This is a genomic window from Caenibius sp. WL, assembly GCF_019803445.1.
GTDB lineage: Bacteria > Pseudomonadota > Alphaproteobacteria > Sphingomonadales > Sphingomonadaceae > Caenibius.
Map to the genome: position 1 here is coordinate 603,090 of NZ_CP081844.1, position 56,141 is coordinate 659,230.

The following is a 56,141-nucleotide window of genomic DNA, read 5'->3' on the forward strand; positions in this document are numbered from 1 at the left end:
GCGTCGGAGGAAAGCGTCCGCGTCACCTCCTGCATGGTGGCGATGGCGATGTCGCCCCGTTCGACCATCGGCAGCGGCGGGCCCGCCGTGCGCGGAGTATCCGCCGTGGCGGCGCAGGCGGCCAGCCCCAGCGCGGTGAGCATGACGATCAGCAATCGGGTCATCGGGCGGGCGTTCCTTGCGCGGGGTTCGCGCTGTAGTGACAGAGGCTCGCGCCGCCGACAAGCGCCGCCCTCTTGCTCTTGCGCGCGCCGTGGGGCAGGCGGTGCAGATGAGCGCAGACAGGGACGCAGATTGGCAGGGGGCGATAGCGCGGGCACGGGCGTATTCCCCGTTCCTCACGCTGGGACTGGATCGGCAGCCGGAACTTGCGGCCCTGCTCGCCGCCGGGCAGGTGGAGGAGGCGCTGGCCTATACCGCGCAGGCGGGCAGCGGCGCAGACGATCCGGCGGTGGCCCTGCGGCTGGAGCGCTGGGCGCTCGCCACGGCGCTCGGCATCGGCGATCTTGCGGGGAGCTTCTCGCTCACTGACGTGATGGCGCGGTTGTCGGGCTTTGCCGACCGCGCGCTCGATGTGGCGATTGCGGCGGCGATTCGCGAACGCGCGCCTGATAGCGATCCGGCGGGGTTCTTCGCCATTGCGCTGGGCAAGCATGGCGCGGGCGAACTCAATTACAGTTCCGATATCGACCCGATCCTGATCTACGATCCCGAAGCGCTGCCCCGGCGGGAACGGGACGAACCCGGCGAAGCGGCGCAGCGCGTGGCGCGCCGCGTGGTCGAAATGCTCTCGCACATGACGGCGGATGGCTATGTCTTCCGGGTCGATCTGCGGCTGCGCCCGGCTTCCGAAGTCTCGCCGCTGGCGATTTCGCTCGGTGCGGCGCTGACGCATTACGAATCCTCCGCGCTGGCGTGGGAACGCGCGGCGTTCATCCGCGCCCGTTCGGCCGCCGGGGACGTGCCGATGGGGGAGGATTTCCTCGCCGCCATTCGCCCGTTCGTCTGGCGCAAGAGCCTCGATTTCGGGGCGATTGAAGAGATCGGGCGGCTGATCGGGCGGATTCGCGGACATTATGGCGGGCCGACAGTGCCCGGCCCCGGCTTCGATCTGAAGCGCGGGCGCGGCGGCATTCGCGAAGTCGAATTCTTCGCCCAGACGCACCAGTTGATCCACGGCGGGCGGCGCCCTTCACTGCGCCAGCGCGGCACGCGGGCGACGCTGGATGCGCTGGCGGCGGAAGGGATTATCGCGGCCGAGGATGCGCGCCTGCTGGGCGAAAGCTACGATCGGCTGCGCGTGGTCGAACACCGGTTGCAGATGGTGTCCGATCATCAGGTGCACAATTTGCCCAAGGATGCGGCGGCCATCGACGGCGTGGCGCGGCTGGACGGATTGCCCGATGGCGCGGCGCTTCTGGCGGAACTGGCCGACATCACCGACACGGTCGGGCGGCGATTCGATGCCCTGCTCGAACAGACGGGGCAGAGCGCGGTGGTGGGCGGCGCCGCACCGGTTGCCGAAGGCGCGCCGCCTGCGCTCGCCGGGCAGCTTGGCCATCTGGGCTTCGCCAATCCGGAAGAGGTTGCGGAACGGGTGCTGGGCTGGACCGACGGGCGCATCCGCGCCCTGCGCAGCGATGCCGCGCGCGCGGCCTTCGCCGCGATCGAACCGGCTCTGCTGGCCGCGCTGGCATCCGCCCCCGATCCCGAAGCGGCCTTGCTGCGTTGGGAAACCTTTCTGGTTAAATTACCCACAGGTGTGAACCTGTTTCGCCTTCTGGAGGCGCGGCCGGGGCTGTTCGAACAGGTCGTCAGCATTCTCACGCTGGCTCCGCCCTTGGCTGAGGAACTCGTCCGGCGTCCCGATCTGCTCGATGCGCTGATCGACACCACCGCGCTCGATCTGCCCGGAACGGTGGCGGAACTGGCGGAGCGGATGGCCCGCTGCGACGATGGCGGCGATTATCAGGCGCGGCTGGATCGGGTGCGCCGGGTGGTCGGCGAAGTGCGCTTTGCCCTAGGCGTGCAACTGATCGAAGCGGCGCACGATCCACTGGAAATCGCCGAGGCGCTGGCGCGCACGGCGGAGGCGGCGCTGCATGTCTGCGCGGATGCCGCGTGCGAGGAATTCGCCGCGACGCACGGGCGGGTGTCCGGCTCCAGCCTGCTGGTGATGGGGCTGGGCCGGTTCGGCGGGGGGGCGCTGACGCATGCTTCCGATCTCGATATCGTTTATCTGTTCACCGACGGGGCCGGCGGTGAATCCGATGGCCGCCGCCCGCTGGGGGCGACTCTCTATTTCAACCGGCTGGCCCAGCGCGTCAGCGCCGCGCTCAGCGTGCCGACGGCGGAAGGGGCGCTCTACGAAGTCGACACGCGCCTGCGGCCGCAGGGCGCGCAGGGGCCGCTGGCCGTCAGCCTCGAAAGCTTCGCCCGCTATCAGCGGGAAGACGCCTGGACCTGGGAACACATGGCGCTGGCCCGCGCTCGCCCGCTCTATGGTTCCGACGCAGGCAAAGCGCAGCTTTCGGAAATCGTCCGCAGCGTGCTGGCCCGGGATCGCGACCCGGCCAAGCTGAAACACGATGTGCTGACCATGCGCAGCGAAATGGCGGCGCACAAGCAGCCGAAAGGCGCGCTTGACGCCAAGCTGGCGCGCGGTGGGCTGGTCGATGTGGAATTTCTGATCCACTATCTGCAACTGCGCGATCATCTGGGTTTTTCGCCCGATCTGTTCGGCGCGCGCGATGCCCTGATCGCGGCGAGGCTGCTTCCGCCCGAACTGGCGGAGGCGCACCGGTTCATGACCCGGCTGCTGATCAGTTCGCGGCTGCTGGCCCCGGACGCCGCGATGCCCCCGCCCGCCGCCGCTGCGGCGCTTGCGCGCAATTGCGGCTGCGGCGATGAAGCGGAATTGCTGACCCGACTGACCGAGGCGCGCCGCTGTGTGGCGGGCGCCTGGCACGATACTTTTGGCGAGACACTGGAGATTGACGATGCATAACCGCCCCGATGTTGGCGATGGGATGCCCGACGTGGCGCTGGAAAAACCCGCAGGCGGCACGGTGAAACCGTCCGATTTCCGGGGGCAGCCGCTGGTGGTGTTCTTCTATCCCAAGGACGATACGCCCGGTTGCACCACCGAGAACAAGGATTTCAGCGAACTGGCGGGCGATTTCGCCAAGACCGGTGTCGCGCTGTTGGGGGTGAGCAAGGACCTGCCCGCCAAGCATCAGAAATTCATCGCCAAGCACGGTCTGGCGGCCCCGCTGGCCTCCGATTCGGTAGAAAATGGCCTGGCCGATGCGCTGGGCATCTGGGTCGAAAAGAACATGTACGGACGCACCTACATGGGCATGGAACGGACAACCTATCTGCTCGATGGCGAAGGCCGGATCGCGCGCGTCTGGCGCAAAGTGAAAGTCAAAGGCCACGCCGCCGAAGTGCTGGAAGCGGCCAAGGCGTTGTAATCCGTATTCAGGCCGGTTGCATGCCCGGTTCCGTTGCCGCCGCGATCCGTTCGGCGCTGCTCACCGCCGATCCCTGTCGCAAGGTCATGGCCGCGCGGGCGGTGGCGCGCGACTGGCGGCTGGGGCGGCTGGAATGGGCGTTCGACGCGGCCATGCCCGATGTCCCGGCGCGGCCCGAACGGCCGGAACTGCTCTCGCCGGGCCGCATGCCCAAACGCCGCAAGGGCGGATCGGAACGGGGGCGGATCGCCCTGTGGCACGCGCTCGCCCATATCGAATTCGTCGCTATCGACCTCGCGCTCGACATGGCGGGGCGGTTCGGCGGGGAAATGGGGCAGGCGTTCGTCGGCGATTTTCTCGCGGTCGCGGCGGACGAGGCGATGCATTTCGCCATTCTGCAACGCCATTTGCGCAGGTTCGGCAGCACATATGGCGCGCTGCCCGCGCACGATGGCCTGTGGGAAGCCGCGTACGAAACGCGGCACGATGTCGCCGCGCGCCTTGCCGTGGTGCCGATGGTGCTCGAAGCGCGGGGGCTGGATGTCACCCCGGCCACGCTTGCACGGGTTCAGGCGGCGGGCGATCTGGCGGGTACGCGGATCCTGCAACGAATCCTTGACGATGAAATTCGTCACGTCCGGATCGGAACAACTCATTTCGTCGCGCATTGTCAGAACGAGGGCAAAACAGCGGAAATCCGCTGGAAAGAACTCGTGAATCAGTACTTTCGGGGCCGCGTTAAGCCACCGTTCAACGACTCGGCGCGCCTCGCAGCCGGTTTGTCGCGGGAATTCTACGGCGCCATTGCCTGTCCTTAATCTTTACCCTTAGAACCGCTGGAAGAGACGGCGGGAGGGATACCGAACGTTCTCTGAAATGGCATGAGGGCCCGTGTTCGGGTTCGAATACGGGATAATTGCGGCATCGTAACGGTGCCGGAAAAAGAGGACGTTGCGTCAAATATGGTTCGCCAGGTCGCAAAGAAGCTCGCTTCCGCCCTTACGATTCTTGGCGGTGGATTGATGATGATGGCCGCGATGCCGGCCCATGCATCGGATGAAGCCGCCGTCAACGATGGCGACACCCAGTTCCGCCAGCTTTTCGCAAGCTGGAAAGATCTGGACTCCGCCGCTCCCGGCAACCGTCAGCCCGCCGTTGCCGTCCCCTCGCGCATGCCGGTCGATGGCGTGCGGCTGAGCAGCGAATACGGCATGCGCACGCACCCCGTGCTGGGCGGCCGCCGCGCGCACAAGGGTGTCGATCTTGCAGGCCCCACCGGTACGCCGGTCTATGCCACCGCCGATGGCACCGTTTCCATGGCGCAGTGGTTCAGCAGCTACGGCAACTATATCCAGCTCGAACACGGCGCTGGCCTGGAAACCCGCTACGGCCACCTTTCGGGCTACACCGTGAAAGCGGGCCAGAAAGTCCGCAAGGGCGATCTGATCGGCTATATCGGTTCGACCGGCCGTTCCACCGGCCCGCATCTGCACTACGAAGTCCGCGTGGCGGGCGTTGCGGTCAACCCGATCCCCTACATGGTCGAAACCACCGCCCAGCAGGCTTTTGCTCTCGCTCGCGGGGAAGGTGGCAAGGGCGGCCCCGAATAAGCCTTTCCAGCAATTTGCACCACACGCGGCCCGGGTTGATCCCGGGCCTTGTCGTTTGTGGGTGGCGTTGTTTTGCCGGTGCAGGCGGATAGGAACAGGGGGCTGGAGCAGTCCCCGTTCGGCCTGAGCCCGTCGAAGGCCGAACGCAGCGGGTAGCCTGTTGCCCTAGTCGCCCTTGCAGTGCGCATCAGGCTGAGCGCGCGGGCGGTTTCTGCACGGGGGCTCGGTTTGCCCCGCGATCGGGTAGCGGTGTTATTCGCGCAACAGCCGCTGCGCCATGGCGCGCACGTCTGTGCCCATATCCTCCCGTTCGAGCGCCAGCGCCAGGGTCGCTTCGACGAAGCCGAGTTTGCTGCCGCAATCGAAGCGCCTCCCGGCAAAAGTCACCGCGTGGAACGGCTGGGTGCCGATCATCCGGGCCATGGCGTCGGTCAGCTGAATTTCGCCGCCCGCGCCCTTTTCCTGATTTTCCAGCGTGCGCATCACTTCGGGTTGCAGGATATAACGGCCCGAAATGATCTTGTTCGAAGGGGCCTGCTCAATCGGAGGTTTCTCGATCAGCCCTTTGACTTCGGTCAGCCGCCCGTCGAACCCCGGCAGGGCCGCGCCCGGGTCGATCACGCCATAGGACGACACGTCCTCGCGCGGGACTTCGAGCACGCTGATCAGATTGCCGCCGACATCGTCATAGGCATCGACCATCTGCTTCATGCAGCCGGGCGATCCGATCATCAGTTCGTCGGGCAGGAAAATGGCGAACGGTTCGTCGCCCACGATGGCGCGGGCGCACCAGATCGCGTGGCCCAGGCCCAGCGGCACCTGCTGGCGCACGGCGATGATATGGCCCGGCACGGCGTGTGTCGGCTCCAGAATGGCCAGCGCCTTTTCCCGCTCGCGCAGAGTGGCTTCGAGTTCGAAAGCGATATCGAAATGATCGATGATCGCCGTCTTGCCTCGCCCGGTGACGAAGATCATCTGTTCGATCCCCGCTTCGCGCGCTTCGTCCACCGCGTACTGGATCAGCGGCCGGTCCACGATCGGCAACATTTCCTTGGGGACGACCTTGGTCGCCGGGAGGAAGCGGGTGCCGAGGCCCGCGACCGGGAAAACAGCTTTTTTGATGGGTTTGCGTTTCGTCATGCCGTGTCCGGTTATGGAGAGACAATGGCGCAGGTCAACCGCGCACTGCCTTGCTCCGACGCGAAATCGCGCTAAACGCCATACATGGACAAGATCATCATCGAAGGCGGCAAGCGCCTGTCAGGCACGATCCCGGTTTCCGGGGCCAAGAATGCCGCTCTCACTCTGCTGCCCTGTGCGCTGCTCACCGAAGAGCCGCTGACGCTGCGCAATCTGCCGCGGCTTGCCGATATCGACGGATTCCAGCATCTGATGACGCAGTTCGGCGTGTCCACCGCCATCGCGGGCGGGCGGCCGGAAGATTTCGGCCGGGTGATGACCTTGCAGGCCACGCGGCTGACTTCCACCACCGCGCCTTACGATCTCGTGCGCAAGATGCGTGCTTCGATCCTCGTGCTCGGTCCGTTGCTGGCGCGCGGGGGCGAAGCCACGGTTTCGCTGCCGGGCGGCTGCGCCATCGGCAACCGCCCGATCGATCTGCATCTCAAGGCGCTGGAAGCGCTGGGCGCGCAGATCGAACTGGCGGCGGGCTATGTCCGGGCGATCGCGCCCGATGGCGGGTTGCCGGGCGGGCATTACAGTTTCCCGGTGGTTTCGGTCGGGGCGACGGAGAACGCGCTGATGGCCGCTGCCCTGGCGCGGGGCAAAAGCACATTCCACAATGCCGCGCGCGAGCCCGAAATCGTCGATCTGTGCCGCCTGCTGGTGGCGATGGGGGCCGAAATCGAAGGGATCGGCACATCGGAACTGACCGTGCACGGCGTCACCCGCCTGCACGGGGCGACCTATCGCGTGATGTCCGACCGGATCGAAGCAGGCAGCTATGCCTGCGCGGCGGCGATCACGGGCGGCGATATCACGCTGACCGGGGCCAATTTCGAGGAAATGGACGCGACGGTGCAGGCGCTGCGCAGCGCGGGGGTGACAGTGGAGGAAAGCGCGGGCGGCATGCGCGTCTATGCCGATGGCCCGCTGCGCCCGGTCACGTTGTCCACCGCGCCCTATCCCGGCTTCGCCACCGATATGCAGGCACAGCTCATGGCCTTGCTCTGCCGCGCCGAAGGCACCAGCGTGCTGACCGAAACGATTTTCGAAAACCGCTATATGCACGTGCCTGAACTGAACCGCATGGGCGCGCATATCGAAACATCGGGGCGCACGGCGATCGTCCACGGGGTTGAGCGGCTGACCGGCGCCGAAGTCATGGCGACCGATCTGCGCGCTTCGATGAGCCTGGTGATCGCCGGGCTTGCGGCCGAAGGGCAGACGCAGGTGCACCGCCTCTATCACCTCGATCGCGGGTATGAGCGGCTGGAGGAAAAGCTTTCGCTGCTGGGCGCCAATGTGGAGCGTGTCGGCGGCGATTGAGCCGGACCTTCCTGCGCTCTCGTTCGTTGGAACAGCAGGCAAAGGAGGTTGGCCATGGGTTTGTTCAAGCTGATTGCCGCGGCCGCCGCGGGAATCGTCGGCTATCGTGTGGTCACGGGCAACAAGGGCAAGGGGCGCCCGGGGCAGGCCGCGTTCGCACCGGGCCAGACCGACAGTGAGAATTTCGCCCAGGTGCGCGACGCGGGACCCGAAGCGATGCGCGACCCGGCGCGCCGCCCTTGGAGCCGGACCGACGAGCGTTCGGACGAAAGTTTCCCCGCCAGCGACCCGCCGGGCAGCTACTGATCCCCATCCGTTGGCGGCAGGAGCATCTGCCGGAACAGCCAGATTCGCACCGCTCCGGCCAGGCCGGGAGGGGTCTCGGCCTGAATCCGTTCGGCATCGATCTGCGCCACCAATGCGTTCAGCGGCAGATCCAGCTGCGCCGCGGCCTGCCGGAGCAGGTCCCAGAACAGCGGTTCGAGGCTGATCGAGGTCTTGTGCCCGGCAATTTCGACCGAGCGTTTGACCGGCGGATGATAGGATATGTCCATGGGGCGGTTGCGATAAACGGCAGGGCCGCAAGTGCCGGGATCGTGCCCGGCACTCGGGGCCTCTCATTCAGTACATGTGCTGCCCGCCGTTGATCGACATCGTCGACCCGGTGACGAACGTGGCGTCGTCGCAGGTGAAGAATGTCACCCCGCGGGCGATTTCATGCGCATTGCCGAGACGCCCGACCGGGATCTTGGCGACGATCTTTTCCAGCACCGCCTCCGGCACGGCGGCGACCATGTCGGTGTCGATATAGCCCGGCGCGATGGCGTTGACGGTTATGCCGAATTTCGCCCCTTCCTGCGCCAGCGCCTTGGTGAAGCCATGGATGCCCGATTTGGCGGCGGCATAGTTGACCTGCCCGTATTGCCCGGCCTGGCCGTTGACGGAGCCGATGTTGACCACGCGGCCCCATCCGCGCTCGCGCATGCCGGGGAATGTCGCCTTGGCCATGTTGAAGCAGCCGCCCAGATTGATCCGGATCACTTCGTTCCAGTCTTCCCAGGTCATCTTGTGGAGCACGCCGTCCCGCGTGACCCCGGCGTTGTTCACCACGATGTCGATCGGGCCGATTTCTTCCGCCACTCTCTGGCATCCGGCCATCGTGGCCTCATGATCGCCTACATCCCATTTGTAGGCTGGAATACCGGTTCGCTCGGTAAACGCGCGGGCCTTTTCCTCGTTGCCCGCGTAGTTGGCCACTACGCTGCGTCCCTGCGCCTGAAGCGCGAGACAGATGCCTTCGCCGATGCCGCGTGTGCCGCCTGTAACGATAGCTACCTTAGTCATTTTAGGCACTCCCCTCTTCGTTTTGCGAACAGAGGGAGAGTAGCAAAGCCTTATGGCGCAGCAAGCGCGCAATGGCCGGATGGGATAGCTTTTTTGCGCAAGTTGGCCCGATCGGTAATCAGACGGGGATCAGAAGCGGAACTGCGTGCCGAGATAGACGGCCTGGCTGTCCTGCGTGCCATCGGTCAGCGGGCCGAGGCGATCGCGTTCCTGCGAATAGCGCACGCCCGCGGTCACATCGAGATTGCGGGTCAGGCGGTAGCTGCCGCCCACATCGAGTCGCTGCCCGGTGACGGCATCCAGCGTGCGCGGTGCGCGCCCGGCGTTGCCCTTTTCTTCCATTTCGATGTGCGCGCTGAACCGGCTCGGCTTCCCGGCCGCTTCCGATTTGCCCGGCTTGAACGTGGACAGATCGGGCATATCGAGCTTGCGCAGTTCGACCGGCGGCAGAAGCGGCTGGGCGAAGCTGCGATAATCGCGTGCCATGCCGAGATCGTAGCGGGCCGGGGTGATCAGCATCATGCTGCCGAGGCCGGGCTTGCCCTGAACCGCGTTGATCGCCGAACGGACGGAAATGGCGCGGGCCACCCTGTCATCGATGCGGACGGCGACGGTGACCGAACGGCCCGGCCGGTTGGCGGCCCCTGCCGGCGTGAAACGCATCATCCGCGCGGCGGCGGCATCGTTGCCGCGTTCGGCAATCAGCTTGGCAAGGCGGGGATCGACCGAAGCGGGAGTGAACGAGGCGAAGCTGCCGCTGGCGATCACGCTGACGGCCGAACCCGCCTTGGGGGCGCCGCCGAGAGCGAGACCGGTGTTCGGAGCCGCCAGGGCAATGCCGAGAGCCGCACACACCACGGCTGCGGAAATTCCGCCCCGTAGTCTGATTTTGCGTGCCCTGTTCATAATCCCTTGACGTCTTTCTCTTGCGCCTCTTCCAAAGGGCGCACTCCCCGGTGAACCGTTGCGCAGGCCGCCGACTCGGCAAATCCCATGCGTGGAAACGGTTCCTGAAGTTTCACAATAGAGTATTTTGCACGCAATTCCACCCTCGCGACGCCCTGATGCGTGCCTTTTTGCGAACTGTTGCAAGCGGCACACAGAATGGCGGGGCGCGCATCGGGCCGGTTGCGGTGGCCGGGCCGGTTTGCGGCCCGCCGATCCTGCAGCCCGCCGATTTTGCAGGCCGGACGCGCGGTGGGGCCTTGCCGCCGCACGCCTGTGGTTTATAGAGGCAACCCATGACAGGCTGAAGCCCTTTCGCGGCTCCAGCCTCACCCTATTCGGAACGGGAACACGGTCTTGAATATTGCCAGCAGCACCTCCAGCACCCATTTCGCCCGCCGCGCGGGCCAGGCCCTGCTCGTTGCGGCCGCGCTCGCCAGCCTCGCGGCGTGCGGCAAGAAGGAACGCCCCCGGGCCGATATCGCTGCGGCGCAGGTCAACACGATCGGCGTCAACGCCTATCTGTGGAAGGCCAGCCTGGAAACGCTGTCCTTCATGCCTCTGCTCCAGACCGACAGCAACGGCGGTGTGATCGTGACCGACTGGTACGCCAACCCGCGCAACCCGGCGGAGCGGATGAAGATTTCCGTCACCATTCTCGACCAGCAACTGCGTGCCGACGCGCTGCGCGTGGCGGCCAGCCGCCAGGTGGCCGTGGGCGGCGGAACGTGGGTGGAAGCCCCGGTGGAAGCCGCCACGATCCAGAAACTGGAAGACATCATCCTGACCAAGGCGCGTGAACTGCGGCGGTCGGCCATCGCGGGCTGACCGCGCGGACATAAGGATCCATGAGCGAAAACCGTTTTGACCCGTCGCAGGCCGACGGGCGTTGGCAGCATGCCTGGGAAGCAGCGCAAAGCTTCAAGGCCGACAGCAACAGCCCCAAGCCGAAGAGCTACGTGCTCGAGATGTTCCCCTATCCTTCGGGGCGCATCCATATCGGCCACGTGCGCAATTACACCATGGGCGACGTGCTGGCCCGCTACAAGCGGATGCGCGGCTACGAAGTGCTGCACCCGATGGGCTGGGACGCGTTCGGCATGCCGGCGGAAAACGCCGCCATGGAAAAGGGCGTGCATCCCGGCGGCTGGACGCGCGAAAACATCGCCAACATGAAAGCGCAGTTGAAGCGACTCGGCTTCGCGCTCGACTGGAGCCGCGAAATCGCGACGTGCGAGCCCGACTATTACGGGCAGGAACAGGCGCTGTTCCTCGATCTCTATGCCGCCGGGCTGGTCTATCGCAAGGAAAGCGCGGTCAACTGGGACCCGGTCGACCAGACGGTGCTGGCCAACGAACAGGTGATCGACGGGCGCGGCTGGCGTTCGGGCGCGCTGGTCGAAAAGCGCAAGCTCAGCCAGTGGTTCCTCAAGATCACCGATTTCGCGCAGGACCTGCTCGACGGGCTGGGCAACCTCGAAAACTGGCCGGACAAGGTCAAGCTGATGCAGGAAAACTGGATCGGCAAGAGCCAGGGGCTGCAGTTCCGTTTCACGCTCTCGAACGGCGAGCCGCTGGAAGTCTATACCACGCGGCCCGACACGATTTTCGGCGCGAGCTTCGTGGCGGTCGCGGCCGATCATCCGATCGCGCAGGGCGTGGCGGCCGGCAATCCGGCGGCGGCGGACTTCATCGCGCTGTGCAAGCAGGGCGGGACCACCGCGGCGGAACTGGAAACGGCGGACAAGCTGGGCTTCGACACCGGGATCATCGCGAAACACCCGTTCACCGGGGTCGATCTGCCGCTCTACATCGCCAATTTCGTGCTGATGGATTACGGCACCGGCGCGATCATGGCCGTGCCCGGGCATGACCAGCGCGATTTCGATTTCGCCACCAAGTACGGCCTGCCGATCCTGCGGGTGGTGGCCGAAAGCGCCGCCGAAGCGGACAAGCCTTTCGCGGGCGAAGCCGAAGCGGGCGACGGGGTGATCGTCAATTCCGGCTTCATCGACGGGATGAGCGTGGCCCAGGCCAAGGCCGCGATCATCGGCCGCGCCGAAAGCGAAGGCTGGGGCCAGGGCAAGACGGTGTGGCGCTTGCGCGACTGGGGCGTTTCGCGCCAGCGCTATTGGGGCACGCCGATCCCGTTCATCCATTGCGGCGCCTGCGGCATCGTGCCGGTGCCCAAGGACCAACTGCCGGTCGTCCTGCCCGAGGATGTCGATTTCGCGACTCCGGGCAACCCGCTGCTGCGCCATCCCACGTGGAAGCATGTCGATTGCCCGACCTGCGGCGGCAAGGCGGAACGGGAAACCGACACGCTCGACACGTTCGTCGACAGTTCGTGGTATTTCCTGCGCTTCGCCAGCCAGCCGGCGGACCGTCCGTTCGATCCGGAAGAACTGGCCAAGTGGCTGCCGGTGGAACAGTATATCGGCGGGATCGAACACGCGATCCTGCACTTGCTGTACGCCCGGTTCTGGACCCGCGCATTGCAGCATATCGGCAAGATCGGCTTTGCCGAGCCGTTCGCCAGCTTGTTCACGCAAGGGATGGTCACGCACGAAACCTATTCGCGGGTCGATGCGCAGAACGGCCAGCCGGTCTATTTCAGCCCGGCGGAAGTCGATCGCGGTGGCGATGGCGCGGTGCTGGTGGCCGATGGCGCGCCGGTGGAAATCGGCCGCGTGATCAAGATGTCCAAGTCGAAGAAGAACGTCGTCGACCCGGATGAGATCGTGGCCCGCTACGGCGCCGATGCGGTGCGCTGGTTCATGCTGTCGGACAGCCCGCCGGAGCGCGACCTGCCGTGGTCCGAAGCCGGAATCGAAGGTTGCGCCCGGTTCGTCCAGCGCCTGTGGCGGCTGTTCGGCCTCTATGACACGGCCGCCAGCGGCGAGGATAAGGCGCTCGACCGCAAGACGCACCAGACAGTGGCGGCGGTGGCCGAGGATATCGAGGCGCTGTCGTTCAACAAGGCGGTGGCGCGGATTTACGAACTGGCTTCGGCCATCGACAAGGCCGCCCCTTCGGCCAGCCGTTCGGCGGCGATCCGCACGATCCTGCTGCTCGCTTCGCCGATGATGCCGCATCTGGCGGAAGAAGCCTGGGCGCAGGCCGGGCACGCGGGGCTGGTGGCCGATGCCGCATGGCCCGAAGTCGATCCCGCGCTGCTGGTGGAAGACGAAGTGACTATCGCGGTGCAGGTCAAAGGCAAGCTGCGCGATACGCTGACCGTGGCCAAGGGCCTGCCGCAGCCGGAGCTGGAGGCGCTTGCGCTCGCATCCGAGAAAGTGCAGCGTAGCCTCGATGGAGCCCAAGTGCGCAAGGTGATCGTGGTGCCTGATCGACTGGTCAATATCGTCGCATGACGCGGGGCGCCGCCTTGCTCATGGTTCTGGGCTGTGCCGCGCTGTCGGCCTGCGGCCTGCAACCGATGTATGCGGGCGGCGGCCAAGGCGCGATTGCGCGCGGTCTGGCGAGTATCGAAGTCGCCCCGATCGAAGGCCGCGCGGGCTGGCTGATGCGCAATGCCTTGCGCGACAAGCTGGCCCCCGGCGGTGCCAACGCGGGCGGTGCGCGCTATGTCCTCAATGTCAGGCTGGATGAACAGCTGACCGGCCTTGGCCTGCTGCGCGACGATACGATCAGCCGCGAAAGCTTCGTCCTGCGCGCCCGCTATCAACTCGTCGATACGGCGACAGGGCAGACCGTGCTCGACAGCACTTCGGGCTCCGACGCGGGAATCGATGTGGTCAGTTCCGAATACGCGGTGATCGCGGCGGAGCAGACGGCGCGCGAAAACCTCGTCGGCGAAGTGGCCGACCGGATCGTGACCAATGTCGCCCTGCGGATGAAAGCGCTCGAACAGGCCGCCCCGTGAAGGCGACTCAGCGCGATTTTGCCGCCACCGCGCCCAAGGCGGTGCGGCAATGCGGCGTGTTCTTCTTCTGCGGGCAGGATGAAGCCGGGGCATCGGCGGCGGCGAGCAAGATCGCGGCGATGCTCGACGATCCGGGTGAACGGGTCGAACTGCCGGGCGCGGAACTGCGCCGCGATCCGGTGCGGCTGGGGGATGAGGCGCGCTCCACCTCGCTGTTCGGCGGCAACCGCCATATCCTGATTCGCGCGGCGGGCGACGAAGCGCATGATGCGCTGAAAATCCTGCTCGAAACCAAGGATGCGGGCGATGGCGCGGCCTGCCCGGTGCTGGTGGTGGCCAGTTCGGCCACGGACAAATCGCGCACGGCCAAGCTGCTGGAAGGGCGCGATGATTGCCTGGTGGCGATGTTCTACCCCCCTGATCTTGCCTCCGTCACCGCTTCGGTGCGGCAGATGGCCGATGCGGCGGGGGTGCGGCTGGGCGGCGATCTGGCCGAACGCATCGCCCGCGCCGCCGGGCTGGATGTGCGGCTGGCGCAATCGGAAGTGACCAAGTTGGCGCTCTATCTCGATGCCAGCGCGCAGGCGCCGCGCACCGCCGATGCCGAAGCGCTCGACGCCATCGGCGCGAAGACCGAGGAAGACGGCTTCACGCCGCTGGTCAACGCGGTGCTTTCGGGCGAGACCGGGCGACTGCCGGGCGAATTGAAGCGGATGCGCGATCTTTCGCTCAATCCGGTGGGGCTGCTGCTGGCGTTCGAACGGCGCACGGCCCAGCTGGCCGCGTTGGCGGCGAAACTGGGGCCGGGCGGCGATGTGGCCGCGCTGCTGGAAAGCGAAACCCGCGCCCGGCGGATTTTCTTCCGCGACAAACGCGATTTGGCGGTGCAGCTGCGCCGCTGGCAGGGGCGGCGGCTGGAACGGTTGGTGCAGCGGCTGATGGCGCTGCATCGCGCGCTCCTGTCCAACAACCAGGCGGCCGAAGTGCTGCTGGCGCAGGAACTGGCCGAAATCGCCCGCGCCGCCGCCGCCGACAAACGCTGAAGCGGGCCTGGCGGGGTGAGGCGGGGACCGGGCAGGCCCCGCCCCCATTTACCGGGCGAACAGGCGGACGGTGCCCGCATCGAAATACCCCGCGCCCACGGCGATCCGGATCGCGGCGATTCCGCCGGAAACACGCCATGCGGCATTGGCGTTGGTGATCGCCTGCCCCGGCGCGGACAGGATATTGCCGACCGAAACCAGAATCATGCCGCTTTCGCCGGTGAACAGCGGCACCTGCACCGCCCCGTGCCATGACGCGGTGGAGGGAGCGGAGGTGCCCAGCGCGGTGGGCGCGGCGAAAGTGCTGCCATCCGCCGACAGCGCGATCGACAGATTGGTATTGGCGGTGTGGTCGTGGCTGAGCCCTTCGATGGCCAGCAGCAGATCGCTGTAGCCCGCCGCAGGGGCGGTGAGATCGATGGCGGATACACCGCCGGGGCTGACGGTATCCACCAGCATCCACCCCGCCGAACCGCCGCCCCCGCCGCCCGTGGCGGAGAGGGCGCCGCCCGCAAGGCTGAGCCCGCTGCCCAGCGCCAGCCAGTCCACCGCGTTTGCGCCGGTGTTCCAGAACGGAATGCGCGCGCCATCGGGCACGGGCAGGTTCGCCCCGGCGAGCAGGCCAAACGGGGGCTTCCCGGTGATCGCATCCCATTCGGGCGGCGGCAGCCGCGCCGGATCGATCGTGCCGCTGGCAATGCGCGAAGCGGGCAGCGCGGGGATGCGGGCGGGCGCGATTTCCCCCGCTTCGCTGCCGCAGGACGTGGCCGGACGCCACAACCCATCGGCCGCGTCATAACGCAGGGCGAGTTCGTCCCCCGCGTGGCGCAGTTCGATGGGGCCGCTCAGTGCGAGCCCCGCATCGCCGGGGGACAGGCGCAGGATTGCGTCACCCTCGCCCGTGCCACCGCCATGCCGCAGGCGCACGATCTGCCCTTCGGCATGCCCATGCGCCTGCCCGAAAGCGAGAGCGACCGTGCCCGCCCCGTCCGGCGTGATCGTCTGGACGGGATTGACCGGCTCCAGCGTCAGCGTGGCGCCGGGCATGGCGCTGTGTTCGTCCCCGCCCTGCGCCGTTCCGCCCGGCAGAGGCGTGAACCGGGCGGCGGGCGCAATGAACGGCGCATCGGCCAGCGCCGTGGCGCGGACATAGCGCATGGCGGTACAGACCCCCGCCGAAAGGCGGACGGTGGCCGGATCGATCCGCCCGCCGAGCGCGAAGACGGCGTTCCACTCCGCATTCCCCAGCGCGCCGGGCCAGCGGTGCGCGGAAACGACGTGGACGGCGATCTGCGCCGGGGCGGGGGCCGCGCTGCTGGCCGGGCCGGTCAGCGTCACCGCGTCGGCGCCGTCCGCTTCTGCCAGCCACGCGGTCAGCGTGAGCGCGATCTGCCGTGGCCCCACTTCCCCCGCAAGGCCGAGGATAAGCGGCGCATCGATCGTGGTCAGATCGCCCTCCACCCATGATCCGATGCGGCATTGGCCAATGCGCTCGGCGGTGCAGCGTTCCAGCCGGGTGAACGCGCCCGTACCGGCAACGGACAGCCGCGCGGCATCGGCGAACAGGCAGTGGGCGAATGTGTGGCCTGACCCTGCGGTGATCGCAACCGCTTCCGCCGCCGGGCCGAAGCGGCAATGGCCGGCGTGCAACTGGCCATGAGCGCTTTCGTGGCGCAGCGCCGCCCCACCGGCGATGTGGAAATGGCAGCGTTCCAGCCGCTGGGTGAGCGGCCCGGCGGGATCGGCGCGGTAGAGATCGCCGCGAAACCCGGCGATCTCCACTCCGATCAGTGTGACCTGCGCCTGCGCCTGCGCCGCGCCGTCCAGCCACAGGCCGTGATCGGTGGGATCGTAAGCGTCTTCTCCCGGTTCGGCCGGGGCGATTTCGCGCCCACCCAGCAGGTGAATGCTGTCAATCACCAGTGTGCCCGGCACTGCGCCGCGCACCCGGATGCCCCCGCCCCGCCACAGCGCATCGGGGCCGGTCGATTGCGCCGTCGCTTTCACCGGCTGGCCGCCCGCGCCCATCGGGCCGCCATCATGGGCGCGGAAATGGAGATGGCTGTCGCCGCAGGCGGAGCGCAGGACCAGCGATGCGGTGATCACCAGCGGATGCCCGTCCAGCGCGGCGGTGGCGTCGGCCGGGCTGGTCCGCTGCGGCGCGCGGATGCTGTAATGGCGCTGTTCCAGCCGCACTTCGCCGATGGCCATCGCGGCGGCATAGTCCAGCGCGGCCTGCAAGGCGGGCCGGTCATCCCACGTATGGTCCAGCGCGGGGTCGCCGCACGCGCCGCATTGTTCGGCGCTGATCGCGCCGCCTTGCGGCAGCAGGCGGAAAATGCGCCCATCCGCCGCCGCGAAAGCGCAGGCCGGATGCGCGGCGAGCAAGGCCGCGTCGCACGCCGCATCGTGGGCATAGAGCGCCGCGCCCTTGCCGGCCGCGTGATGGCCGCTGGTGTGGAGATGCAGCACGCCGGGTGGGATCGCGGCGCCTGCCAGCGCGGCGAACGGGCCGGTGCGCCACGGGGCGAGCGCCTGCACGGCAAGGCCGCGCGCGGTGAGATCGAGCGCGCTCATTGCGCGATCCGATAGTGCAGGGTGCCCGCCGTGACCGCGATGGCGAGGTAAAGCCCCGCCCCGGCTTCGCTTTCGGCCCACACGGCCTCGCAGGCGTTGGCGGTGAAGCGCGCCCAGGCCGCGCCCCCGGCGGTGACCGGCAGGCGCGGCTCATCCGGCCCGGCGGCGCGTTCGAGCTGCACCGTGCCCGTCCATTCGCCCCAGAGGGCAAGAATCACCGGCGCGGCGGATCGGGGCGTGAACGGCCCGGCCAGCAGCGCGCCCGTGGCGCTGCCCGTCAGCGGCGCGGCGCCGGGGCCTGTCGGGACATCGTTCATGATTTGTACCGGCAATGGGGCGGTTGGCGCGACCAGCGCCAGATCGCCGCTCTGCCCGGCATAGCCGAGAGCGAAAGCGGGGGCGAACCCGGCGGGGACCGAAATCGGATAGGGAGGGGACATGATCGGATCCTTGCGTTGCGGCGAAAGACCCGAATCCAGCTACACATGCCGGGGGATGTAGGAAAATGGTTTTTGCAGCGCGCCTGGATCGGACGCACGTGCTGTTTGCGGCGGCGATGCAGGGGCGTTGTGGCGGCCCTTCGCCGGGCGTGTCAGTTAATCAACTGTATCTCTTGGCAAAAAACGGGTGCGATTTGCCCCGTTTTGGGCGTTCGTTCACCGGGCGACGGAGAACGAGCCACTGACCCGCCCGTTGTTCGCCCCGCCGCCGGCCCCGCCCTTGCCGTCCACCGTCGACACGCCGGAATTGAGATCGATCACCATCCGCTGCCCGTTCAGGGTGTCGGTCCCCCGCCGCAGCGCGACATTGCCGACCAGCGTGATCGTGCGGTTGTTGAAATCGTAGATCCCGACATTGCCCCGCGCCGTTTCGGCCCCGCGCGCGACATTGACTCCGCCGGTGGCGGTGATCCGCTGGATCTGCAGCGATCCGGCATTGCTGTATTCGACCATCGTCCGCGCCGCTTTCAGCCGCAGGTCCGCCTGCGTGATATCGACATTGCCCGACAGGACGACGCGATCCTGCCGGTCCTGCAATTCGATCCGGTCGGCGGCGTAATTGACCGGCGCTTTCGAATTGTGCCCTTTGAACGCCTGTGCATAGAGTTGCATCCCGCCCATTGCCGTCAGCGTGAGGACGAACCCGGCCGTGGCATAACGGAGGGAAGTCAGTGCGTGGCGCGTCAGCTTCATTGCGGCATCCTCAACTTGCCCGGAATCATTTGCAGGCGCGCATTGCCGTAAAGCGCAACGGTGCGTTCGCCAAGATCGGCCGAAATATGATCGGCACTGAACGTGCCGGATGGAATGGTTCCCTCGACTTTGCCCTGGCCCGTCAGCTTGCGGGTGCCGAGATCGATCGCGACATCGCGCGCGATCATGCGATAGCCGTCCGAAGCGGTAAAGCTGACCGGGCCATCGACGTTGACCACGTCGCTGCGGATATCGTAGCGGCCGTTGCCCGCCGAAATGACGCCGGGCCCCTCCGCCAGGAGGATGCGCGCCTTGAGATCTTCCATGCGCACCACGCCTTCGGCCGAACTGCGCTGCACCGCATGGCCCGCGGTCAGCGAGAACGGCCGCCCGCGATTGTCGATGCCGCGGTACATGGCATTGTCCACCCGCAACCGGTCGCGGATCATCGCCACTTCGTTCCGGTCGAGCAGGAAGCTGATATCGCCGCGCGGGGTGAACGGCAGCAACACCATCAGCGCCACTAGCACGCCGATCACGGCGGGCAGCACCTTGGTCAGCAGCGCCACCAGGCGATCGTGCGAGCCGCCGGGGGCGGCCCTTTCACGCCTGCTGTTGCGGATGCTGTCGGCCTGTGTGCTCATCGGCGGCGGGCTGCGCTGGTCACTCGTGACTGAAGATATCGTGTTCCGGCCAACCGGCCAGATCGAGCAGGGCGCGGGCCGGAAGGAAATCGTAGCATGCCTGTGCAATCGCCAGGCGCCCTTCGCGTTCCAGCCGCTGGACGAACACGGTGTGAAGCTGGTGGAGATAGCGCACGTCGGACGCGGCATATTCGCGCTGCGCCTCGGTCAGTTCGGGGGCGCCCCAGTCGCTCGATTGCTGCTGCTTGGAAATGTCCTTGCCCAGCAGTTCGCTGACGATGTTCTTCAGCCCGTGGCGGTCGGTATAAGTCCGGGTCAGCTTGCTGGCGATCTTGGTGCAGAAGACGGGGGCGGCCATCACTCCCAGATAGTGCTGGATCGCCGCCAGATCAAATCGGGCGAAATGATAGAGCTTGATCCGTGCCGGATCGGCCAGCACCGCCTTGAGATTGGGCGCGTCATACGTGCTGTTGACGCCGAAGCGGACGAGATGCTCGTCGCCCTGCCCGTCGCTGATCTGGACCACGCACAACCGGTCGCGCGGGGTGATCAGACCCATGGTTTCGGTATCGACAGCAACCGGGCCCGGCGCAAGCACGCCTGCGGGCAGGTCTTCTTCATGAAAATAGACAGCCATTCGCGTTCCCTAGAGCGATTGCCGGCCGAATGGAAACACCCGGCGACCGGCCGATCACGGCAAAACAACATGCCCGGGGCATCATGGGTGGTGCACGCAGGGGCCTGATCGCTCTAGGCTTATCTGTGCACGAGCGAAAGCCCCGGCTGGCATGGATGCGCACAAGCGATTACGCAGAGGGGATGAGCGATGCAGTCCCCCCCAGTTGGCAAGCCGTGTTGCACCCTGTTCTGACCACGCCCGAAGCGCGCCGTCTGGGCGGCTGGCTGAAAGCGGAAGAGGACGCAGGGAAACAGGTGTTCCCGCCCCGGGGCCAACGTCTGCGGGCGCTGGAGCTGACTCCGCTCGACAGCGTGAAAGTGGTGATTCTGGGGCAGGACCCTTACCACGGGCCGGGGCAGGCTCACGGGCTGAGCTTTTCCGTGCCGCAGGGGGTGAGGCAGCCGCCCTCGCTGGTCAACATCTTCAAGGAATTGCAGAGCGATCTGGGCATCGCGCCGCCCGCCCACGGCAATCTGGAAGCCTGGGCGCAGCAGGGCGTGCTGCTGCTCAACAATTCGCTGACAGTGGAATCGGGGCAAGCCGCATCGCACGCCGGGCGCGGCTGGGATGCGATCACCGATGCGGTGGTGGCGGCGGTGGCCGCGCGGGAAGAACCGACGGTGTTCATCCTCTGGGGCAGCCATGCGCAGGCCAAGGCCGCGCGTATTTCCGAACTGCGGGAAGGCAGCCGCCATCTGATCCTGCGTTCGCCCCATCCCAGCCCGCTGTCGTCGCACCGCGGGTTCTTCGGCTCCCGCCCGTTCAGCAAGGCGAACGCTTTCCTCGAAGAACACGGCCGGGGGGCGATCGACTGGCGGCTGTGATCCGCCGCCGGAACGATCAGCGCGGCTTCGCCCGGCGGAAGCGTATCTGCCCGCGTTCCCTGACGAGCGTGAGCGTTTCTCCTGCGATCACCCCAAAAGTCCCCGTCAGGTCGACCCGCCCGAGATCGTTGGGCACGAGATGGAAATGCAGCGCCGTGGCGCCAGGCGCAATCGGATAAGGCGGCGATTCGATGGCGTGGATCGGCTCGCGCAGTGTGATGGCTTGCGGCGCGGTGCAGGTTTCGGATGCAAAATCCCACCCATACACCTGAGTGTAGCCGTCGATCCGGGTGCCATCGGCGCAAGTGATTGTGAAATCGATCCCGGCGAGGCCGCGCCCGTTCGGCAGCGTGACCAGGAGATAGGGGGGCGGTTCCGTGCCGCTCGCGGCGATGGCCGGGGCCGGGGTGAACCGGGGCGGCACCGGTTTCGGTTCGGTGATCAGAGTGATCGCCCCGTCCCGTTCTTCCCAGCGCCCTTGCGATTCCTCGTCCAGCGCCCCGACGGACAGGGCATAGGCATAGCTGCCATCCTCTCGCAGCAGGAGTTCGGCCGCCATTTCATGCCCTTCGTTCCCGGTGTAAAGGCCCGCCGCCCCCGCTGCCAGCGCGGGAAAGGGCAGGAGAGCGAGAAGGCAGGGCAAGAGATGGCGCAAGGTTCGCTTCATGATCCGAACCTGCCCGCTTTCGTGGCATGCTGCCAGCCCGGATCGCGGGCTTTCCGCGCTCCGAATGCAAACAGGGCGGCCATAAGGCCGCCCTGCGAAAGGTTCGTATTGGCGCGAAGCCAGCGGGATCAGCGCGGCAGTTCGCTCACGCCCATCAGCGCTTCGTCCACCGCGCGGGCGCACTGGCGGCCTTCGCGGATTGCCCAGACGACAAGGCTCTGGCCCCGGCGCATGTCGCCGCAGGCATAGACCATATCTTCGCTGGTCTTGTAATCGGCCACATTGGCATCGACATTGCCGCGATCGGTGAGCGCGACGCCCGACTGATCGATCATGCCGTGCTTGCGCGGTCCGACGAAGCCCATGGCCAGCAGGATGAGATCGGCCTTCAGCGTGAATTCGCTGCCCGGCACTTCTTCCATCCGGCCGTTGTTCCACTCGACGCGGACGCATTCGAGCGCGGTCACTTCGTTTTCGCCGATCACGCGCTTGGTCAGCACGGCCCAGTCGCGGTCCACGCCTTCGTCATGGCTGGACGAGGTGCGCAGCTTGAGCGGCCAATCGGGCCAGGTCAGCGCCTTGTTTTCCTTGATCGGCGGCTTGGGCATGATTTCCAGCTGCACGACGCTGGCCGCGCCCTGGCGGTTGGAGGTGCCGACGCAGTCGCTGCCGGTGTCGCCGCCGCCGATGACAACGACATGCTTGCCGGTGGCGAGCAGCGAACCATCGGGAGCCGCAGTCTTTTCATCGTCGCCCGCGTTGCGCTTGTTCTGCTGCGTCAGGAAATCCATCGCGAAATGGACGCCCGGCAGGTCCGCGCCGGGGATTTGCAGCCCGCGCGGATCTTCCGCGCCGCCGGCCAGAACCACCGCGTCGAAGTTTTCCTTCAGCGACTTGAACGACACGTCCACGCCGACTTCGGTCGAAGTGCGCACGGTGACGCCTTCGGCCTCCATCTGCTTCTTGCGGCGGTCGATCAGATGCTTTTCCATCTTGAAATCGGGGATGCCGTAGCGCAGCAGCCCGCCGATCCGGTCGTTCTTCTCGAACAGAGTGACCGAATGGCCCGCGCGTGCAAGCTGCTGGGCGCAGGCCATGCCCGCCGGGCCCGAACCGATCACCGCCACCGACTTGCCGGTGCGCCTGGCCGGAACCTGCGGCTCGATCCAACCTTCCTTCCATCCGCGATCGACGATCGCGCATTCGATCGATTTGATCGTGACCGGCGAATCGATGATGTTCAGCGTGCACGCCGCCTCGCACGGGGCGGGGCAGATGCGGCCGGTGAATTCCGGGAAGTTGTTGGTCGAATGCAGAGTTTCCAGCGCATCGCGCCAGTCGCCCTCGTATGTCAGGTGGTTCCAGTCCGGGATCATGTTGTTCACCGGACAGCCGTTATGACAGTACGGAATGCCGCAGTTCATGCAGCGGGCGGCCTGCGTGCGCAGTTCGCCCTCTGCCAGAGGAACGACGAATTCCTTGTAGTTCCGCACCCGTTCCTTGGGATCGAGGTAGCCACGGTCGTGCCGTTCGTACTCGAGAAAACCGGTTTCCTTGCCCATGTCTTTGAACCTGATCCTTATTCCGCGGCCACGCTGGCGGCTTCGTTGCGCTCGGCTTCGAGCTGCTTGAGCGCGCTCCGATAATCGCGCGGCATGACTTTCACGAACTTCGCCAGCGCGTTGTCCCAATTGTCGAGCAGAGCGGCGGCCCGGGCGGAGCCGGTGTGCAGTTTGTGCCGTTCGATCAGGATCTTGAGCCGTTCGGCATCGTGATACAGCGGATCGCCGATGCCGTAATCCTCGATGCTGGAGGGCCGCTGCTGCGGGCGGCCGAGGCCTTCCGCTTCGCTCGGTTGCGGGGCGATCCGTTCGAGATCGACCTGGGCGAGATTGCACAGCTTTTCGAACTGGCCGTCCTCGTCATAGACATAGGCGACCCCGCCCGACATGCCCGCCGCGAAATTGCGGCCGGTCTTGCCCAGCACCACCACGACCCCGCCGGTCATGTATTCGCAGCCGTGATCGCCGGTGCCTTCGACCACCGCGATAGCGCCCGAGTTGCGGACGGCGAAACGTTCGCCCGCCACGCCGTTGAAGTAGGCTTCCCCGGCAATCGCGCCATAAAGCACGGTGTTGCCGACGATGATGTTCTCGGTCGGATCGCGGTCCAGCCCGGCGGGCTGGCGCACGATCACGCGGCCGCCCGACAGGCCCTTGCCGACATAGTCGTTGGCATCGCCGACGAGATCGAGCGTCACCCCATGGGCCAGCCACGCGCCGAAGCTCTGCCCGGCCACGCCGGTCAGATTGATGCGCAGCTGTTCGGGCTTGAGCCCGGCATGGCCGTGCACTTCGGCGATCCGGCCCGACAGCATCGCGCCGACGGTACGGTTGACGTTGCGGATCGGGCGATCGATCACCAGCGTTTCGCCCTTTTCGATGGCGCCGCGCGCCGCTTCGATCAGTTCGACGTCCAGCGCCTTGTCGAGCCCGTGATCCTGCGAGCTGGTGTGGCGGAGCGATTTGTCCGCTTCCACCGGCACCTGATAGAGCAGGCGGGACAGGTCCACGCCCTGCGCCTTCCAGTGCGCGATCGCCTTGTTCATGTCGAGCCGGTCGACCCGGCCCACCATTTCCGCGACCGTGCGGAAGCCCATTTCGGCCATGATCTGGCGCAGTTCTTCGGCCACGAAGAAGAAGTAGTTGATGACGTGTTCCGGCGCGCCGGTGAACCGCTTGCGCAGTTCGGGGTTCTGCGTCGCCACACCCACCGGGCAGGTGTTGAGATGGCACTTGCGCATCATGATGCAGCCCGCCGCGATCAACGGCGCGGTGGCGAAGCCGAATTCGTCAGCCCCCAGCAGCGCGCCGATGGCGACGTCACGGCCGGTGCGCAGCCCGCCGTCGACCTGCACCGCGATGCGGCTGCGCAGATCGTTGAGCAGCAGGGTCTGCTGGGTCTCGGCCAAGCCGATTTCCCACGGCGAACCGGCATGGGTGAGGCTGGTCAGCGGCGAAGCGCCGGTGCCGCCTTCGTAACCGGAAATGGTAACATGGTCCGCGCGCGCCTTGGACACGCCCGCCGCCACAGTGCCGACGCCGACTTCGGACACCAGCTTGACCGAAACGCGCGCCGCGGGCTGCACGTTCTTGAGATCGTGAATCAACTGGGCGAGATCTTCGATCGAGTAGATGTCGTGGTGCGGCGGCGGCGAGATCAGGCCGACACCCGGGGTCGAGTGGCGGGTCTTGCCGATGGTCTTGTCGACCTTGTCGCCGGGCAATTGCCCGCCTTCGCCGGGCTTCGCGCCCTGCGCCATCTTGATCTGGATATCGTCGGAATTGACGAGATATTCCGTGGTCACGCCGAAGCGGCCCGAAGCGACCTGCTTGATCGCCGAACGCATCGTGTCGCCATTCGGAAGCGGCTTGAAGCGCTTGGGATCTTCGCCGCCTTCGCCGGTGTTCGACTTGCCGCCGATCCGGTTCATGGCGACTGCCAGCGTGGTGTGCGCTTCCCAGCTGATCGAGCCGTAGCTCATCGCGCCGGTGGCGAAACGCTTGACGATTTCGCTGGCCGGTTCGACTTCGGAAATGTCGAGCGGCTTGTCCGCCTTCTTGAGCTGCATCAGCCCGCGAATGGTCAGCAGGTGTTCCGACTGCTCGTTGATCGACCTGGCAAACTCTTCGTAGTTCTTCCAGTCGTTGCCGCGCACGGCATGCTGGAGATTGGCGATGTTCGCCGGGGTCCAGGCATGGTCTTCACCGCGGATGCGGTACTGATACATGCCGCCGACATCGAGCATCTTGCGATAGATCGGGTTGTCGCCATAGGCGGCGGCGTGGCGGAGGACGGTTTCTTCCGCCACTTCGGCAAGGCCGATGCCTTCGATCGTCGTCGCCGTGCCGGTGAAGTACTGATCGACGAACGCACTGTTGAGGCCGACCGCGTCGAAAATCTGCGCGCCGCAATAGGACTGGTAGGTCGAAATGCCCATTTTGGACATGACCTTCAGAATGCCCTTGCCGATGGCCTTGATGTAGTTCTGCTGGACCTTCTCAGCCGACAGGCCGAGTTCCTTCTCGACGCGGATCTGCTCCAGCGATTCGAACGCGACATAGGGGTTGATCGCTTCCGCGCCATAACCGGCCAGAGCGCAGAAGTGATGCACTTCGCGCGCTTCGCCGGTCTCCACCACGAGGCCGGTCTGCATGCGCAGACCCTGGCGGACGAGGTGATGATGGACGGCGGCCGTCGCCAGCAGGGCGGGCATCGGGATGCGCTCGGGTCCCTGTGCGCGATCCGACAGGATCAGGATGTTCTTGTCGGCCAGCACCGCTTCGGTGGCGGCGGTGCACAGGTCCTTGATCGCGCCGGCAAGGCCCGCGGCACCCGTGCGGGCATCCCAGGTCATGTCCAGCGTGCCGGTGCGGAACGCCTTGTCGAGCATTTCCTCGGCGGAGCGGATCTTGGCCACGTTCTCGTCGGTCAGGATCGGCTGCATCACTTCGAGCCGCTTGTGCGTGCCCGCGTCGCGGCCGAGCAGATTCGGGCGCGGGCCGATCATCGACAGCAGGCTCATCACCAGTTCTTCGCGGATCGGATCGATCGGCGGATTGGTGACCTGCGCGAAATTCTGCTTGAAGTAGTCGTACAGCAGGCGCGGACGGGCCGAAAGCACGGCAATCGGCGTGTCGGTGCCCATCGAGCCGATCGGATCGTCGCCGTTGCGCGCCATCGGTTCGAGGAACTTGGTGATATCTTCCTGCGTGTAGCCGAATGTCTGCTGGCGATCGAGCAGCGTGGTCGTTTCCACCGGCAGATAGGCGGTCTGCGTTTCCGCCATGTCGAGGTCTTCGAGCTTATACTGCGCCTGTTCGAGCCACTTGGCGTAAGGCTCGGCATTGGCGAGTTCGGCCTTGACCTCTTCATCCTCGATGATGCGGCCCTGGGCGAGATCGATCAGCAGCATGCGGCCCGGCTGGAGGCGCCACTTGCGGATGATGTCCTCTTCCTTGAACGGCAGCACGCCGCTTTCCGAAGCCATGCACACGATATCGCCCTTGGTCACGCAGAAGCGCGCCGGACGCAGACCGTTGCGGTCGAGCGTGGCGGCGATCTGGCGGCCATCGGTGAACGCCACGGCGGCGGGGCCGTCCCACGGCTCCATCAATGCGGCGTGATATTCGTAGAACGCCTTACGAGCCGGGTCCATCAGCGGGTTCTTGGCCCAGGCTTCCGGGATCAGCATCATCATCGCATGGGCGAGGCTGTAACCGCCCGCCAGCAGCAGTTCGAGCGCGTTGTCGAGGCACGCGGTGTCCGACTGGCCATGCGGGATGATAGGCCACAGCTTGTCGAGATCGGGGCCGAGCAGTTCGCTTTCCAGCGTGCGGCGGCGGGCGTTCATCCAGTTGACGTTGCCGCGCACGGTGTTGATTTCGCCGTTATGGGCGATGAAGCGGAACGGCTGCGCCAGCTTCCAGCTCGGGAAAGTGTTGGTCGAGAAGCGCTGGTGCACCAGCCCGATCGCGGTGGTGCAATCGGGATTGGTCAGGTCGTTGTAGAAGGTTTCGACCTGATGGGCGAGCAGCAGGCCCTTGTACACCACGGTGCGGCTGGAAAAGCTCGGCATGTAGAGCTGAGCGATTTCCGGCATCGCGTGCTTTTCGGCCAGTTCGGCCAGCGGGTTCTGCAACTGCTTGCGGATAGTGATAAGCTTGCGCTCGAACGCATCCTGATCGGCGCAGTTGGGCCCGCGCGCGATGAACGCCTGGCGGATCATCGGCATCGAGGCGAGCACCGCCTTGCCGAGGCCGTCGAGCGTGGTCGGCACGTCGCGCCAGCCGATCAGCTGCTGGCCTTCCTTGGCGATGTACTTTTCGAACTGTTCGACGACGAAGCTGCGCGCCTTTTCGTTCTGCGGCAGGAAGCACATGGCGACCGCATATTCGCCGGCGGCGGGCAGAGTCAGCCCTTCGCTTTCGGCCCACTTGCGATAAAGCAGATCGGGAATTTGCAGCAGGATGCCCGCGCCGTCACCCAGCAGCGGGTCAGCGCCCACCGCGCCGCGGTGGTCGATATTGGCCAGGATTTCCAGCGCCTGGGTTACGATCGCGTGCGATTTTTCCCCTTTAATATGAGCGACAAAGCCCACACCGCAGGAGTCATGTTCGTTGCGCGGATCGTAAAGCCCTTGGGGCACCGGGTAACCCATCAAAGTTCTCATCCTGTCATAGGCCGGGCGCTGCATCCCCTGCAGCAGCTGATGGCAAAAAATACGCACGAATCACCGCGCCGCGAGGCAGCGAGGGAGTGCGACGGTTCCCCATGGCGACAGGAGCGCGGTTTTGCAACCGCGAAGGCAATTTTTCACGTGTTTTTTAGCAGGCGCGGAACAACGATTTGCGGTGCGAATCACCGCATTTCCCAAGCTTGAACGGGGTTTCAGCCGGTGCCGCTGATCCTCTGCAAAGTGGCCAGCGCGTCGCGCAGGGCTTGCTGCGGATTGTTCTGCCCGGCGCGGTTGTGCCGTTCCGTCGCGATATTGGCGACCGGCGTTTCGGGCATCGGGATCGGGGTGGGCATCGCGGGTGTGTCAGCGGCCTGCGCGGGCGTGGGCGCAGGCGGCGCGGCATGGTGTGTGTGTGCCCGGGAAGCGAGAAGGGCCTGGGCCAACCGTTCGACCAGTTCGACGATACTGAGATCTTCGAACAACCGCTCGCCCAGCGGAGTGCAATGGCCGGAGGGCATAGGGCGGACGGTTTCCGGAACGGGCGCCACCGCGCGTGCCGCGTCTTCCGCTGCGTCGGCGTGATCAGCAGGAAAGGGCATTGCTGCGGGAGCGGCTGGGAGCGGAGGCTCTGCTTCGGCCGCCGCTGTTGCGGGTGCCTCCGGTTGCGGGGCTGTGGCAGGTGCGATTGGCTGTTCATCGGTGTGCGATGCGTCCGATAGAGCAAGCTCGTCGCTGGTCAGCGTGTCGGCGGCGATGAAGGATCGGCGGCGGCGCGGCGGCGGTTCGGCGATCGCTTCGGTTTCGGACGGCTGGGCCGGTTTCCGCGTGAAGCGGGCGATAGCGGCGAGAAGCGAGGCGCGCGGCGGTGCGGGCACGTCGTTCGTCTCATTCCTTGTTTCGTCCTGAGCGGACAGCGGCTCGCGCGGGGTTCTGCTCCGGCGAACGCGGGTGGTGATGCGGGGCGTGCCTGTATCCGCCCTGGCGCGGCGCGGTGTCCCGGCGATCATGCGGGCGATCAGCAACCCCACGGCCAGGCCGAGCCCGGCGGCCGCCAAGGCGATCAGCATGCGGGCGGTCATGCCCAGAGGCGGCGCGGCGGCCGGAACGAGAGCGGGCAGGCCGATCAGGCCCACCACGGTTTCGAGCAACCGCGCCGGCAGCACGAGGCAGGCGAGCCCGAACAGCGCGGCAAACCACAGGGCGGCCAAGGCTGCGAAAAGCGGATGGCTGCTGACGGGCGCTTTTGCGGGCTTGCCTCGCCGCGGTTTCGGCATTTTCTGCGCTCTGGTCACGATACTCCCCAATCGCTTTGGCCTTAATCACCCCGGCCATTTCCCGTTTCCGCCGAATCGCCCGGTCAGGCGGTGGCGGAGCAGGGCGGTGCTCCACGATCGGTTAGCAGCGTCTGGTAAACGTCTTCATAACGGCGGACATTCCGCGCCCAGTCATGCCGCTGCCGCACGTGCTGCTGGGCCCGTTCCCGCAAAGCCGCCCATTCACCGCGCTCGGCCAGCAGCGCACAGAGTGCGGCGGCGCAGTCTTGCGGATTGTCGGGGGCGAACAGCGTGCCGGTTTCCCCGTGGGTCATCAGTTCGCGGTGGCCGCCGACATCGGATGCTGCCACCAGTTTGCCCTGGACCATGGCTTCCAGCGGCTTGAGCGGCGTGACCAGTTCGGTCAGGCGGCTGGCCTTGCGCGGATAGGCCATGATGTCGGCCAGCGCATAATAACGTTCAACCTGATCATGCGGCACGCGGCCGACAAAGCGAATCGCTTCCCGGGCGGGGGAGGCATCCGCTCGCCGCTTGAGCATTTCGGCCATAGGGCCCCCGCCAACCAGCAGCAGCCGCGCATCCGCGTGGCTGGCGAGAATCAGCGGCATGGCATCGATCAGATCGTCGATCCCCTCATAATCGTAGAAGCTGCCGATGAAGCCGATCACCGGCCCTTCGCCAAGGCCCAGTTCGCGGGCCAGTGCGGCGTCGCGCGGGGCGGGGGTGCCGAACAGATCGAGATCGACGCCGTTGGGCATGATCCCGATCCGCCCCGGTTCGAACCCGCGCGCGATCAGATCGTCGCGCAGGCCATGGCAGATGGTCATCACGCAATCGGCCCCTGCAACCACGCGGTTTTCCAGTGCCCGGGTCAGGCGATACTTGATCGAACCTTCGCGCCCGGTGCCGTTGCCCACGGCGGCGTCTTCCCAGAAGGCGCGGATCTCGTAAACCAGTGGGATGCCGCGCTTGCGCGCAATCCGCAGCGCAGCCATGCCGTCGAGCGCGGGGGAATGGGCGTGGAGGATATCGGGTTGCCAGCTATCGCACAGCCTATCGATCGCGGCGGCCAGCAGGGTGATCTCGTTCCATTCCCGCAGCCCCGCGGGACCTCGCGCCGTGCCCGCCGTCCGATGGAAAGTCAGCCCCTCCACCGTCTCGGGCGCTCCGGCGGCAGGCCGGGGCGCGATATGGCGCAGACCGGTGATGCCCCGCACCTCCAGTCCGGCGGCCTGCTGTGCCTTCATGATGGCGCGGGTGCGGAAGGTATAGCCGCTATGCAGCGGGAGCGAGTGATCCAGGATATGAAGAATACGCGTCATGGCGTGGCCGGTCTTCTCATGATAACCTTAACGTGCCGTCAACCAGAGGTTGCTAGGCGGTGTCTTCCTGCTGGATACCGGGGAATACCCGCTTGATCGACTATTTCACCATCGGATTGACGCATGCCCTGCTGGCGCTCGCTGCCTGGCGGCTTATGCTGCGCGGCGATCTGGATAATCCAATCGCGCGGCGCAAGCGGCCGGCGCGCCCTGACGGGATAGCGGAAAGCGGCGGCCAGACGGGGCAGGGCGATGCTTGAACTGGCCTTGCTCGGCTTCTGGGCCGGGCTGATCGTGCTCGGTTTCAAACGGCCGTTCCTGTGGGTGGTGGCCTATATCTACGTCGACCTGTTCGCGCCGCAGCGGCTCGGTTGGGCTCTGTTGCCCTCGATTCCCCTGTCGCTGCTAACGTTCGCCGCCGTTTTCGGCGGATGGATCGCGCTGGACAACAAGGTGGGCAGCCGCTTCGGCGCCCGGCAGGGGCTGTTGCTCGCGCTGCTGCTCTATTGCGCGCTGTCTCTGACCTGGGCCGATTTTCCCGACGCCGCACACGACAAATGGTCCTGGGTATGGAAAGCGATGGTCTTCGCCATTTTCCTGCCCTTGACGCTGACCACCCGCCTGCGGCTGGAAGCGGTTGCGCTGACGATGGTGCTGACAGTGGGCGCGATCGCGATCAACGGCGGGATCAAAACACTGGGCGGCGGCGGCGGCTATGGCACGCTCTCGATCTTTTCGGTCAGCGATGACAGCGGGCTTTACGAAGGATCGATTCTGTCCACCGCGGCGATCTGCATCATTCCGCTGATTCTCTGGCTCAGCCGCAACGGCACGATCTTTCCGCCGGACTGGCGCGTGCGCCTGTTCGCCGGGGCGCTGATTTTCGCTTGCCTGCTGATACCGGTGGGCACGCAGGCGCGCACCGGGCTGTTGTGTGTTGGCGCGCTGGCGATTTTGCTGCTGCGCAGCGTACGCAACCGGTTTTTCTATTTCGCTGCTGCCGGGATCGCGCTGATGGTGGCGGTGCCGTTCCTGCCCGACAGCTTCACCGCGCGCATGGAAACGATCAAGGACCATAAAGCCGATCAGTCCGCCTCGACCCGGATCGCGGTGTGGAAATGGACGCTGGGTTATGTGAAGGATCACCCTCTGGGCGGCGGATTCGATGCTTATCGCGGGAGCAGTGTCGATTACCAAACCAGTTCAACCGTCAGCGATGGTAACACCACCGTGGTGGAGAAGCAGGAAGTGACGGAGCAGGGCCGCGCCTACCATTCGAGCTATTTCGAAATGCTGGGTGAGCAGGGCTGGCCGGGCTTTTTCCTCTGGATTACGCTCCATGCGCTGGGCCTGTTGCAGATGGAACGGATCTGGCGGCGCTGGAAAGGCAGTGAGGACGAGCGGCTGCGCTGGTATGCCACACTGGCCGGGGCGCTGCAGCAAAGCCAGATCATCTATCTGGTGGGGGCGCTGTTCGTGGGGATCGCGTTCCAGCCATTCATGTTCGTGATCGTCGGCCTGCAATGCGGCCTGTGGGCCCAATGTCGCGGCGATTTGCGGCGCACGGCTATCCGCAACGGGCGTGACCGGCGGGAACGGGCGCTTTCGCGCACCGTCGTGCTTCCGCAGGATAGTCCTTGAAGACCAACCGCTAAAGGCAACGGGGAATAGCGGGCCGGGAAACGAAACGCTTCCCCGGCCCGAAGCAGGCGTTCAGGCGACGGCTTTCAGCGCCCGCTGTGCATGCGTCTGCATCCAGTCTTCGACAATCGGGGCGATCTGATTGCGCCAGCGGCTGCCGTTGAAAATGCCGTAATGGCCCACTGTCTTGGCCATGTGGTATTTCTTCCTGGCGGCGGGCAGATTGACCGCCAGATCGAGCGCAGCCCTGGTCTGGCCGAGCCCGGAAATATCGTCACGTTCCCCCTCGACCGCGAGGATCGCCGTGTGGGTGATCTTGCCGAGGTCGATCTTTTTGCCCCGATGGTACAGTTCGCCCTTGGGCAGCGAATGACGCTGGAACACATGCTCCACAGTCTGGAGGTAGAATTCCGCGGTCATGTCGCAGACCGAACGGTATTCGTCGTAGAAAGTCTTGGTCGCGGCGGCGCTTTCCGCTTCCCCGGCCACGAGATGCTTGAACATCTCGTAATGGCTCATCAGATGGTTGCCGAGATTCATCGACATGAAACTGGCAAGCTGGAGGAAGCCGGGATAGACCCGCCGCCCGCCGCCCGGGTAATGCACCGGCACGGTGGCGATCACGTTGTTGCGGAACCACGCCAGCGGGCGTTCCTTGGCCAGCGTGTTGACCACGGTCGGCGAAGCGCGGGTGTCGATCGGGCCGCCCATCATCGTCAAGCTGGCGGGGCGGCAGGGGTTACCGTCCGCACCCATGATCGCTGTGGCGGCCAGAGCGGGAACGGAAGGCTGGCACACCGCCATCATGTGGGTGCCGGGCCCGAGGAATTCGAGGAATTCGATCACATAGTCGATGTAGTCGTCGAGATCGAACCGGCCTTCGGACAGCGGCACCGTGCGGGCATCGGCCCAGTCGGTGATATAGACTTCCGCTCGTTCGAGCATCCGTTCGACAGTGCCGCGCAGGAGCGTGGCGTAATGCCCGCTCATCGGGGCGACGATCAGCAGCTTCTGGGCGTTGGCCGGCAGGCCCGGATGGCGGAAGCGGAGCAACGATCCGAACGGCTTGGTATGCACCACCTGTTCGCTGACCGGATATTCCTGGCCATCCACGGTGACATGGTGAATGCCGAACGCCGGTTTGCCGCGCGGCGCGGCCGCGTGGGCGAACACATCCAGCGCCGCCGCCGCCACGCGCCCTACCCCGACATAGCCCAGCGGATTGGAAGGATTGGTGAGCAGTTCGGCCCCGATCGAGGCGATCGCACTGGCGCCGTTGAAATACGCGCGCTGCAGTTCGTAGAGGTTATAGAGCAAAAGCTGATTCCCCTGCATGATCCGGTCGTTGCCAGATTCGTGACATTCTGCATTGAATTTGCCGGTGTTGCAATGCAGCAGAATGCGATTTCTGTCCCCAGGTCCGATTTTTCTGTGCCTGAAACGGTCCCGGCCACGCTTAGGGCGTTGCCTATCGGGGCGCGCGGCCTTACTGGCGCCTACGATGGATTCAGCGCGAAATCTGCCTAAAACGCCACGTCGCGGGCTTTTCGCCCGGACCCGGCGCGATCCTGCGGTGGAAAACCCCGCGGCAGAAGGGGACGCGGTGGCCGCACCCCCGCCATCGCGCGATCTCGGGCCCCTGAAAATGGTGTGGCAGGCGGCGCTGGCCTATCCGGGGAAACTGGCGCTGGCGGGCGTGGCCTTGTGCATCACCGCCGCCGCGACGCTGGCCATTCCTTCCGGCTTTCGCCTGATCATTGACCGGGGCTTCGGTGCCGGGGGCGATCCGGCGGATATCTGGCGCTGGTTCCAGTACCTGCTGATCATCGTGGCGGTCCTGGCCATCGGCACGGCCTGCCGGTTCTATTTCGTATCGTGGCTGGGCGAACGGGTGGTGGCCGATATCCGGCTCAAGGTGCAGGCCAATCTGCTCCGCCTTGCCCCCGCCTTCTTCGAGGAAAACAGCCCCAGCGAAATCGCCTCGCGGATGACGGCGGACACCACGCTGATCGAACAGGTGGTGGGCACCACCGTTTCGGTGGCGTTGCGCAATCTGATCATCGCCATCGGGGGCACGGCCTATCTGTTCGTGCTTCTGCCGCAACTGGCCGCCGGGCTGCTGATTCTGATCCCGCTGGTGGTGGTGCCGCTGCGCCTGTTCGGCAGCCGATTGCGATCCGTCGCCCGCACCAGCCAGGACCGGGTGGCCGATATCGGCGCGATCGTGTCGGAATTGCTGGGGGCGATGAAGATCGTCCAGGCCTTCAACCAGGAAGCGCGCGAGAGCGAACGGTTCGCGGGTGCGGTGGAGCGAACTTTCGCCACCGCCCGGCGGCGCATCCTGATTCGTGCGGTGATGACCGCGATCATCATTTTCATGGTCTTCGGGGCAATCACCCTGCTGATGTGGCGCGGCGCCGTGGGGGTTGCCGAAGGAACGATCACCGGCGGCACGATTGCCGCGTTCGTGATTACCGGCGGCCTCGTGGCGGGCGCGTTTGGCGCGCTGACCGAAGTGTGGGGCGATCTGCTGCGCGGGGCAGGGGCGGCCAGCCGGTTGAGCGAACTGCTGCACATGAAGCCCGATATCGCGCCGCCCGCCCGGCCGCAGGATCTGCCGGTGCCGCCGCGCGGCAGCCTGGCGTTCCAGAATGTCACGTTCCGCTATCCCACGCGGCTGGAAACCGCCGCGCTCAAGGATTTCTCGCTGGTGATCGAACCGGGGGAAACGGTGGCCATCGTCGGCCCATCGGGCGCGGGCAAATCCACGCTGTTCCAGCTTGCCGAACGGTTCTACGATCCGCAGGGTGGCACGGTGCGGCTGGACGGGGTGCCCCTGACCAGCGCCGATCCGGCCGAAATCCGCCGCCGCATCGCCTATGTTCCGCAGGAAGGGGTGCTGTTCGCCGCCAGCGCACGCGACAATCTGCGCTACGGAAACTGGGATGCGAGCGACGATGCGATCTGGGACGCGGCGCACGCGGCCAATGCCGAAAGCTTCCTCAGGGCTCTGCCGCAAGGGCTCGACACATTCCTTGGTGAAGGTGGCGCGCGCCTTTCGGGCGGCCAGCGCCAGCGTATCGCCATTGCCCGCGCGCTGCTGCGCGATGCCCCGGTGCTGCTGCTGGACGAGGCGACCAGCGCGCTCGACGCGGAAAGCGAGCGGCTGGTGCAGCAGGCGCTCGACCGCCTGATGCGCGATCGCACCACGCTGGTCATCGCGCACCGCCTGGCCACCGTGCGCGCCGCCGACCGGATCGTGGTGATGGAAGGCGGCCAGATCGTCGAGCAAGGGCGTCACGGCGAACTGATCGCCGCAAATGGGCTTTACGCGCGGCTGGCCAATCTGCAGTTTCAGGGAATACCGGCGTGAAAGCCGGGCCGCGCATCCGGCTTCATGCGCGGTTCAGCGTTTCCTTTGGATGAGGGGCCCGTCATGATCCAGAATGCCTTGCTCAGGGCTTGTTGCACCGCGCTTGTCCTCGTTTCGCTTGTCCCCGCCGCCGCCTCTGCCGCCCAGGAAGGGGCCGCTGCGAAAACTTCGGGAAGCGGCAAATCCGATCCGAACAAGGCGGAAGCGAACAAGGACGCCGTTCCGCGGATGACATTCGGCACCTGGGGCATCGATCTGACCCAGATCGATCCGGCGATCCGCCCGGGGGACGATTTCTTCGGCCACGTCAACGCGAAATGGATCGCGAACAATCCGATTCCGGCGGAATTCAGCCGTTACGGCGCCTTCACCATGCTGGGCGAGAAATCGCAGCACGATGTCCGCGCCCTGGTGGATGAACTGGTCGCCAAAAAGCACAAGCCGGGCTCGCTCGACCGGAAAATCGTCGACGCCTATAACGCGTATCTCAATCAGGATGCGATCGATGCGGCGGGGCTTGCCCCGGCGCGGCCCTATCTTGCACAAATCGCCGCCGCGGACAGTCTGGCCAAGCTGGCCGAACTGTTCGGCAAGCCGGGTTTCCCGTCCCCCCTGGGGGCATGGATCGAAGTCGACGAGAAAAAGCCCGACAGCTATGCGGTGGGGCTCGGTGCCGGCGGGCTCGGGCTGCCTGATCGGGATTACTATCTCAAGACCGATCCCAAATCGCGCGAGATTCAGGACAAATACCGCACGTTCCTCGCCTTTCTGCTCGGCAAGGCGGGCTATCAGAAGCCCGAGGAAGCGGCCGCGGCGGTCTACGCGCTGGAATACCGGTTCGCCGAACTGGCTTGGGACCGGGCGGTTTCGCGCAATCGCGATCTGACTTATCACAAGCTGGCCCGGGCCGAAGTCGATGCGATGACCGGCGGTTTCCCGTTGCAGACGATGCTGGATGCGGCGGGCCTCGGCAAAGTGCAGGAATTTCTTGTCCCGCAACTGCCGCCGACGGCGGAAGAAGCGAAACGGCTGGGTCTCGACGCCGCGACGCTGGGCAAGATCGGCGGCGGATTGCCCGCGATGCTCAAGCTGCTGCCGGAAACGCCGGTAGCGACGCTACAGGCGTGGAGCGCGGCCCGTTTCCTGTCCGGCAGCGCGGATGTGCTGCCGCGCGATATCGATCAGGCTTCGTTCGAATTCTACGGCAAGACCCTGCGCGGGCAGGAAGAACAGCGCCCGCGTTGGAAACGGGCCATCAGCGCGACCGAGGGCCAGTTGGGCGAAGCCTTGGGCCGCGAATATGTCGCGCGCTATTTCCCGCCGGAGAACAAGGCGGAAATGGATGCGCTGGTCGGCAATCTGCGCAAGGCGCTGGCGCAGAGCCTGGCCGACAACGACTGGATGAGCGCGGAAACCAAGAAGGAAGCGCAGGCGAAGCTCGATCTGTTCACCACCAAGATCGGATATCCCGACAAGTTCAAGACTTATGACGGGCTCACGATCAGCCCGGTCAATCCGCTGGAAAACGGCGTCGCGGCGTCGGCGTGGAGCTGGCAATACGATCTTTCGCGGCTGGGCGGCCCGGTGGATCGCAGCGAATGGTTCATGCTGCCGCAGACGGTCAACGCCTACTACAACCCCTCGGTCAACGAGATCGTGTTCCCGGCGGCGATCCTCCAACCGCCGTTCTTCAACGCATCGGCCGATCCGGCGGTCAACTATGGCGCGATCGGGGCGGTCATCGGCCACGAAATCGGCCATGGTTTCGACGATCAGGGTGCCAAGTCCGATGGCACGGGGATGCTGCGTGACTGGTGGACGCCCAAGGATATGGCTGCGTTCAAGGAACTGGGGCAGAAGCTTGTCAAGCAATATGCGGGCTATTGCCCGATCGATGATGGCAAGATGTGCGTCAACGGCGAACTGACATTGGGCGAGAACATTGGCGATCTCGGCGGGCTCAGCCTTGCCTATCGCGCCTATCGTATGTCGCTGAACGGCAAGGAGGCCCCGGTGATTGACGGGTTGACCGGCGATCAGCGCTTCTTCCTCGCCTGGGCACAGGTCTGGCGTTCGACCAGCCGGCCCGATGCGCTGCGTCAGCAGTTGATGACCGATCCCCATTCGCCGGAGCAATATCGCGTCAACGGCGTCGTGCGGAACATGGATGCCTGGTACAAGGCATTCAACGTCCAGCCGGGCGATGCGCTCTATCTCCCGCCCGAACAGCGCGTGCATATCTGGTAACGGGCCTGTCCCTCTTTCCGGGCCCGTTCCCCGCATGCCTTACCCGCACCTATTCCCCTCCAATATTGGCTGATTCATGGACACCACGCTTACCGCTATCCTGCTTGGCATCGTCGAAGGGCTGACGGAATTCGTTCCGGTGTCTTCCACCGGGCACCTGATTCTAGCCACCGAACTGTTCGGTTACGACGCCAAGCAATGGGCGATGTTCAACGTGGTGATCCAGCTCGGCGCAATCCTGGCGGTCGTGGTGCAGTATTGGGGCACATTCTGGCGGGCCGGGATGGGGGTGCTCCGGCTCGAAGCGCAGGGCCTGGCTTTCCTGCGCAATATCCTGCTGGCGTTCCTGCCCTCGGCGGTATTGGGGCTGGCGCTGAAGGACTATATCGACATCATGCTGGGCAGCCCGTCGGTGGTGGCCTGGGCGCTGATCGCGGGTGGGATCGCGATCCTCGCCATCGAAAAGGTCGCCAAGACGGGCGATTATGTCGAAGTGGCCGACTTGCCGATGCGGCAGGCGCTGGGCGTGGGTCTGGCGCAGTGTTGTGCGATGATCCCTGGGGTCAGCCGTTCGGGCGCGACGATCATGGGCGCGCTGGCCATGGGCATCAACCGCAAGACGGCGGCGGAATTTTCTTTCTTTCTCGCCGTGCCGACGATGATCGGCGCCTCCACGCTCGAACTGCTCGACAAGGGGCACCAGCTTACCAGCGGCGAAGGTGTGGGCTGGAGCGAACTGGGCATCGGCTTCACCGTGTCGTTCTTCGTCGCGCTGGCGGTGATCCGTGCGTTCGTCGCCTATGTCAGCCGCTCGGGCTTCGCGCCTTTCGCCTGGTATCGCATCGTGCTGGGTATTTTTGCGGTGGGTTGGCTGACCCTGCGGTAAAAACGCAACATATCCTATGTTATGCGCCCTTGGCGCGGAACTTTTGACGCCACCGTGTTTTTCCGAAGCAAGGAGAATGCGAATGGCGATGGCCGTGATACTGCTGGTGGTGACGGGGGCGGCCCTCGGGTGGCTGGTATCCGTCGTCCGGCAGGTCGACGACTCTTATGAAATCGCCACCAACCTTGCCGTGGGCATGGTTGGGGCCGTGGTGGGCGGCATGATCCTGTGCCCGATGATCGGCGGTGCCAATCCCCTGCTCGGCATGTACGGCATGGCCACGCTAGTGCTTTCGTTCGGCACGGCCTGCGGTGCGCTGGCAGTGTTCCATATCGCGAGCACCCGGGCGATCCGGTAAAAGGCGCCGGGCACTGTTCCTGTCTTCAATCTCGAAGCGCTTCCGGTAATCCTCCGGAATATCGTGTGATCGCAGCTATTGCGGTGTCGCGGGTTTTTCCGTGTCATCCCGCTTTTGATCCGCAGTGGTGGCGGGTTTGGCGGGCGGATAGCGGCTTTCGATCATTTTCGCCGCTTCATCCAGCGCCCGCGCTTCCCCGATGCTTACTCCGCCCGGACCGGGCTCGTTGTCGGCATCGCCGCAGGCTGCGGTCAGCGCGGTGGTGAGAATGGCAAAAGCGATAAGGGCGGTAGGGTGGCGGTGTTGCATCGGCCCATCATAGTCTACGTGGCGCACAAGAAAAGCGGGCGAACCCGAAGGTTGCACCCGCTTCCTGTTTCCGTGCCCGGCCGAGGGCCAAACCGGAAAAACGCCTTATTCGGCAGCAGCGCCAGCAGCGGCGGCGTCGGCGGCCGCAGCTGCGGCTGCGGCGCCGGCGGCTTCCGTCGGATCGGTGGCTTCGGCGGTTTCGTCCGTCTTTTCGGCGGTTGCATCTGCCGGTGCCTGTGCGGCGTCGGTGGTCGCATTCGGGTCAGCCGCCGGTTCCTGGACGTTTTCGGTCATCGCTTCGTCCGCCGGCATTTCGACCGTGTCGGCCTGTGCATCTTCCGAGGCCTTGTCCGAGCTGCCGCACGCGGACAGCGCCAGAACGGTGACGGAAGCGAGCGCGGCATAAACGATCTTTTTCATCAGTATCCCTCTTCAATGGCATCATGGCCGCCTCTCGGACGGCAAGGCGCGCGATGCTAACGCAGGGATTCGCATCGCGCAAACTCAATTCGACTTGCAGATATAAAGTTATCTTTATATATAATCGCCAATGCAGATTGAATCGCTCCTCCGCGCTCTTTCCGATCCCAGCCGCCTGCGGATCATGCGTCTGCTTGCCAGTATGGAACTGGCGGTGGGGGAGATCGTGCAGGTCTTGGGGCAAAGCCAGCCGCGCATTTCCCGCCATGTGAAGATTCTCTGCGATGCCGGGCTGGCCGAACGGCACCGCGAAGGAAGCTGGGTCTATGTGCGCAGCCGGTTGAATGGGCACGGCTCCGCGCCGGGCAGCGCATTGGCCGCCACCACTGCCGCGCTGCTGTCCGCCGCCGAACAGGATGACAGCGCGTTTGCCGCCCAGTGCGCGGCGGACCGGGCGCGGCTGGCAGCCATCCGCGCGGCGCGTGCGGCGCGTGCGGCAGACTATTTCGCGGCGCGTGCGGTGGAATGGGACCAGTTGCGCGATCTGCTGTGCGATCCGGTGCGGGTGGAACAGGAACTGTGCCTGGCGCTGGGCGGCGATCTCGGCGTACTGCTCGATATCGGCACGGGCACGGGCCGGATTGCCGAACTGCTGTTCGCCCGCGCGGCCCATGTCACCGCGCTCGACCGCAGCCATGACATGCTGGCTCTGGCCCGGGCGCGCCTGCAGGATTTCCCGCCCGAACGGGTGGAACTGGTGCAGGGCGATTTCACCGCTCTGCCGTTTGCCGATGCCGTGTTCGACACGGTGACGCTGCATCAGGTGCTGCATTATGCGCAGATGCCCGAACGCGCGCTGGACGAGGCCGCCCGGGTGACGCGCCCCGGTGGGCGCATCGCGATCGTCGATCTTGCCCCCCACGGGCGGGAGGAACTGCGCGATGTCCATGCCCATGCCCGGCTTGGTTTCGCGGACGAAGCGATGGCCCACATGCTGGCCGAAGCGGGCTTCGCGCCGCATGTGCCGCGCACGCTGGATGGCGGCGACCTGACAATCAAGGTCTGGACTGCTACGCGCGGCGCGCTATCGGCGCGCAAGCAACCCATGCCATCCGGCTCTGCCCAAATTCCCTCGCTGTCCTTATAATCGATCCACCCGTGAAAGACGCTGTTTCCATGTCCTCAAGCCACCCGCTGCCCGAAGCGCCACTGTTTGCCGATCTGCCGGGCGATATCGCTGTGTCTTTCGAATTCTTCCCGCCCAAGAGCGAGAAGATGGAAGCGCAGCTGTGGGATGCGATCACCCAACTGGCCCCATTGGACCCGAGCTTCGTTTCGGTGACGTATGGCGCGGGCGGATCGACGCGCGAACGCACGCATGCCACGGTCAGCCGGATCGTGCAGGAAACCGCTCTCGTGCCCGCCGCGCATCTCACCTGCGTCGCCGCCAGCAAGGACGAGATCGCCGAAATCGCCGATCAATACTGGGATGCGGGCGTGCGCCATATCGTCGCCTTGCGGGGCGATCCACCGCCGGGCGATGGCGGGCGTTTCGTGCCCCACCCGCAGGGCTATACCGGCGCGGCGGATCTCGTTGCCGGTCTGCGCGCGCGCCACGATTTCGAGATTTCGGTTGCCGCCTATCCCGAAATGCACCCCGAAGCGGTGAGCGCCGAAGCCGATCTCGACAATCTCAGGCGCAAGCTCGATGCCGGGGCGACCCGCGCGATCACGCAGTTCTTTTTTGAGAACGACGCCTATTTCCGCTTCCTCGACAAAGCGCTGGCGGCGGGGATCACTGCGCCGATCCTGCCCGGGATCATGCCGGTGACCAATTTCGACGCGATCCGCCGGATGTCGGCCAACACCGAAATCCCCGCGTGGATGGAAGCGATGTTCGCCGGGCTCGACGATCGCCCCGGCCCGCGCGCGTTGGTCTCGGCGGTGGTGGCCGCCGAACAGTGCCGCCGCCTCTATGCGGGCGGGGTGCGCGATTTTCATTTCTACACGCTCAACCGGGCGGAACAGGCTTATGCCATCTGCCAGCTTCTGGGCCTTAGACCTGGCCCCGTTCCGGCTGTACAGGAGAATGCCGCATGACCATTGCCGGACCGACCAGCGACGCCGAACAGGCGTTTCGCGCTGCCGCTGCCGAACGGATTCTCGTGTTCGATGGCGGTTATGGCACCGCGATTCAGAAATATGGGCTGACCGAGGCGGATTATCGCGGCGGGCTCGATCTGGCGAAGGACCAGAAGGGCAACAACGATCTGCTGTGTCTCACCCGGCCCGATGTAATCGCCGCGATCCATACCGCCTATTGCGATGCGGGCGCGGACATGATCGAGACCAACACGTTCAGTTCCACCCGGATCGCCATGGCCGATTACGGCTGCGAACATCTGGTGCGCGAGATCAATCTGGCCGCCGCGAAGCTGGCGCGTGAGGCGTGCGATGCGGCGACTGCGAGGGATGGCAAGCGCCGTTTCGTCACCGGTTCGATCGGGCCGACGAACAAGACGCTTTCGCTCTCGCCCGATGTGAACGACCCCGGCTTCCGAGAAGTGACGTTCGATGAATTGAAAGCGACCTACCGCGAACAGTGCGATGCGCTGATCGAAGGCGGGGTGGATTTCCTGCTGGTCGAAACCTGCTTCGACACGTTGAACGCCAAGGTCGCCGGGCTGGCCGCGCGCGAAGCGGCGGAAGCCGCCGGGCGCGAGGTGCCGCTGATGATGAGCTTCACCATCACCGATATGAGCGGGCGCAATCTGTCCGGCCATACCGTCACCGCATTCTGGTATGCCCTGCGCCATCTGAAGCCGCTGACGATCGGCATCAACTGCGCTTTCGGGGCGGACAAGATGCGGCCTTATCTTACCGAATTGGCCAAGGATTGCGATGCGCTGATCCTCGCCTATCCCAACGCGGGCCTGCCCAATGAACTGGGCCAGTATGACGAACTGCCCGAACGCACGGCGGAACTGATCCGCGAATGGGTGGGTGAAGGGCTGGTCAACATGGTGGGGGGGTGCTGCGGCACCACGCCGGCGCATATCGGCGCCATCGCGAAAATGGTGGCGGGCGAAGCGGGCCGCGCAGTGCCGCAAACCACGGTCAAGACGCGCCTGGCCGGGCTGGAGCCCTTCATCATGGCGGCCTGAGCCGCCGCGCTTTCCTGCTGCCTGCGGCGTATGGCCGCTGATCCAACGAGAAAATCCATGTCCTCGACTCTTTCCTCCTCCCGCTTCGTCAATATCGGCGAACGCACCAACGTCACCGGATCGGCCAGGTTCAAGAAGCTGATCATGGCGGGCGACTATACCGCTGCGGTCGAAGTCGCCCGGCAGCAGGTCGAGAACGGCGCGCAGATTATCGACGTCAACATGGACGAAGGGCTGCTCGATGCGGTCGAGGCGATGACCACGTTCCTCAAGCTGATCGCGGCGGAGCCCGATATCGCCCGGGTGCCGGTGATGATCGACAGTTCTAAGTGGGAAGTGATCGAAGCCGGGCTCAAATGCGTTTCGGGCAAGCCGATCGTGAACTCGATCAGCATGAAGGAAGGCGAAGGTCCGTTCCTCGAACAGGCGCGCAAGTGCATGGCCTATGGCGCGGCGGTGGTGGTCATGGCGTTCGACGAGACCGGCCAGGCCGACACCAAGGAGCGCAAGGTCGAAATCTGCAACCGCGCCTACAAGTTGCTGACGGGTATCGGCTTCCCGCCCGAGGATATTATTTTCGATCCCAACGTCTTCGCCGTGGCAACGGGGATCGAGGAGCACGATCGGTACGCGCTCGATTTCATCGAAGCGGTCAAGGAAATCCGCGAAGCCTGCCCGCATGTGCACTTTTCGGGCGGCCTGTCGAATCTGTCCTTCAGCTTCCGGGGGAACGAGCCGGTGCGCCGGGCGATGCACTCGGTGTTCCTCTACTACGCCATTCCCGCCGGGCTCGACATGGCGATTGTCAATGCCGGGCAGCTCGACGTTTACGACACCATCGATCCCGCGCTGCGCGATGCGTGCGAGGACGTGATCCTGATGCGCCGCCCCGATGCGACCGAGCGGCTGATCGAACTCGCCGAAAGCTTCAAGGGGCAGGACAAGGCGGCCGAGAAAGCCGCCGAGGAATGGCGCGGCTGGGATGTTGTGCGGCGGCTGGAGCATGCGCTGGTCAAGGGCATCGACCTCCATATCGTCGACGATACCGAAGAAGCGCGGCAGGATATCGCGGCCAGGGGCGGCCGCCCCATCGAAGTGATCGAAGGCCCGTTGATGGGCGGGATGAACACGGTGGGCGATCTGTTCGGCAGCGGCAAGATGTTCCTGCCGCAAGTCGTCAAATCCGCGCGCGTGATGAAGAAGGCGGTGGCCCACCTGATCCCCTTCATCGAAGCGGAAAAGGAAGAAGGCGCCAAGGCCAAGGGCCGGATCGTGATGGCGACCGTGAAAGGCGACGTGCACGATATCGGCAAGAACATCGTCGGCGTGGTGTTGCAGTGCAACGGCTACGAAGTGATCGATCTGGGCGTCATGGTGCCGTGGTCGACGATTCTCGATGCCGCGAACGAGAACGATGCCGACATCATCGGCCTGTCCGGCCTCATCACCCCTTCGCTCGATGAGATGGTGACTGTGGGCGAGGAAATGCAGCGCGCCGGGATGGATATCCCGCTGCTGATCGGCGGGGCGACCACCAGCAAGGTCCACACCGCGCTGCGGATCGATCCGGCCTATACCGGGCCGGTGATCCATGTGCTCGACGCCAGCCGCGCGGTGGGCGTGGCCTCGCAGCTTCTCTCGGATACGCAGCGCGACGGCATCGTTGAAAACACGGCGGCGGAATATGCGAAGATCCGCGAAGCGCGCGAAGGCAAGGGGCAGACCAAGCTGCTCACGCTGGCCGAAGCGCGGGCCAACGCTTTCACGCCAGATTTTGCCGACAAGCCCGCCGCGCCCGCGCAGCCGGGGCTGCACCGGTTCGACGACTGGGACCTTACCGATCTGGTCGAATGCTTCGACTGGACGCCGTTCTTCCGCGCATGGGAACTGGCGGGCACGTACCCCGCGATCCTTCAGGACGAGGTGGTGGGCGAAAGCGCGCGCAGCCTCTATGCCGATGCGCAGGCGATGCTGGCCCGCATCGTCGAGGAAAAGTGGCTGACCGCGCGCGGTGTCGCCGCGTTCTGGCCGTGCCGCCGGGACGGGGATGACGTGATTCTCACCGATGGCGATGTCCGCCTGCCGTTCCTCCGCCAGCAGTTCCCCAAAAGCCGGGGCCGGGCCAATTTCTGTCTGGCCGATTTCATCGATCCGGCGGGCGACTGGCTGGGCGGGTTCGCTGTCGGCATCCACGGGATCGAGCCGCATCTCGCCCGGTTCAAGGAAAACCACGACGACTATTCGGATATCCTACTGAAAGCGCTGGCCGACCGGTTCGCCGAAGCGTTCGCCGAACGGCTGCATCAGCATGTCCGCATGGTGCTGTGGGGCTATGCGCCGGACGAGCAGTTCACCAACGAGGCGCTGATCCGCGAAGAATATCGCGGCATCCGCCCCGCGCCGGGCTATCCCGCCTGCCCCGATCACAGCTTGAAGCCGATCCTGTTCGATCTGCTGGACGCGGGGACCAATGCGGGGATCACGCTGACCGAAAGCCAGGCGATGTTGCCGACCTCGGCCGTCTCGGGCTTCTATTTCGGCCATCCCGAAAGCCAGTATTTCGGTGTGGCGCGGATCGGGCACGATCAGTTGGAAGATTATGCCGGGCGGCGCGGTATCGATCTGGCGGCGGCGGAACGCTGGCTGAGGCCGAATCTCGACTGAGGCGGTCCGCGCGCCGCTATGCCGCGCCGTGCGGGATGAGGCGTTCCGGCCTAGAGTCTCAGGCTGAGCGTCTGCCGGGTGCGGTATTTGCGCGCCAGTTCGCCATAGGCGCTGACCAGCTTCTCGTGCATCGCACGCTGTTCCGTGCTGGCGGCGCCCTGCGCCAGATCGCGGTGTTCGCGGGCCCGGCGGCGATAGTAATCGTAGCGGGTGGGAATCATTCGCCTCTCCTCCAAGCGGAGAGATAAAGCCAGGACGGGGCCAGAAAAATTGATTGCGGTCAAAATGGTCCGCCGCATGGTGAAATATCCGCCCGAACGGGCGGCCGGAGGATGTGCCACTGTGGGATTCCGGCCCGGAATTGGGCCATGCGTGCCGCAATTTGCGTGATACTATCGCGCCATGATGACGCCCGATCCCGTTTCTCCGCCCCGCCGTTCGGTCTGGCCCCATCGTCCGGCGCGCCTCGCTCTGCTGGCCCCTTGCCTGGCGGCCGTGGCCGTGGCGGCGATTCCCGCGCAGGAACTGATCGCGCAGACGCGCGGCGATCCCTACACCGTCAAGGAAACGGGGCGCGGCTTTGCCCGGTTGCAGGATGCGGTGAACGCCATCGGCGGCGGCACCGGAACGATCACGATTGCGCCGGGCCGCTATGCCGATTGCGCGGTGCAGACAGCGGGCGATGTCACCTATTCCGCCGCGCAGCCGGGGCAGGTGATTTTCGATGGCACGGTGTGCGAAGACAAGGCGGCGCTGGTGCTGCGCGGCTATAATGCCGCCGTATCGGGCATCACGTTCCAGAATATGAAATCGTCCGATGGCAACGGCGCGGGCATCCGGCTGGAAAAGGGTCATCTCACTGTCGCGCAAAGCTGGTTCAAGGACAGCCAGGAAGGCATTCTCACCGCGGCGGACCCTAGGGGCCGGATCGTGATCGACAAATCGACGTTCACCAATCTCGGCACCTGCGCCTATTCGGGCGGCTGTTCGCACGCGATCTATGTCGGCGAATACGGTTCGCTGCGGGTAACCCGCAGCCGGTTCGAGCGCGGGGCGGGGGGCCACTACCTCAAGAGCCGTGCGGCGCGGGTGGAAATCGCCAGCAACAGCTTCGACGATTCGCAGGGGCGGTGGAGCAATTACCTGATCGATCTGCCGATGGGTTCCACCGGGCAGATCACCAACAACTGGTTCGTGCAGGGCCCCGATCACGAGAACCATTCGGCGCTCATCGCTGTGGCCGCAGAGGAGCGCAAGAACAGCTCCGACGGGTTGGTGATCGCGGGCAACGATGCCCGTCTCGCGCCCAAAGTGCCGTGGAGCACGGTTTTCGTCGCCGACTGGTCGGGCAACCGGCTGGAGATCGGCCAGAACACGCTGGGGCCGGGCATCAAGCGGTTCGAAAAGCGCTGATTCCGGCCCTTGCAGGTTGACGCAGAACGCGGTTGGGATTCCGGGATTTTCTTTTTAATTGAAAGAGTTGTGCCTATTCGGTGTGACTTTTCGCGGGTCTCCCCTTCTAGATGGGCAATGGCGTTGATCGATGATTGGCAGGCGACCCCGCACCGGCCCTGCATGGCAGATTGCAGCCGTGTAGGAAAACGAAGGTAGGAGAGAGGGCAACCGGTTGGCGGCCGCCAGCGTGGCGGGGTCGCCTGATCGCGCCTTATTTCAGCAAGTGCCCCGAACGGTCGCGCTTGGTCGCCAGATAGTGGGCGTTGTGCGGATTGGGCGGCAACTCGTGGGGAACGCGTTCGGCAATCGCCACCCCTTCGGCCGCCAGCGCATCGACTTTGGCCGGATTGTTCGTCATCAGCCGGATGGCATTGACCCCCAGCAGCGCGAGCATCCGCGCCGCGACGGGGAAATCGCGCGCTTCATCGGGCAGGCCCAGCCGGCGGTTGGCGTCCACCGTGTCGAAGCCCTGATCCTGCAGGCGATAGGCGCGCAGCTTGTTGATCAGCCCGATCCCGCGCCCTTCCTGCCGCAAGTACAGCAGCACGCCCCAGCCGCCCTGCTCCGCCTCTGCCGCCATGGCGCGCAGCGCGGCATCGAGTTGCGGCCCGCAATCGCATTTCAGACTGCCGAGGATATCCCCCGTCAGGCATTCGGAATGAAGCCGGACCAGCGGCGCACGGTCGGCCGATTGCTGCCCGATGACCAGCGCGACATGTTCGCGCAGATCGTCGGCGCTGCGGAAAGCGACGATTTCGGCCGATTCGCAGGCCGCCACCGGCAGGCGCGCACGGGTGGCGATAGTGAGGCGGGCGGTATCCTTCCACGCGGCGAGATCGCCGGCGGCCACCGGCTGCGCTTCGCCCGCACCGGCCGGATCGACCAGGAACGCGGGCAGCACCCCGGCCAGCCGGGCCAGTTCCATCGCCGCCGTCGCCGTGTCTCGCCAGGCGAGCGTTTCGGCCAGGAACGGCCCTTTGAGCGGATTGCCGAGATCGAGCGCCGGGTCCGCGATCGGCCGCGCGCTGGCCAGCGTGAACGGTTCCGCGCCCCGGATCAGCACCGGGGCATGGAGCTCTGCCGCCTCGCGCTGGTTGGCGAGCTTGAGCGTGGCCGCGCGGGCGGCGGAAATCAGCATTTCGCCCGCTTCGGCCCCGGTGGCGATAGCGGTTTCCACCGGCAGCAGCACCGGGCCCTGTTCCATGGCCAGCGGCCAGCCGTGGCGCAGCGCATCGATCGCCTGCGCCACGCGGCGGGCGCCGCTGGGCGGCGTGATGCTCACAGAGTGAAATCCGTGATCAACGGTATGTGGTCGCTCGGCTGGTCCCACCGCCGGGTTTCCTCGACGAAGCGGTGGGCGATGGACTGCGCGGCGAGATCGGGCGAGGCCCACATATGGTCGAGCCTGCGGCCCTGATCCTTCTGCCGCCAGTAGGAGCGATAGCTCCACCACGAGTAATTCCGTTCCGGCGCGGGGATATGCTTGCGCCCGAGATCGACCCAGCCGTGCGCATCGGCGAGGCGGCCCAGCGTTTCGACTTCGACCGGAGTGTGGCTGACGACTTTGAGCAGCGCCTTGTGGCTGTAGACGTCGCATTCCAGCGGGGCGATGTTGAAATCGCCGACCAGCAGCGTCGGCCGATCTAGCTTTTCGGACCACCGCGTCATCCGTTCGATGAAATCCAGCTTCTGCCCGAACTTGGGATTGACCGTGCGATCGGGAATGTCGCCGCCCGCCGGGATATAGACGTTTTCCAGCACCATCCCCTGCCCGGGGCCGAGCAGTTCGACACCCACATGGCGGGCTTCGCCGTTGTCCTGCCAGTCGTTGCGGCTGTATTCGCGCAAGGGGATGCGGCTGACCGTGGCCACGCCGTGATAGCCCTTCTGCCCGTGCACGGCGCGATGGGTGTAGCCCAGCCGTTCGAACATATCGTGCGGGAACAGGGTCTCCGCGACCTTGATTTCCTGCAGGCACAACACATCGGGCGCCTGTTCGGTGAGAAAGCGTTCGACCTGATCGATCCGCAACCGGACCGAATTGATATTCCAAGTGGCAATGGTGACCATGGACAGGGCTTTAGAGCATCGCGCGCAAAAGTGGGAACCGGTTTTGCGCAAAAAGCGATGCGGCGAGAGAACGAGCATCGGACGCAAAAGTGGGAACTGGGCGATGGCTGCTGGCAGCAGGTCGGCCGAACTCCGGCTTCCACCGCCCGGCACGCGTTCGACAAGCTGGAGAGGAGCGGAGAGCGGGGCAATCCCCGAAAAACGTAAACCCTCGCCCCGGGGGCAAATAGGGGCGAGGGTTCGTTCGAGCGTTCGTCACGCTACCAAGGCGGTCTTGGGGAAGAGGCTAGGGCAACAGGGGGGAAACCCGCCTCGATCCGCCTTGTGGGACTATAGATAGGGTAAGGAGGCTTGCTCTTCTATGAACAGGCATTCACGTTTTGCCGTATCGCCTGCACATTGCCGCGACCGCCCGTTTACCCTGTGCGACGACCCGTGCGGCGGGGATCGCGATAGGTAAACGTGCTGTCCGCCACCGCCATGCCGTAGCGCTGATTCGAAAGGCGGATCGTGGTGCGCTTGTTCTGCGAATCGAGCGCGACCCAGCTGACCAGTTCCATGCCGCCCGGCGCGCTGCCATCGCGCATGAAAATCAGCGTGATGCGGCCGTATTCGGGGCGCTTGGGATCGCGCACTTCGATGCTGACGACGCCCGGATTGCCGGTGGGAACCAGCTTGCCATAGCGGGCGACATCGCGGCTGGGATCGAGCAGCGCGCCCAGCGGGCTGTTCTTGATCGGCCAGCGCTGGACCTGCCGGACTTCGTAATCGATCATGGTCAGAGCCTTGCCGTCGCTGACGATCAGCATCGGCACGCTCTTTTCATATTCGAATCGAATCTTGCCCGGCCGCTTCAGCGTCAGCACGCCCGAAATGCTCTGCCCGCTGCGATCGGTCTGGACGAAATTGGCCTGCATGGTGGAAATGGCGCGCAAGGCGCTCACCGCGCGGTCGAGATCGCCGCTTTGCGCCGTCTGCGCGGCCAGCGGCGGCGCGACAAGCGTTGCAGCGGGAACGGCCACGGCGGTCAGTGCCGCCATGGCCCAGCGAATCAGCCTGTTCGAAGATGTCATCAAGTCGTTCATGCCCTTTGCGCTACGAATGCGGAAAAGCACTAATGTAGCGGGCTTGAACTTGGTGTGAACCCGGTGAAGGTCCTTACTTGATCTTGGCTTCCTTGAATTCCACGTGCTTGCGCGCAACCGGATCGTACTTACGGAAAGTGAGCTTTTCCGTGATGTTGCGCGGATTTTTCTTGGTCACGTAGAAGAAGCCGGTGTCGGCGGTGGAGACCAGCTTGATCTTGACGGTTGCGGGCTTCGCCATGGCGTATTCCTAAATTCCTGTAAGGCCGGTCTGTGGCCGAAAAAATATGAAAGCGGCGCACGCGGCACCGCCCCTACAGGGCCGGGCCATTGCGACAGGCCGGGGGAAAAGTCAAGCGAGGGTGACCCTGATCGCAGTTTCGTCTGCGGCCCTGCGGCTCTACCAGTCCACTTTGCCGCGATTGGCTTTCACCGTGCCGCGGATTTTCTTGCCGTCGAGCCGTTTCTGCTTGCCCACACGGTTCAATTGCGACTTCTTGCGCTTGGCGGGCGTGATTTCCGCCTTGGCGATCAGATCGGCCAGGCGCGCGCGGGCTTCGGCCCGATTCGCTTCCTGCGTGCGGTGGGTGCGCGCGGTCAGCACGATTTCGCCCCGCGCGGTCATCCTGCTGCCCGCCAGCGCTTTCAACCGGTGGAACACCGGCGGCGGCAGGCGCAGCGCGAAGACATCCAGCCGCAATTGCACGGCGGTGGCCACCTTGTTGACGTTCTGCCCGCCGGGGCCGGAAGAGGCGATGAAGCTTTCTTCCGCCAGCGCCAGCGCGCGGGGCACGGCGCTGTTCTCGCTCACGCCTGCCTCATTTCCGGCCTCATGCCGGGGCGTCGGCCCCGTCCAGCGCGATTCCCAGCGCAAGGAAATCGGCGGGCAGGGGTGCCACGGCGGTAATCGGCGGCTTGCCGTCGCGGGGAAGGGACAGCGCGCGGGCGTGGAGCATGGTGCGCCCGGCGCGCGGATCGGCCCGGCCATAGACCGGATCACCCAGCAGCGCGTGGCCGAGGCCCGCCGCCGCATGGACGCGAATCTGGTGGGTGCGCCCGGTCAGCGGGCGGAACTCCACAGCTGTCAGCCCCCGGTGCACCGCCAGCCGCCGCCAGTGGGTGATGGAAGGCTTGCCCTTCTTCGCCGGGATCATTTTCCAGCCCCCGCTGGCCGAACTGATCTTGGAAAGGGACAATTCGATCGTCCCTTCCTCCGATGCCACTTCACCCGCGACGAGGCCGATATAGACCTTTTCCACCTGCCGCGCTTCGAACGCGGCGGCAAAGCGTTTCAGCGCGCGCGGATTGCGGGCCAGCAGCAGGCAGCCGGACGTGTCGGTGTCGATCCGGTGTGCGGGGGCAGGCGGGCGCTGGAAGCCGAGCTTGAGCGCTTCCAGATGGTCTTCCAGACTGGCGCCGCCCTTGCGCGGGCGTTCGATGGGCAGGCCGCCCGGTTTGTCGATCACCAGCGCTTCGCCGTCTTCGAACAGGATGCGGGACATAAGGTCCACCGGGCCGCTCACGCCAGCGCCCCGGCGATTCGGGCCAGGGCTTCGTCCAGCACCGCATCGTCGGCGGCGAAGCTGATCCGGAAGCCGTCCTTCCCGCCGAAAGCCGAAGCGGCGACCACGGCGACCCCGTGATCGAGCAGATGCAGCGCCAGTTGCCCGTCATCGCCGAACCGCTCCATCAACGGCGCGGCGTCGATATAGCAGTAGAACGCGCCATCGGGCGTGGGGGTGGAAAGGCCGGGCACCGCGTTGATCGCGGCCACCACCTTGTCGCGCCGCGTGCGGAACCGTTCGCGCCAGTCGGCGAGGAAATCCTGCGGCCCTTCGAACGCCGCCGCCGCCGCCGCCTGGCTGATCGAACAGGGATTGCCGGTGGAATTGGATTGCAGCCGCACCATGCCGTCGATCAGCCATTGCGGCCCGGTGGCGACGCCGATGCGGAAGCCGGTCATCGCGTGGCTCTTGGAAACGCCGGAGACGGTGCAGATCCGGTCCGCCAGATCGGGGCACAGCGTGGCCAGCGTGGCATGCGGGGCATCGGTGTAATTGAGCGGGGCGTAGATATCGTCGGACAGCACCATGACTTGCGGATGGCGGCGCAGCACGGCGCCGATCGCCTGGAGCATCGCGGCGGGATAGACCGCGCCGGTCGGATTGCCGGGGCTGTTGAGCAGCAGCCACCGGGTCGACGGGGTGATGAGCGCTTCGAAATCGGCGGCATCGAAGCGGAAATTGTCCCGCGCATGGGTGATCAGCGGCACGGCCTTGCCGCCCGCGAAACGGACGATCTGCGGATAGCTGACCCACCATGGCACCGGCACGATCACTTCCTCGCCTGCGTTGATCGTGGCCAGCAGCGCGTTGAAGATCGCCTGCTTGCCCCCGTTGCAGACGATCACCCGCTCTGCTTCGGTGGCGATGCCGAGATCGCGCCGGAAGTGGTGCGCGGCCGCTTCGCGCAGGCGCGCGGTGCCCGCAACCGGGGTGTAGCGCGTCTGCCCTTCGTCAAGCGCCTGCTTGGCCGCTGCGATCACATGCGGCGGCGTGGCGAAATCGGGTTCGCCGACGGAGAGCGAAATGATGTCGCGCCCCTGTTCGCGCAGAGCGGTGGCGCGGTCGGTCATCGCATTGGTGCCGGACACCGCGATCCGTTGCAGCGACTGGGACAGACGGGGGAGAGTCATGACAGCAATTCCGCTTTCATCAGCCCGCGCAGGGCATTGCCGATCAGGAAACCATCGGCGAGATCGTCGAGAGTGAGGTCCGCCTCGCGCGCCTGGCCCGCTTCGATCAGCGAGCGGCGCAGCACGCCAGGCAGCAGGCCGAGCGCGGCGGGCGGGGTGCGCAGCACGCCATCGTCTCCGGGGACGAAAATCGTGGTGAAGCTACCTTCGGTCAGCAGCCCGTCATCGCGCAGGAACAGCGCTTCGGCCGCACCCGCCCCGCGCGCGGTGGTGAGCGCGAGATCGTAGAGCGCGCGGTCGCTGGTCTTGTGGCGCAGCCGGGTGTCGGCCGGATCGAGCGGCAACGGCAGCAGCGCGCAGCGGACGGGTTCGCCCAGCGGCGCGGGCAAAGGCCCGGCTTCCAGCGCGGTGGCCCCGCTGCGGGCGAGCATGAGACGGATGCGGGCCGGATGCTCCAGCTCGAAACAGGTGGCATGGATCTGGTTGCGCGCGGCGTGGCGATCGAACGCGAAGCCCAGCGTGGCCGCGCTCTGCTTGATGCGCTCCAGATGCAGTTCGAGCAATGCGATGCCCTGTTCCGGATCGAAGCGCATGGTTTCGATCAGGTCGCAGGCGGCGGCGGCAGACTGACGCACGAAATCTCCCTTAATCAGACACTCGCGCCATTCCGGCAGGCATTGCGAATCCGCGACCACCGCCGAGCCCACGCCGAGCACCGCGCGCCCCGTCCCATTTTCCCCGGGGGAGAGGCGCAATGTGCGGATTGCCACATTGAAGGCCGCACGGCTAGGTCCCTCTGCCGCATCGCCGGTCACGGGCCGTTCGATCCAGCCGATTGCCCCGCAATAGGGGCCGCGCGGCCGGCTTTCTACCGCATCGATCAGTTCCATCGCGCGAATCTTGGGCGCACCGGTGATCGATCCGCAGGGAAACAGCGCGCGGACCACGTCCATCGCCCCTTTGCCGGGCTGCAGCGTGGCGTTGATCGTCGACACCATCTGATGCACGGTGGGATAGGTTTCGACGGTGAAAGGCGCTTCCACCCGCACGCTGCCCGGTTCGCACACGCGCGACAGGTCGTTGCGCATCAGGTCCACGATCATCAGGTTTTCCGCCCGGTCCTTCACCGAACGGGCCAGTTCCTCGCGGTGGCTCTCGTCCTGCGCCGTGTCGCGCCCGCGCGGGCGGGTGCCTTTCATCGGCTTGGCCTTGGCCGAAGCATCGCGCAGCGAAACGAACAGTTCGGGCGAAAAGCTCAGCAGCCAGTGCGATCCGTCGAACACCACCCCGCCATACCCCGCCGCCGCCACCGGGCGGATCGTGGCATAGAGCGCCAGCGGATCACCACGATAGCCGCCCGCCAGTGGGAACGTCAGATTGGCCTGATAGATATCGCCCGCTTCGATCGCCGCGCGCAGCGTGTCGAACATGCTGGCGTAGGCGCCGGGGGACACTTGCGGATCGAGCGGGCCGATCGCGGGCGGAGGATCGCCCTGCGCGCGGGCGGCCAGCCACTGCGGCATCTGCCCGGCGGGAATGGTTTCGTAGCTATCGAACAGGCCGAGCCACACCAACGGGCCATCGGCGCCGGTGCGGCGTGCGGCGCGTTCGGCCAGCCGGGGTTCCAGCGCCAGCCCCGCTTCGTAGGCGACATAGCCCGCCAGCGCGCCGCCGCGTTCGGTCAGCGCGGCATCGGCGGCGGCCAGCACGGGGGCGACTTCCGCGGGCCTGCGGGCGATGAACAGGGCGCGCGGATCGGTGAACAGGCGCGCATCGCTGGCCCGCTGGGCGCGGGCATCGTCGAGCAGGACAAAGGGTCGCGGCGCGGACATTCCTGCCGCCTTACCGTGCCGCCGCCGAAAGAAAACCCGTTGCGTGGTTTCGGCGGCGCTGGCCGCTATCCATGCAAGCGTGCTTGACGGCCATTTGCGCGCGTTCCACACATTGGCCAGCCAATCCGGCAGGGCATGGGACAGGGACGCATGAGCGATATTTTCATTGGGCTGGGCGCGAACGGCGAACGGCAGGTGCTCAATCTCAAGCGGGCCAACCGCCACGGGCTGGTCGCCGGGGCGACGGGCACCGGCAAGACGGTCACTCTGCAAGGCATCGCCGAAAGCTTTTCGGCCGTGGGCGTGCCGGTATTCCTGGCCGATGTGAAAGGCGATCTGTCGGGGATTTCGATGCCCGGCTCGCACGATCTCAAGAATGCCGCTTCGCTGGAGGCGCGGGCGAAGGAACTGGGCATGGACGACTATGCCTATGCCGACAATCCCGCGATCTTCTGGGATCTGTTTGGCGAGCAGGGCCACCCGATCCGCACCACGGTGTCGGAAATGGGGCCGCTGCTGCTGGCGCGTCTGCTCGATCTCAACGAAACGCAGGAAGGGGTGCTCAATATCGTCTTCCGCTATGCCGACGAACAGGGGTTGCTCCTGCTCGATATGGCCGATTTGCGGGCGATGCTGGCCTACACCGCCGACAATGCGGCGGACCTGACCACCAAATACGGCAATGTCACCAAACAGAGCATCGGCGCGATCCAGCGCCAGTTGCTCTCGTTCGAAAGCCAGGGGGCGGACAAGTTCTTTGGCGAACCGGCGCTGGAGATCGAGGATTTCCTCAAAGTGGACGAGAAAGGGCGCGGCTATATCAACGTGCTCGCCGCCGACCGGCTGATGCAGAGCCCCAAGCTCTATGCCACGTTCCTGCTCTGGCTGCTGGCTGAGCTGTTCGAAGTGCTGCCCGAAGTGGGCGATCCGGAACAGCCCAAGCTGGTGTTCTTCTTCGACGAGGCGCACTTGCTGTTCGACGATGCGCCCAAGGCGCTGCTGGACAAGATCGAGCAGGTCGTGCGGCTGATCCGGTCGAAAGGCGTGGGCGTCTATTTCGTGACGCAGAACCCGATCGATGTGCCGGAAACGGTGGCCGGGCAACTGGGCAACCGGGTGCAGCACGCGCTGCGCGCGTTCACCCCGCGCGACAAGAAGGCGATCAAGGCGGCGGCGGACACGTTTCGCATCAATCCCGATCTCGATGTCGAAACCGCGATCACCGAACTGAAAGTGGGCGAAGCGCTGGTGTCGACGCTGATGGAAGACGGCGCGCCGTCCATCGTCCAGCGCACGCTGATCAAGCCGCCGCGTTCGCGCCTCGGCCCGATCGATGCCAAGGAGCGGGCGATTATCCAGTCGGTCAGCCCGGTTCAGGGCAAGTACGATACCGCGGTCAACCGCGAAAGCGCGGAGGAAGTGCTGGCGCAGAAAGCCGCAGATGCCGCTGCCACCGCGCAGGAAGTGGCGCAGCAGGGCGCGGAGGAAGTGGGCAAGCGCGAGCGCAAGTCGCCCGCGCTATGGGATGGACTTGCCGGCAAAGTGGCCAAGGCTGCCGCCGGGGCCGCCGCCGCCAGCGCCGGTTCGATCCTCGCCAGCACGCTGCAGGGCAAGACCAGCCGCGCCAATCCTAAGGCCAGCGCGGCCAGCGCGGCTGCGGGAACAGCGGCGACGGAAATCGGCAAGGCATTCGGCATTCCCGGCCTTGGCCGGTT

General features: G+C 65.6%; 50 protein-coding genes (2 of these 50 cut by a window edge). 23 read left to right on the forward strand and 27 right to left on the reverse strand.

What is annotated here, in order from left to right; translation table 11 throughout:
- Positions 1–164, reverse strand: partial view of a M28 family peptidase gene (locus tag K5X80_RS02990; RefSeq protein WP_222559377.1) — the 5' portion only. 1,540 nt of this gene lie to the left of the window's left edge; the window shows 164 of its 1,704 coding nt (coding positions 1–164); the start codon lies at positions 162–164; the stop codon falls past the left edge of the window.
- A 107-nt stretch (positions 165–271) separates the two neighbouring features.
- Between K5X80_RS02990 and K5X80_RS02995 the strand changes: the two genes are divergently transcribed.
- The 4 genes from K5X80_RS02995 (at position 272) to K5X80_RS03010 (ending at position 5,083) form a co-directional block, all read left to right on the forward strand.
- The gene (locus K5X80_RS02995) at positions 272–3,007 is read left to right on the forward strand and encodes a bifunctional [glutamine synthetase] adenylyltransferase/[glutamine synthetase]-adenylyl-L-tyrosine phosphorylase (protein WP_283249264.1); all 2,736 of its coding nucleotides are present in this window, start codon (positions 272–274) and stop codon (positions 3,005–3,007) included.
- Complete coding sequence (locus tag K5X80_RS03000; RefSeq protein ID WP_222559379.1) at positions 3,000–3,473, forward strand: peroxiredoxin; 474 nt, start codon at positions 3,000–3,002, stop codon at positions 3,471–3,473. Before K5X80_RS02995 ends, K5X80_RS03000 begins: the two co-directional genes overlap by 8 nt.
- A 20-nt stretch (positions 3,474–3,493) precedes the next feature.
- A complete protein-coding gene (locus tag K5X80_RS03005) occupies positions 3,494–4,291 on the forward strand; it encodes a ferritin-like domain-containing protein (protein WP_222559380.1) in 798 nt (265 codons plus the stop codon).
- A 144-nt stretch (positions 4,292–4,435) separates the two neighbouring features.
- Entirely contained in the window at positions 4,436–5,083 is a 648-nt protein-coding gene (locus tag K5X80_RS03010) for a M23 family metallopeptidase (protein WP_222559381.1), read from the forward strand.
- A 252-nt stretch (positions 5,084–5,335) separates the two neighbouring features.
- Here K5X80_RS03010 and K5X80_RS03015 read toward each other — a convergent pair whose 3' ends face one another.
- The gene (locus K5X80_RS03015) at positions 5,336–6,223 is read right to left on the reverse strand and encodes a UTP--glucose-1-phosphate uridylyltransferase (RefSeq protein ID WP_222559382.1); all 888 of its coding nucleotides are present in this window, start codon (positions 6,221–6,223) and stop codon (positions 5,336–5,338) included.
- An 84-nt stretch (positions 6,224–6,307) separates the two neighbouring features.
- Here K5X80_RS03015 and murA point away from each other — a divergent pair, with 84 nt between their 5' ends.
- Positions 6,308–7,591 (forward strand): UDP-N-acetylglucosamine 1-carboxyvinyltransferase, encoded by a 1,284-nt coding sequence (gene murA / locus K5X80_RS03020; RefSeq protein WP_222559383.1) that lies wholly within the window; start codon positions 6,308–6,310, stop codon positions 7,589–7,591.
- 54 nt (positions 7,592–7,645) lie between these two features.
- Positions 7,646–7,897 (forward strand): hypothetical protein, encoded by a 252-nt coding sequence (locus K5X80_RS03025; protein ID WP_222559384.1) that lies wholly within the window; start codon positions 7,646–7,648, stop codon positions 7,895–7,897.
- Here the strand turns inward: K5X80_RS03025 and K5X80_RS03030 are convergent.
- The 3 genes from K5X80_RS03030 to K5X80_RS03040 all read right to left on the reverse strand — a co-directional run bounded on the left by K5X80_RS03030 (position 7,891) and on the right by K5X80_RS03040 (position 9,841).
- Entirely contained in the window at positions 7,891–8,145 is a 255-nt protein-coding gene (locus K5X80_RS03030; RefSeq protein ID WP_222559385.1) for a ribbon-helix-helix domain-containing protein, read from the reverse strand. The genes K5X80_RS03025 and K5X80_RS03030 overlap by 7 nt on opposite strands.
- Before the next feature lie 67 nt (positions 8,146–8,212).
- Entirely contained in the window at positions 8,213–8,935 is a 723-nt protein-coding gene (gene phbB, locus K5X80_RS03035; protein ID WP_222559386.1) for an acetoacetyl-CoA reductase, read from the reverse strand.
- A gap of 129 nt (positions 8,936–9,064) precedes the next feature.
- Positions 9,065–9,841 carry a hypothetical protein gene (locus tag K5X80_RS03040; RefSeq protein WP_222559387.1) on the reverse strand — a complete coding sequence of 259 codons (777 nt, stop codon included), beginning with the start codon at positions 9,839–9,841 and terminating at the stop codon, positions 9,065–9,067.
- A gap of 453 nt (positions 9,842–10,294) precedes the next feature.
- Here K5X80_RS03040 and K5X80_RS03045 point away from each other — a divergent pair, with 453 nt between their 5' ends.
- From K5X80_RS03045 to holA, 4 genes are read left to right on the forward strand one after another with little or no spacing between them, the layout of a single operon-like run.
- Positions 10,295–10,708 (forward strand): DUF3576 domain-containing protein, encoded by a 414-nt coding sequence (locus K5X80_RS03045; protein WP_283249266.1) that lies wholly within the window; start codon positions 10,295–10,297, stop codon positions 10,706–10,708.
- A 20-nt stretch (positions 10,709–10,728) separates the two neighbouring features.
- A complete protein-coding gene (gene leuS / locus K5X80_RS03050; protein ID WP_222559388.1) occupies positions 10,729–13,254 on the forward strand; it encodes a leucine--tRNA ligase in 2,526 nt (841 codons plus the stop codon).
- Positions 13,251–13,766, forward strand: a complete 516-nt coding sequence (gene lptE / locus K5X80_RS03055) for an LPS assembly lipoprotein LptE (RefSeq protein ID WP_222559389.1) — start codon at positions 13,251–13,253, stop codon at positions 13,764–13,766. Before leuS ends, lptE begins: the two co-directional genes overlap by 4 nt.
- A complete protein-coding gene (gene holA, locus K5X80_RS03060; RefSeq protein WP_222559390.1) occupies positions 13,763–14,809 on the forward strand; it encodes a DNA polymerase III subunit delta in 1,047 nt (348 codons plus the stop codon). The genes lptE and holA overlap by 4 nt, the downstream gene beginning before the upstream one ends.
- 48 nt (positions 14,810–14,857) lie before the next feature.
- Here the strand turns inward: holA and K5X80_RS03065 are convergent, their stop codons facing one another.
- From K5X80_RS03065 to K5X80_RS03085, 5 genes are all read right to left on the reverse strand, one after another.
- Complete coding sequence (locus K5X80_RS03065) at positions 14,858–17,386, reverse strand: hypothetical protein (RefSeq protein ID WP_222559391.1); 2,529 nt, start codon at positions 17,384–17,386, stop codon at positions 14,858–14,860.
- On the reverse strand, positions 17,383–17,826 hold the full coding sequence (locus K5X80_RS03070; RefSeq protein ID WP_222559392.1) for a hypothetical protein: 444 nt from the start codon (positions 17,824–17,826) through the stop codon (positions 17,383–17,385). Before K5X80_RS03070 ends, K5X80_RS03065 begins: the two co-directional genes overlap by 4 nt.
- Positions 17,827–18,042: 216 nt before the next feature.
- Positions 18,043–18,579, reverse strand: a complete 537-nt coding sequence (locus K5X80_RS03075) for an LptA/OstA family protein (RefSeq protein ID WP_222559393.1) — start codon at positions 18,577–18,579, stop codon at positions 18,043–18,045.
- The gene (locus K5X80_RS03080; protein WP_222559394.1) at positions 18,576–19,223 is read right to left on the reverse strand and encodes a hypothetical protein; all 648 of its coding nucleotides are present in this window, start codon (positions 19,221–19,223) and stop codon (positions 18,576–18,578) included. The genes K5X80_RS03075 and K5X80_RS03080 overlap by 4 nt, the downstream gene beginning before the upstream one ends.
- A 19-nt stretch (positions 19,224–19,242) precedes the next feature.
- Positions 19,243–19,860 (reverse strand): ribonuclease D, encoded by a 618-nt coding sequence (locus K5X80_RS03085; RefSeq protein WP_222559395.1) that lies wholly within the window; start codon positions 19,858–19,860, stop codon positions 19,243–19,245.
- Between the two features lie 182 nt (positions 19,861–20,042).
- On the opposite strand from K5X80_RS03085, the gene K5X80_RS03090 reads away from it, so the two are divergent.
- Positions 20,043–20,726 carry a uracil-DNA glycosylase gene (locus K5X80_RS03090; protein WP_222559396.1) on the forward strand — a complete coding sequence of 228 codons (684 nt, stop codon included), beginning with the start codon at positions 20,043–20,045 and terminating at the stop codon, positions 20,724–20,726.
- A gap of 16 nt (positions 20,727–20,742) precedes the next feature.
- Here the strand turns inward: K5X80_RS03090 and K5X80_RS03095 are convergent, their stop codons facing one another.
- From K5X80_RS03095 to K5X80_RS03115, 5 genes are all read right to left on the reverse strand, one after another.
- Positions 20,743–21,393: a hypothetical protein gene (locus tag K5X80_RS03095; protein ID WP_222559397.1), complete on the reverse strand. Its 651-nt coding sequence runs from the start codon at positions 21,391–21,393 to the stop codon at positions 20,743–20,745.
- A gap of 128 nt (positions 21,394–21,521) precedes the next feature.
- Complete coding sequence (locus K5X80_RS03100; protein ID WP_222559398.1) at positions 21,522–22,955, reverse strand: glutamate synthase subunit beta; 1,434 nt, start codon at positions 22,953–22,955, stop codon at positions 21,522–21,524.
- 17 nt (positions 22,956–22,972) lie between these two features.
- Positions 22,973–27,613, reverse strand: a complete 4,641-nt coding sequence (gene gltB / locus K5X80_RS03105) for a glutamate synthase large subunit (RefSeq protein WP_283249214.1) — start codon at positions 27,611–27,613, stop codon at positions 22,973–22,975.
- Between the two features lie 230 nt (positions 27,614–27,843).
- A complete protein-coding gene (locus K5X80_RS03110) occupies positions 27,844–28,923 on the reverse strand; it encodes a hypothetical protein (protein WP_222559399.1) in 1,080 nt (359 codons plus the stop codon).
- A gap of 65 nt (positions 28,924–28,988) precedes the next feature.
- Complete coding sequence (locus K5X80_RS03115) at positions 28,989–30,227, reverse strand: TIGR04063 family PEP-CTERM/XrtA system glycosyltransferase (RefSeq protein ID WP_222559400.1); 1,239 nt, start codon at positions 30,225–30,227, stop codon at positions 28,989–28,991.
- Positions 30,228–30,319: 92 nt separating this feature from the next.
- On the opposite strand from K5X80_RS03115, the gene K5X80_RS03120 reads away from it, so the two are divergent.
- A complete protein-coding gene (locus K5X80_RS03120) occupies positions 30,320–30,487 on the forward strand; it encodes a hypothetical protein (RefSeq protein ID WP_222559401.1) in 168 nt (55 codons plus the stop codon).
- Entirely contained in the window at positions 30,480–31,868 is a 1,389-nt protein-coding gene (locus K5X80_RS03125) for a putative O-glycosylation ligase, exosortase A system-associated (RefSeq protein WP_222559402.1), read from the forward strand. Before K5X80_RS03120 ends, K5X80_RS03125 begins: the two co-directional genes overlap by 8 nt.
- 72 nt (positions 31,869–31,940) lie before the next feature.
- Here K5X80_RS03125 and K5X80_RS03130 read toward each other — a convergent pair whose 3' ends face one another.
- On the reverse strand, positions 31,941–33,185 hold the full coding sequence (locus K5X80_RS03130) for a polyhydroxyalkanoate depolymerase (RefSeq protein WP_283249268.1): 1,245 nt from the start codon (positions 33,183–33,185) through the stop codon (positions 31,941–31,943).
- 328 nt (positions 33,186–33,513) lie between these two features.
- Between K5X80_RS03130 and K5X80_RS03135 the strand changes: the two genes are divergently transcribed.
- From K5X80_RS03135 to K5X80_RS03150, 4 genes are all read left to right on the forward strand, one after another.
- On the forward strand, positions 33,514–35,241 hold the full coding sequence (locus K5X80_RS03135; RefSeq protein WP_283249269.1) for an ABC transporter transmembrane domain-containing protein: 1,728 nt from the start codon (positions 33,514–33,516) through the stop codon (positions 35,239–35,241).
- A gap of 63 nt (positions 35,242–35,304) precedes the next feature.
- Entirely contained in the window at positions 35,305–37,488 is a 2,184-nt protein-coding gene (locus K5X80_RS03140) for a M13 family metallopeptidase (protein WP_222559405.1), read from the forward strand.
- A gap of 76 nt (positions 37,489–37,564) precedes the next feature.
- Entirely contained in the window at positions 37,565–38,374 is an 810-nt protein-coding gene (locus tag K5X80_RS03145; RefSeq protein ID WP_222559406.1) for an undecaprenyl-diphosphate phosphatase, read from the forward strand.
- 82 nt (positions 38,375–38,456) lie between these two features.
- Positions 38,457–38,732 carry a hypothetical protein gene (locus K5X80_RS03150; RefSeq protein ID WP_222559407.1) on the forward strand — a complete coding sequence of 92 codons (276 nt, stop codon included), beginning with the start codon at positions 38,457–38,459 and terminating at the stop codon, positions 38,730–38,732.
- 75 nt (positions 38,733–38,807) lie between these two features.
- On the opposite strand, the gene K5X80_RS03155 is transcribed toward K5X80_RS03150, so the two are convergent.
- On the reverse strand, positions 38,808–39,041 hold the full coding sequence (locus tag K5X80_RS03155; protein ID WP_222559408.1) for a hypothetical protein: 234 nt from the start codon (positions 39,039–39,041) through the stop codon (positions 38,808–38,810).
- Positions 39,042–39,146: 105 nt separating this feature from the next.
- Entirely contained in the window at positions 39,147–39,461 is a 315-nt protein-coding gene (locus K5X80_RS03160) for a hypothetical protein (protein ID WP_222559409.1), read from the reverse strand.
- Between the two features lie 130 nt (positions 39,462–39,591).
- On the opposite strand from K5X80_RS03160, the gene K5X80_RS03165 reads away from it, so the two are divergent.
- From K5X80_RS03165 to metH, 4 genes are read left to right on the forward strand one after another with little or no spacing between them, the layout of a single operon-like run.
- Positions 39,592–40,608 carry an ArsR/SmtB family transcription factor gene (locus tag K5X80_RS03165; RefSeq protein ID WP_222559410.1) on the forward strand — a complete coding sequence of 339 codons (1,017 nt, stop codon included), beginning with the start codon at positions 39,592–39,594 and terminating at the stop codon, positions 40,606–40,608.
- A 29-nt stretch (positions 40,609–40,637) separates the two neighbouring features.
- Entirely contained in the window at positions 40,638–41,561 is a 924-nt protein-coding gene (gene metF / locus K5X80_RS03170) for a methylenetetrahydrofolate reductase [NAD(P)H] (RefSeq protein ID WP_222559411.1), read from the forward strand.
- On the forward strand, positions 41,558–42,625 hold the full coding sequence (locus tag K5X80_RS17180; RefSeq protein ID WP_283249215.1) for a homocysteine S-methyltransferase family protein: 1,068 nt from the start codon (positions 41,558–41,560) through the stop codon (positions 42,623–42,625). The genes metF and K5X80_RS17180 overlap by 4 nt, the downstream gene beginning before the upstream one ends.
- A 57-nt stretch (positions 42,626–42,682) precedes the next feature.
- Positions 42,683–45,289 carry a methionine synthase gene (gene metH, locus K5X80_RS03175; RefSeq protein WP_283249216.1) on the forward strand — a complete coding sequence of 869 codons (2,607 nt, stop codon included), beginning with the start codon at positions 42,683–42,685 and terminating at the stop codon, positions 45,287–45,289.
- 50 nt (positions 45,290–45,339) lie between these two features.
- Here metH and K5X80_RS03180 read toward each other — a convergent pair whose 3' ends face one another.
- The gene (locus K5X80_RS03180) at positions 45,340–45,510 is read right to left on the reverse strand and encodes a hypothetical protein (protein WP_222559412.1); all 171 of its coding nucleotides are present in this window, start codon (positions 45,508–45,510) and stop codon (positions 45,340–45,342) included.
- A gap of 181 nt (positions 45,511–45,691) precedes the next feature.
- Here K5X80_RS03180 and K5X80_RS03185 point away from each other — a divergent pair, with 181 nt between their 5' ends.
- Positions 45,692–46,702, forward strand: coding sequence for a right-handed parallel beta-helix repeat-containing protein (locus K5X80_RS03185; RefSeq protein ID WP_222559413.1), 1,011 nt, complete (start codon positions 45,692–45,694; stop codon positions 46,700–46,702).
- A 253-nt stretch (positions 46,703–46,955) separates the two neighbouring features.
- Here the strand turns inward: K5X80_RS03185 and ribA are convergent, their stop codons facing one another.
- From ribA to pabB, 8 genes are all read right to left on the reverse strand, one after another.
- A complete protein-coding gene (gene ribA / locus K5X80_RS03190; protein ID WP_502778505.1) occupies positions 46,956–48,074 on the reverse strand; it encodes a GTP cyclohydrolase II in 1,119 nt (372 codons plus the stop codon).
- On the reverse strand, positions 48,023–48,814 hold the full coding sequence (locus K5X80_RS03195; protein ID WP_222559415.1) for an exodeoxyribonuclease III: 792 nt from the start codon (positions 48,812–48,814) through the stop codon (positions 48,023–48,025). Before K5X80_RS03195 ends, ribA begins: the two co-directional genes overlap by 52 nt.
- Before the next feature lie 416 nt (positions 48,815–49,230).
- Positions 49,231–49,887, reverse strand: coding sequence for a LolA family protein (locus tag K5X80_RS03200; protein ID WP_222559416.1), 657 nt, complete (start codon positions 49,885–49,887; stop codon positions 49,231–49,233).
- 85 nt (positions 49,888–49,972) lie between these two features.
- Positions 49,973–50,140, reverse strand: a complete 168-nt coding sequence (rpmG, locus tag K5X80_RS03205) for a 50S ribosomal protein L33 (protein ID WP_222559417.1) — start codon at positions 50,138–50,140, stop codon at positions 49,973–49,975.
- Positions 50,141–50,299: 159 nt separating this feature from the next.
- Positions 50,300–50,710: an alternative ribosome rescue aminoacyl-tRNA hydrolase ArfB gene (arfB, locus tag K5X80_RS03210; protein WP_222560506.1), complete on the reverse strand. Its 411-nt coding sequence runs from the start codon at positions 50,708–50,710 to the stop codon at positions 50,300–50,302.
- Between the two features lie 19 nt (positions 50,711–50,729).
- Positions 50,730–51,401, reverse strand: coding sequence for an RluA family pseudouridine synthase (locus tag K5X80_RS03215; protein ID WP_261390611.1), 672 nt, complete (start codon positions 51,399–51,401; stop codon positions 50,730–50,732).
- A 17-nt stretch (positions 51,402–51,418) separates the two neighbouring features.
- The gene (locus K5X80_RS03220; RefSeq protein ID WP_222559418.1) at positions 51,419–52,594 is read right to left on the reverse strand and encodes a pyridoxal phosphate-dependent aminotransferase; all 1,176 of its coding nucleotides are present in this window, start codon (positions 52,592–52,594) and stop codon (positions 51,419–51,421) included.
- Positions 52,591–54,426, reverse strand: coding sequence for an aminodeoxychorismate synthase component I (pabB, locus tag K5X80_RS03225; protein WP_222559419.1), 1,836 nt, complete (start codon positions 54,424–54,426; stop codon positions 52,591–52,593). The genes K5X80_RS03220 and pabB overlap by 4 nt, the downstream gene beginning before the upstream one ends.
- A 150-nt stretch (positions 54,427–54,576) precedes the next feature.
- Between pabB and K5X80_RS03230 the strand changes: the two genes are divergently transcribed.
- Positions 54,577–56,141, forward strand: the 5' portion of a protein-coding gene (locus K5X80_RS03230; protein ID WP_222559420.1) for a helicase HerA-like domain-containing protein. It continues 34 nt past the right edge of the window; only the first 1,565 of its 1,599 coding nucleotides appear in the window; the start codon lies at positions 54,577–54,579; its stop codon lies beyond the right edge, outside the window.

What these genes read in the sequence shown, in the direction of transcription:
- K5X80_RS02995 (WP_283249264.1), top strand. Translation starts at nt 272, where the DNA reads ATGAGCGCAGACAGGGACGCAGATTGGCAGGGGGCGATAGCGCGGGCA.
- K5X80_RS03000 (WP_222559379.1), top strand. Translation starts at nt 3,000, where the DNA reads ATGCATAACCGCCCCGATGTTGGCGATGGGATGCCCGACGTGGCGCTG.
- K5X80_RS03005 (WP_222559380.1), top strand. Translation starts at nt 3,494, where the DNA reads ATGCCCGGTTCCGTTGCCGCCGCGATCCGTTCGGCGCTGCTCACCGCC.
- K5X80_RS03010 (WP_222559381.1), top strand. Translation starts at nt 4,436, where the DNA reads ATGGTTCGCCAGGTCGCAAAGAAGCTCGCTTCCGCCCTTACGATTCTT.
- K5X80_RS03015 (WP_222559382.1), bottom strand. Translation starts at nt 6,223, where the DNA reads ATGACGAAACGCAAACCCATCAAAAAAGCTGTTTTCCCGGTCGCGGGC.
- murA (WP_222559383.1), top strand. Translation starts at nt 6,308, where the DNA reads ATGGACAAGATCATCATCGAAGGCGGCAAGCGCCTGTCAGGCACGATC.
- K5X80_RS03025 (WP_222559384.1), top strand. Translation starts at nt 7,646, where the DNA reads ATGGGTTTGTTCAAGCTGATTGCCGCGGCCGCCGCGGGAATCGTCGGC.
- K5X80_RS03030 (WP_222559385.1), bottom strand. Translation starts at nt 8,145, where the DNA reads ATGGACATATCCTATCATCCGCCGGTCAAACGCTCGGTCGAAATTGCC.
- phbB (WP_222559386.1), bottom strand. Translation starts at nt 8,935, where the DNA reads ATGACTAAGGTAGCTATCGTTACAGGCGGCACACGCGGCATCGGCGAA.
- K5X80_RS03040 (WP_222559387.1), bottom strand. Translation starts at nt 9,841, where the DNA reads ATGAACAGGGCACGCAAAATCAGACTACGGGGCGGAATTTCCGCAGCC.
- leuS (WP_222559388.1), top strand. Translation starts at nt 10,729, where the DNA reads ATGAGCGAAAACCGTTTTGACCCGTCGCAGGCCGACGGGCGTTGGCAG.
- lptE (WP_222559389.1), top strand. Translation starts at nt 13,251, where the DNA reads ATGACGCGGGGCGCCGCCTTGCTCATGGTTCTGGGCTGTGCCGCGCTG.
- K5X80_RS03065 (WP_222559391.1), bottom strand. Translation starts at nt 17,386, where the DNA reads ATGAGCGCGCTCGATCTCACCGCGCGCGGCCTTGCCGTGCAGGCGCTC.
- K5X80_RS03070 (WP_222559392.1), bottom strand. Translation starts at nt 17,826, where the DNA reads ATGTCCCCTCCCTATCCGATTTCGGTCCCCGCCGGGTTCGCCCCCGCT.
- K5X80_RS03075 (WP_222559393.1), bottom strand. Translation starts at nt 18,579, where the DNA reads ATGAAGCTGACGCGCCACGCACTGACTTCCCTCCGTTATGCCACGGCC.
- K5X80_RS03080 (WP_222559394.1), bottom strand. Translation starts at nt 19,223, where the DNA reads ATGAGCACACAGGCCGACAGCATCCGCAACAGCAGGCGTGAAAGGGCC.
- K5X80_RS03085 (WP_222559395.1), bottom strand. Translation starts at nt 19,860, where the DNA reads ATGGCTGTCTATTTTCATGAAGAAGACCTGCCCGCAGGCGTGCTTGCG.
- K5X80_RS03090 (WP_222559396.1), top strand. Translation starts at nt 20,043, where the DNA reads ATGAGCGATGCAGTCCCCCCCAGTTGGCAAGCCGTGTTGCACCCTGTT.
- K5X80_RS03095 (WP_222559397.1), bottom strand. Translation starts at nt 21,393, where the DNA reads ATGAAGCGAACCTTGCGCCATCTCTTGCCCTGCCTTCTCGCTCTCCTG.
- K5X80_RS03100 (WP_222559398.1), bottom strand. Translation starts at nt 22,955, where the DNA reads ATGGGCAAGGAAACCGGTTTTCTCGAGTACGAACGGCACGACCGTGGC.
- gltB (WP_283249214.1), bottom strand. Translation starts at nt 27,613, where the DNA reads ATGGGTTACCCGGTGCCCCAAGGGCTTTACGATCCGCGCAACGAACAT.
- K5X80_RS03115 (WP_222559400.1), bottom strand. Translation starts at nt 30,227, where the DNA reads ATGACGCGTATTCTTCATATCCTGGATCACTCGCTCCCGCTGCATAGC.
- K5X80_RS03125 (WP_222559402.1), top strand. Translation starts at nt 30,480, where the DNA reads ATGCTTGAACTGGCCTTGCTCGGCTTCTGGGCCGGGCTGATCGTGCTC.
- K5X80_RS03135 (WP_283249269.1), top strand. Translation starts at nt 33,514, where the DNA reads ATGGTGTGGCAGGCGGCGCTGGCCTATCCGGGGAAACTGGCGCTGGCG.
- K5X80_RS03140 (WP_222559405.1), top strand. Translation starts at nt 35,305, where the DNA reads ATGATCCAGAATGCCTTGCTCAGGGCTTGTTGCACCGCGCTTGTCCTC.
- K5X80_RS03145 (WP_222559406.1), top strand. Translation starts at nt 37,565, where the DNA reads ATGGACACCACGCTTACCGCTATCCTGCTTGGCATCGTCGAAGGGCTG.
- K5X80_RS03150 (WP_222559407.1), top strand. Translation starts at nt 38,457, where the DNA reads ATGGCGATGGCCGTGATACTGCTGGTGGTGACGGGGGCGGCCCTCGGG.
- K5X80_RS03155 (WP_222559408.1), bottom strand. Translation starts at nt 39,041, where the DNA reads ATGCAACACCGCCACCCTACCGCCCTTATCGCTTTTGCCATTCTCACC.
- K5X80_RS03160 (WP_222559409.1), bottom strand. Translation starts at nt 39,461, where the DNA reads ATGAAAAAGATCGTTTATGCCGCGCTCGCTTCCGTCACCGTTCTGGCG.
- K5X80_RS03165 (WP_222559410.1), top strand. Translation starts at nt 39,592, where the DNA reads ATGCAGATTGAATCGCTCCTCCGCGCTCTTTCCGATCCCAGCCGCCTG.
- metF (WP_222559411.1), top strand. Translation starts at nt 40,638, where the DNA reads ATGTCCTCAAGCCACCCGCTGCCCGAAGCGCCACTGTTTGCCGATCTG.
- K5X80_RS17180 (WP_283249215.1), top strand. Translation starts at nt 41,558, where the DNA reads ATGACCATTGCCGGACCGACCAGCGACGCCGAACAGGCGTTTCGCGCT.
- metH (WP_283249216.1), top strand. Translation starts at nt 42,683, where the DNA reads ATGTCCTCGACTCTTTCCTCCTCCCGCTTCGTCAATATCGGCGAACGC.
- K5X80_RS03180 (WP_222559412.1), bottom strand. Translation starts at nt 45,510, where the DNA reads ATGATTCCCACCCGCTACGATTACTATCGCCGCCGGGCCCGCGAACAC.
- K5X80_RS03185 (WP_222559413.1), top strand. Translation starts at nt 45,692, where the DNA reads ATGATGACGCCCGATCCCGTTTCTCCGCCCCGCCGTTCGGTCTGGCCC.
- K5X80_RS03195 (WP_222559415.1), bottom strand. Translation starts at nt 48,814, where the DNA reads ATGGTCACCATTGCCACTTGGAATATCAATTCGGTCCGGTTGCGGATC.
- K5X80_RS03200 (WP_222559416.1), bottom strand. Translation starts at nt 49,887, where the DNA reads ATGACATCTTCGAACAGGCTGATTCGCTGGGCCATGGCGGCACTGACC.
- rpmG (WP_222559417.1), bottom strand. Translation starts at nt 50,140, where the DNA reads ATGGCGAAGCCCGCAACCGTCAAGATCAAGCTGGTCTCCACCGCCGAC.
- K5X80_RS03215 (WP_261390611.1), bottom strand. Translation starts at nt 51,401, where the DNA reads ATGTCCCGCATCCTGTTCGAAGACGGCGAAGCGCTGGTGATCGACAAA.
- K5X80_RS03220 (WP_222559418.1), bottom strand. Translation starts at nt 52,594, where the DNA reads ATGACTCTCCCCCGTCTGTCCCAGTCGCTGCAACGGATCGCGGTGTCC.
- pabB (WP_222559419.1), bottom strand. Translation starts at nt 54,426, where the DNA reads ATGTCCGCGCCGCGACCCTTTGTCCTGCTCGACGATGCCCGCGCCCAG.